Raw genomic sequence first — 57,671 nt, 5'->3', positions numbered from 1 at the left:
GAGGAAACGCGGTAGATGATCGTCGATTCACCGGGTTTGAGCATTTCGTCGACGCCGGATCGGATCTTTTCGAGGTCGCCCTCAGTCACGTCCCCCTCGAGTACAGAGTTTTGAACGTGTGTGAGATATCTCCGAAGGAACTTCAGCATCTTGTGAGTACGGTCGGCTTCCATGTCGTAGACCACGACGACATAGACCATACTCACCACCACCGTCGGAACGGGACATACTCCTCGCCGGTCAGGAGGTGTTTTTTCAGTTTGTACGCTTCAACACGGAGGAGATACTGGTAGCTCACCTTCTTTCCTAAATCTGGGTGATCGATCGTCTCGTCGAGAGTTTCCTCGTATGCTTTCGAGTAGGTTTTTCGGCCACCTTCGTTCAGGAGACAGGAATTCATGTCGGCTTCAAAGTCGTCGGTGGTTAGCTGGCCGCGGTTGACGAGTCTGAAGATGACTCGATCGGCGAGCAGCGGCTTGAACAGGTCGGCGATGTCCAGGGCCAGTGAGTATCGTCGTTCACCGGGTTCATGGAGGTAACTGACCGTCGGATCCAGCGCAGTCGCGCGGATCGCCGAGACGACGTTCGCGTAGACCAGCGAGTTGCCGAAGGAGATCAGGCTGTTGACCTCGTTATTCGGAGGATTGTACTGCCTGCCACCGAAGACAAATCCCTCGGGAAGGATCTCGTCGAAAGTCGAATAGTACGCTTTCCTGGCGCGCGCTTCAACGCCCATCGTCTCGTCGATCGTTCCCATCCCGTTGAGCGACGCCCGTGCATCCTCCAGTTCCTCCAGCACATGCTCGAAGTCGTATCCACGCCCGTCGTAGTAGGTGACGTTCGATCGCATGTTGTGGATGCTGCCGTCGACGAACGCCTTCGCAAGTTCAAGGCGGTGGCTCGGGTCGTCGTAGGCCCGGACCTGGTCGACGATCGTCTGGCCGGAGGTCTGGCCCCGCTTTGGCATGATTGAGCCGGCATAGTGGTCGTGCCAGCCGAAGACGTGGACTGCGACGCCTTCCTGATTGAGGAAGGAGACGAAACGAGTGTTGTACTCGATCTGTCCGTGGAGGAAGATCGCCTCGGCGTTCTCGACTGGGAGGTACTTCTTCTCGCCGTCGTCGGTGACGACACGCACCGTATCGTCCTGGCGTTCGATCCGTCCGTCGGAAAACACGTGGTAGTTGTCGTTCATGGTCAACAGCTCCAGCAGAAATCGTGATAGGCACACGAGTCACAGACCGGCTTCTCCTCGGCCGGTGGCGGCGATTCTGCGGTGACGACCTCACGGATTCCACGGATAGCCGATTCGACTTCGGCGCTGGTTTCCGGGGTCAGTTCGATCGTCTCGCGTCGTTTCTCTGTCGGATGTGCCAGGACACCAGTCTTCTCAACGCCGGTGACCCGATCGAGATACCAGAGGTAGAACAGCAGCTGCAGCCGCGCTGGTTCAGTCATCGACGACGAGGGTTTGACCTCCAGGATCTCGCCGCTGTCCAGTACGTCGATCGCGATGATCCCATCGACGCGCACGTCTCGGCGCTTGTCCGAGTAAGCCGAGTCGTCAACGTCGCTGCCGCGAACGATTGATGGCGTGTCACGATCGATCTCTACGTCACGGCTGAGGAACCAGAGTTCTCGCTCACAGACGACGTAGTACTGGAACATAACGCCGGTCAGCCGGAAGGGGAGTTCGGCGGTCTCGTCTCTAGCAGCGTCGAGAAACCGGTCGACAGGGTCAGTCGATGAATCGGTCATAGGAACCGGTCGTCGACGCTCGGCTCATCCACAGCGAGCCCCTTCGTTGTGTCGAAGTACGAGGTCCCCTGTGGCCGCCTGAGTACACAGAGGTCAGTATCACCGAGCGGTTCAAGGTGTCGAGCTGTCTCGGCCTCGGTCGAGTCTTGGCTGTAGATCGGGAGCGAAACAGTGATCTCCTTGGCTTCGTCGCGCCGGTCGTCGAACGCGTCGTAGTCGAATTCTCTCACGGCCAATTCCATCGCATCGACCAAATCACGGTCGGCGTCCGTTCGGCAGACGACCACGTCAACGCTCTCTCGTTGGCCGATCAGCGAGAGTGTGCCGAGCTTCGCTCCCTTCGCCTCATCGACCCACTCGACGTACTGTGGGGATCCCGGATTGCGACCGGCGACGAGACCGTAGTAGTGCTGAACGGCCTCGCGGGTCATCGTCCGTTCGGCGACGGTTCCGTCGTTCGCACCGATCGCGTCGAGTGTTTTGGAAGTCAGTGAAATCGTACTCACTCCCTCAGAGTCGTAGACGGCCTGTGCTGGGGTCTTGGTCGTGCCCGCTGGTGGAGCAAGCCACCAGAGCGTCACCGCTCCGAGATCACTCTCGAACGACCGGTTACACCGACCCGCCGCCTGAACGGCGCTATCGATCGGTGCGATGTCGCGGTACACTCGATCGAAGCTGATGTCTACCCCAGCCTCGATGAGCTGCGTCGACACCGCCACGATCGGAACGTCGTACTCGGTGAGTTGCTTCGTGGCTTCGATGAGCGCAAGCCGGTCCCGCGGACGAAGGCGAGTTGAGAGGTGGACGAGTGCTCGTTCGTTCGAACCGAGCGTCGCCTCGACCCGTTTGACGAGAGCGTCCACGTCAGCTCCGTCATCGTCGAGTTCCAACTCGAGACACCGACCAACGTCGACGACCGCTTCGCGTTCCTCGATCGAATCCGTGAGTTCGGTGGCGCTGTCGATGGTGTTACAGATCGCGAGTACCGACTCGGTCTCGCCGGTCTCGTTGAGGATCGTCCGGCCAGCGGTCTCGTAGTCTACTGTTGCGTCAGTGTCGTCGAACGCGAGTACAGAATCATGAATGTCGTACTCGACTCGTTCGAAGTGATCGAAGTATCTATCCACGTCGTTGACCAGTTCGAACGCGTCGTCGAACAGGGCTTGAGACGCCGCATCCTCGTCGTTTGTCGCCGGCTGGGTCGCAGTCATAGCGATGATCGTCGCGTTGTACTCTTCTGTGAGGATCGTCGTGATTCGGCGGACGAGCTTCCACCACTCCATTGGCAATGCCTGGGGCTCGTCCAGCACGATCACGGAATCGTACAGCGCCGGCAGTTTCATCGACTGGGTGTTACTCGGGCCAACGAGGCTCTCGAAGAGTTGGACGAACGTCGTGAGCGTCATCCCGGAGCGCCAGCTCTCGGCGACCATCTCCGCGAGTCGGGCATGCTCGTCGGGATCGTCATCTGGATCACCGAGTTTCGTCACCGTCTCGGCCAGATGGTGGTGGATCGTCAACAGGTCGTCTCGAGCGTCGGTATCGAACACGTCCGTGAGTTCGTCGGCGACCTGATCGATGACGGAGGTAAAAGGCAATGCGTAGACGACCCGTTCACTCTCGTTTCGGAGTGCGAGAGCAGCATTGAGACCGGTCAGCGTCTTGCCCATCCCGGTTGGTAGTGTCAGCGTTGCGATCGACGTATCCGAGTCGCGGAACTGCTCGACACCGTCGAGTACGTCGTCTCTCGCCTCGTCACGAAGCGTATCGAGAGCGTCTTCCTGACTGTCTCCGTCGGTATCTCCTCCTAGGTCGGCGATGTACTCCGAGAGCGTACGAGTATCCGGCTCGGATGCGTCGAGATCACCGTCCTCGACACCGGCAGCCACCGTTTTGTCGGCGAGAATCAGCCCACTCCAAAGCTGGAGGAGCAGTTCGTAGAACTCGTCGGAAGGTGCCGAGCGGTCGCTGCCGAAACCGAACATGGAGACGTGATCGTAGACGGTATCGAACAGGGAGTCGTCCGCATCGTTGATCTTCTCGGCGAACTCCTCCCACGACCCGTTACCGTCGGTAGCGTCAGAGACGAACGATCGCGCGAACGTCCGGCGATGGTCATTGACATTCTCGACCTGTTCGATCACGACTCGTTGGCGCTCGTTGCTCGCCTCGCTCTTGTTGTCGAAGCGCGAAACTCCTTCGACGTATTCCTCCGTATCGGGGAGACGACCGTGGTGTTTCGCGAGAGCGACGAAGGCCGCGAGACAGTCCTCGCTGTCGTAGCCCAACCGATCGAGGACATAGTACCCGAGATAGGCCCCGAACAGGGAGTGGTTCGTCCGCTTGCTGGTGTCTCGCTCATCAACCACGTACTCCTGGAACCACGTCGTCGCCTTCCCGAAGTCGTGACATCGTGCCACTATTGCCACCATCTCGGTGAGCGGGTCGTCGCCGATCGTCGTTGCATCTGTGGAGACGACGGACTCGGCCCGCTCGGCCACCTCGTTTAGGTGATCGAGGAGCAAGGTCGCCTCGTCACCGTCCTCGGCGGGATGAGAAATCGGCGTATCCACCATCAGGTGAACACCACGGTCCGATCATCCACTGAGTACGTCGCCACGTCAGTGAATGTGAGCGAGCCACCGTCCGGGTTGTAGGCGTAGGAGACGAACGCGCTGGTCGTCCGACCACCGTCGTCGCGTTCCATGAACGCGGGCGTCTGCTCGATCTGGTAGCGTGTCTCCGGATCGGGAACGATCGAGTCGACGGCTTCGGGGACGGTCGAGTCGATAGCTACCGTGTCATCGCCGGGTCCCTGCTCGATCGGGAACTCACCGTGGTAATCGACCGTCGCCAAGTACTCAGAGAGACCGAGGCTCGGAACGTAGTACGATTCACCCAATTCGAGCAGCAAGCGGAGTTGGTCGTATCGCTCGTCGTCATCGAGCCACACGTCGATCCGATAGGCAGGATCGACGAGGACCTCGTAGTTGTGCTGCTGTCGGGGCTTGGACGGATCGGGGAGCTTGATGGAAAGTTTTCCGCGAGGGTTTAGCGACGCCATGTGTTCGTCGGCGGTCGAGAGCGTGTTCATCGGTAGCTTCATCGTCCGCAGTTCGCTCGTTGGTTCGATTGCAACCAGCGACTCACCCGGGGCGAAAAGATCGTAGTAGCCGTCACGTTCGATGCCCAGCATCGCCGCGATCAAGCCGGCGACAGTGGTCCGCGGGATGACGCGGTACGTCTGTTTCACGATGTTACCCTCGATACGCCGGAAGTGTCCCCAGGGTCCGCTGACCGTGAACGACAGGCACGTCTCAGCGCCATCGGGGAGCCCCGATCCGGCCGGTGCGTACTCGGTCACAGGTCACTCCTCCGGCGCGGTCGCTTTCGCATCTTCGTACACATCGATCACCCGGACGGATTCACTACCGACCGCTGATTCGAGGGCATCGTAGAGGAACTCGTGGCCGCCCGTCTCACCGTCGACGGAGACTTCGAGGACATCGCTGGCGACGACGTGGACGGTGTCGATTCGATCGGACGCACCGTCGAGTCGCTCGAGCAGTGCCGACACGTCGACACAGATGTCGCGGACATTTCGGAGTTCCTCGACGGGTTCGGATTCTGCACTGTCGAGTTCGAGGTCCCGATCGAGTCCGCCGAGATGGAAGCTCTCGTCAGCGTACTCGACTCTGAGGTAGAGCCGGGGCTCCTGTCCGACCTTGCTCCGGCTGATCGTCTGATTCTTCAGCGCACGCCAGCACAGCGTGTCCAGCCGCCGCACGTCCCGATCCGATAGGAGCGTGTCTTCGGCCCCGTGTTCGTCGACGAGTCCGTGGAACCCGATGAAGGCATACTGGATCCGGTGGTCGTCGAGGTCGAACCCGCCCTGTGCCTTATCGTCGCCGGTCGCGATGACGCTGGTGAGGCTGTTGTACTCCTCGTTCTCCATGACTCGGTGGAGCGACTTGCCGGGTGAGAACTGAACGGGACCAGTGAAGTGATCCGGAAGGTGGTCGACTTTCTCGTCATCCATGTCGACGCTCATAGTCGCGCCGAAGTAGCGGATGTCGGCGCTGTTTTCGAGGAACTGACTGAAGACGGCGTTCTCGATGTCATCCTCGTCGACATCGTCGAGGTCGATGTCCTTGAGCCGGGCCTCGAGGAGATCCTCGCGAGTCGCCTGATCGCCGTCTTCCTTGACGTTGCGGATGTAGACGCCGTGGCCGTCGTCCTGTAGCTGATCCCGTAGGTAGCGCTTGAGGCGAACGTCGGTGACGATTGCTTGATCCGTATGGGGGTCGATCCGCGGTCGGTTCGCACCGCTGAGGGGGTTGCCGTTGGGGTTCGCGTCGACTGCGTCGTACGCGAAGACGATTTCGGATCTGTTCGAGACAGTGGGGTAGTGTTCACTCATTGGTATCGGGGGATTCGTCGGTGGTTTCGTCGTCGGTCGTTGCGTCGTCCTCGTTCGTCGATCGGTCGTTCATGCCGTAGGTCAGTCCCAGGGCGTAGTAGAAGCGCAGATCGTCGGTGCTGATCTCCCAGCCCGACGGATCGTTTCCAGCCATGGTTTCGACGATAGCGTTCGTGACTTCCTTGTACATCGTCGAGTTGATGTTCGACCCTTTCTTGGCCATCTCCCGGGAGTAGACGACATCTTTGTCGATTACCTCCTGGGTGATACGCTTGATCTTGGTTTTGGTCATCGACTTGATCGGGTACTGGTCGATGACAGTCGTCGACCGGTCGTGGTAGCCCTGCTGATAGGTGCCGACTTGGCCGACGAGCGTACCGAGCAGGAACGCACCCTTCCGCTCGGGGTCGTCAAGACCGTCCGTCTGTTCGATGAACGATTTAAGCTTCTCGGTGCGATCGAGGGCGGCTGTGCCGCCATCGGTTCGCGCGTGTTCTGGTTCCATAATGTTGTAATCGGGACCGTCGATCAGTGTCGATTCGGTATCGCCGGTGTCCGTCGTGACGAGATCAGCGTTTTCGAGCGCGCACAACTGTGCGAATTGGGAGGCGATCAGGAGTTCCGGCACATCGTCGCCGTCCCGATCGAGCAGTCGCTCGACGTAGGCACTGACGAGCTGGGTCCGCGGTACGGGGTCGCCGGCGAGGATCGACACATGGACATCGATTCGCTCGTCGTCCACCGTCGCATCGGTGTCCTCGTCGGTGAAGGGAAACGTCCGGTAGAGGTAGGCTCCCGATCCGACCATCTCTCGGAAATCCTGATACGTGGTGAGCGACCACTCCTCGTGGGAGGGCATCGGTGGTGTTCGATCCCCGTTCCTGTCGTCGTTCTCGTCGAAGACCCAACTTTCCGTGATCTGTTCGTGTCGCTCCCCGACCTCGGTGGGGTAGTGGATCCGGCCGTTCAGCGTCTCGCCGTACACGTCGAAGCGGGACATCTGGTGTTTCATGACCGCTGCGACGTAAAACCGCAGTCGACCCTCGGAATTCGCTTCGTGATCACCCAACTCGTCGTAGAGCGTCTGGACCGGACCCATGTCGTCGGCCTGTGTGACGCTGTGAAGCGCCGCGTACAGGTTGTACGTCTCCGCAGGTGTCGGCCGACCGAGGAAGTACGGGAGGTAATACACATCGGCGTTAAACGTCCGGTAGGAACAGGCGTCGACGAACTCCTCGGCATTCATCAGCGTGACTGCCCCGTCTTCGGAGATCGGATGACTCCGCCACGCTTCGTCCGGATCTAATCCCGGGAACTTCTCCATCTGCTTGCCGAGGAAGTAGTTGAGCGGGTCCTCCGCAGTGCCGACGGTTCGGGTGCGCTCACCGCTGATCAGATCGGTGGCCTGGCCAGCGGAGTTCGTCGCCTGTCCCTTCGAGACCAGTTTCGAGAGCTTCCGTGCACGCATCGCCTCGTTGAACACTGGCACGTCGCCGGGCCACTCGTAGTCCGCACCCACTTCTCGTCGAACCTGTACGGTTAGGAGTGCTGTAGTCGAACCGCCGAGTTCGGCCTTGACTGCAGACCGGATCCGGTCGAGATTCGATTCCTCATCGCCCACGGTTGCCAGCCCGCGAATAACCTCTCCATCCGGGCACTCGTCGGCAACATCCTGAACGACATCGTCAGTCGCCCACTTGGTCAGGCGCTCGCAGGCGTAGCGGGCCAACTTCTCAGGATTGCTGTTGCGTCCCGAGCGGTGAGTAACGCTGTGATCAATCCCGCGCGCGGCGTTGTACTTACAGTGGGCGACTTTCTGGATGAGATCGTCGGCATACTGGGTAATCTTGACGGGCTCATCTGCGTCGAGTGCGGGTCGGTCACCGGAGAGATCGACCCGGACGACAATCAGGCTCTCTTCCGCTCCGATCAGGTCGTTGGCCTGGTCGGGTGTCAGATACGCTGCGTAGTCGCCACCACCGGCCGTCGCCAGCGTGTACAGGCGACCGTAGAGATGCTGGATATCCCGGAGCGACGAGATCGGTCGCTCCGGGAGTTCGTCTTCCAGTCGCTCGGGTGGGTACTCGTCGTAGAACTCGTCAGGATCAAGCATCGACGCGTTCCCTCTGGCCCGATCGCTGGTTCTCTTTCTCGGTGATGTTGACGAACCCGAATCCGAGCGAATTCCGCTCGCCAATACCGGTGTCGAGCGCGAGATTCAGATGGCGTCGGTGGTGGTCGTCGCGGACGGTATAGTCGAACCGCCATTTGCTCAACACCCACGTCTCGCGTTGACCCTGTGTCACGGTCACCGGAATCGAGAACGTCTTGATCAGGTCTGCGCCGTCGAACAGATCGTCGCTAGTTTCCGACGGCCCGGGCAAGTAGTCGGGACAAAACAGGTCGTGTTTCTTATCGAGATTGTTCTCGACCTGATTGCGGAATGGCTCCACCGTATGTTGGGGTCGCCAGAATTCCGCCTCATCGTGGTCGGTGTCGATGCCGTACTCCTCGAAGCGCCACGGCGGGATCCGAACTAACACGCCCGTCCCTGTCTCGATCGTGCCCGACGTACCCGGTTCGCCTACGTCAGTCGCCAGTCCGTTGACCGAATCGACATGGAAGGGCATCTCGCCGATATTTAACTCTCGGTTGTCTTTGAGATCGGCCGCAACGTTGGCGAGCAGTTCTTCATGTGGCGACGCTACGAGTAACGTCCGCTCGTCGCCCTCTCGCATATCTCTCGGCGGAAACGGATTACTGTACGTGAACCCCTTCGGACGATCCTTGTCGTGTATTTCGTCGTATTCGGTCCCATCAAGCGCGTTCCAGATCCGGCCTCGAAGCTTGTGATGGTACGTATTATCGTAGGCCGTATCCGCGCGCGCTCGCAGGTGTGCTATTACTCGCATTCGTGCATCTCCCTATTCCGTGTCATTATGTCATTGTGGTACACTAACCAATCGTGTCATTATAAATGTGGTTGTACTAGTGTGGAATTATAATTCTATTAGATCTATGTGAAACTATCTTTGACCTGCAGCAACATCCGGGATATTATTACGCCATCTCTCCCCGTATTCATAGACAAACGAGTTCCCCTGTCTGCGTTTTCTGTCAAATAGTTATTCGATAGTTTCTCTCTCCTCTCCGAAGGTGTAGCGGTTGGTTTGGCTCCTTCGCCTTAGCCCACGGTGGTGTTTAGTTAAGCGTGAAAAGTGAGGCGTGCTGATTTCCAGCTGGTTCATGGCAGAAATCGCGCGCTTCAGCGGTAGTAGCGGCTGGATTGATTTGGATTTTGTGGAGCGTGAGCGGACACCGCGTCAACTGATGGAGTTGGGTATTCGACTCCATCTGTCCGGATTATCGCTTTCGAATACCGTTCGAGAATTAGAGAAGTTCGGTGTCCAGCGTTCACGGAAGGCCGTTCACGATTGGACCCACAAGTGTGATCTACAGCCCGCCACTGATGCGTCACCGAATCACGTTGCGCTCGACGAGACGGTGATTCGGATCGACAATCAACAGTACTGGCTGTATGCTGCTGTCGCTCCCAAATCGAACGAATTGCCCCATATACGGCTGTTTTCGACAACTACGACCGCTCTTACAGAGCTGTTTTTACAGGAACTGACCGAGAAACACGACGTCGAGAACGCCGTGTTTCTCGTCGATGGAGCAAAACATCTCCAGGCTGCACTCCGTCGATCTGGGCTCCGATTTCGATACGAAAAACATGGAAATCGGCACGCTTCTGAACGTGTCTTTCGCGATATAAAGCGACGTACCTCTTCGTTCTCAAACTGTTTCAGTCACGCAAAACCGTCAACAGCTGAATCCTGGCTCCAAGCCTTTGCGGTCTGGCACAATGCTACAAACTAAACACGACCGACCAAGTAAAAGAAAGGCAAAAATAGTTCTTTTCGGCTGGTTACACTGTCTTCTTTGAGTAAGTGGCAAAATTTTACATTTGATGTAACCGTAGTGTTCGTATGAGCAAAACGTTCGAGTTCATAGGGAACTACGAGGAATTAGATTTGGCATATGATTCTGTTGTTGGAGATATGTGGCTCAGAAGAGACGGGGAAATATTGGTTATATAACATACCCACCTCACTTTCTCCCAGAAGACGGTCGCTATCTCTTTGCGCGGCACCACGTAGAACTGACGTTGTCCACTGAACCACTGGGAACGAAAACATTGGTTGATGCGACTGTTTCGACCAGAGAATTCAACGGACAAATCGTTCAGGTCGGGTTCGACGCCCCTACCTTTGACCTATTCTCCCTCAAGACTGAGGACCCGGTAGCCCAAATCAAACTACCACTGGAATATCCACCTGACGGAGTAGATGAAGAAGGCGATAGTTGTTACATCTCTATCCGCTTAGAATATGATCACGAAGGTATGCTGGATTATTACGATGAGAGCGAAATTGAATATTACAGGGAACAGTTTCCTGATAAGGTCAAAGAGATGGAAGAGCATCTCTAATTTGTTACGGAATAGCTGTGAATTCCAATACTATTCTTTGAAGGTTATCCACCAGAATATTTCACAATGATCGTCACACTCGACCTGGAGATCATCGTCGACGATCTGCATGAAACACTCCTCGAGGCCGAACAGGCGCTGAGAGAAATCGACGAACAACTTCCCGAACCATTGATGCTCGACAGGTCACTCACCGAACTGCACGCTACTGCAGACGCGTATGCTCGGCTCGATTCTCCCGATTCCTGATTGACCTACGAGAGGTCTCACGGGCGCAAGTCCCCGAAGACGTAGAGATCATCCACGACCTTTCCGAAATCGATATGCTTGCTGCACAAGGCGATGAGAGCAAGGTCGGCGGGCCGTCCGCGACAACGCCGGATATAAAGGTCGATTGGAGCGGTGACAAAGGCGGAGCAGTCAAGGAACAGTCGGGTCCCTCCGTTGACGAGCGGAGCAACAGCCATAATCACGATGGTCCGCCAAAGAACACCGAGTATCAGTGGGACAAACGGGTACAGGACGTTGGTGACTACACCGACAAGCCCGACGATGGGAAATCCGTCCATGATACGACCACTGGAGAGGGAACTCGCGTCGCAGTTGTCGACACGGGGGTTTCCCCGAACCATCCGGACCTCGAAGGCGTCGTGAACGAGGAGCTATCAGCCAATTTCACGACCGATGGACTCGGGTTCGAGCCGAACGGTGCAGGCGATCACGGCACCCACGTCGCTGGTATCATCGCAGCGACGAACTCCAACGACGGTCCTGCGGGGGGTGGCCTCGGGACCGCACCGGATACGGAAATCGTTTCACTCCGAGTGTTCTCCCGGAAAGAAAACTACACGAGCGATTCGCTGGCCGCGTTTCTCTACGCCGCAGAGGTCGGCTGCGACGCCGCGAACTACAGCGTCGGCTACCCGGCCCCGTACGTCGATCCGGAGGAGTACCCGTGGCTCATAGGTATCAGAGACGCATACCGCCGGACGGCGAAAGCCGTCCGAGAGAAGGGAATGCTCATCGTCAATTCCGCTGGCAACGATGGCCTGAACATGGACACGGAGAACATCCTCAGCCTCCCGACGGAGGTTGAGGGCATCTTCGGGGTGAGCGCGACCGGTCCGATCGGCGTCGGCTGGGGAGACAAACATAGTGACAACGAGGAGAAGTGGCTGACGGAGAACCGGCTGGAGGAGCCGACGACCCAGCCAGCTTTCTACACGAACTACGGGAGTGCCGTCGACGTGAGTGCTGCCGGTGGGAACGCAGATGTGGAGGAGCTTTCGGAGAACCCCGACGCGTACAATGACCTCGTCTATTCGACGGTCATTTCGACGGATGAACAGGGGAATGTCGTCCCTGGCTACGGGTGGAAGGCAGGTACATCGATGGCGGCACCGCAGGTAACGGCTGCAGTCGCACTTGTCCGGTCGCTCCGCCCCGATGCAGGTGTCGAAGAGGTTGAGCGTCTGATCAAAGATACTGCAACCATGCCCGAGGAAGGCGAGTTATACCACGGCGATGGGCATCTCGACCTCGAGCGTCTGATCAAAGCCGCGAAGTAACGCGAATTAGCCTTTTTTAGGTCATCCGTCGCCAGATGCATGCTGACGTCGGCCTCCAGTTCTGCCTTTGGTCATTCGTTCTCTATCTCGAGTATTATTTTGGCGGCCGAGTAGAAGCAACGATCATGTGTTTGATTTTCGCGAGTATACTCGAGATGGATCAAATCGAGGGTATTGATTCCTGAACTGCTTCCCAGTCTTGGATTCGTACGTAAAATTGAACCGCTGTAGACTCCGCACCACGAGTGCGATACGGGAAGTAGTTCTCAGTCTCTGTTCTTGCTACCGTGACCGAGAATTTCTGGTGTCCGACATGTGTCGTGTATGCAGCACTCCTCGAGGCTGCGACCGACGGCGACACGTCCATTGGCAACGCAGCCGACAGTGCTAACACCACACACACCGTAGAGAAGACTGCCGAATCGGACGAGAGTAGCACTGAGGCACCGATCCCCGATTCGGCAGCCGATTCTGACGACCTGCACCCGGACGCGAAGGGCCTCGCGATCGGCGAAGTTCTCGGGTTCGATCGCGACGGGACGACCGAGTACGTCTTCCAGGCGGCCGATGCCGCCGACCGCCCGTTCCGCATGCGTGTCTTCGACGACGATCCGACGCTGACGGACGGTCTTCGGACGTACGTCGGTGGCGCTGTTCGGAGTAGCGTTTGAAGAACGAGGCAGTTGGGGTTCGAGGTGTCCATGCTTGAATTCCAACGCCCTAGTGGAGCTATAGTAGCCGCTGAAAGTCACACGATCTGATAGAGTTGAGTATCCAACTTCAGCTGTGCCAATCATCACTTTTGGATACTGTATATATCTTATATAGTTTCGGTGTCAAACGGGCACGATCGACCGTCTATAACTATGCAAAAAGCCGACCGACAGCCGACATATGGTACCCAGCCTGATCACGTCGCACTCGACGAAACCGTGATCCAACTCGACGATCAGCGGTACTGGCTGTACGCTGCTGTTGCTTCCGAGACCGATGAACCTCCACGTTAGATTCTTTCCAACGCGAAATCTGGACTCATCAGCCAATTCCTCGCTGAACTATGCGAGAAAGACGACGTCGAAGACGCTGTGTTTCTCGGCGGTTCAGGCCCCTGGCTCCACGCTGCACTCCACCGACACGGGCTCCGATTTCGAAACGAGACACGTGGAAATTGGAGTACTGTTGAACGTCTCTTTCAAGAGGTAAATAGTTAGACCTACCAGTTTGGATATCTCTTCAGAAATGCAGAACTAGCAACCGCCGAACCTGGCTCCAGAGCTACGCGTATTGCTGGAACCAGCCAATCTGAACATAGCCTGTGGCCACTATCCGAGTGTTTCAACCATATCGGTAGATCCCCGCTGTGATCGCGATCGACCGCCATCCGTGGTTACCGGTCGGGGACGTTTTTACGGACAAAGTCGATCGTCTCTTCGATCGACGTTCCGGGACCGAAGATCGCAGCAGCCCCCGCCGCTTCGAGTTCGTCGCGGTCCTCTTCCGGAATCACGCCGCCGACGAGTACGAGCGTCTCCTCTTTCGCGCCGTATTCCTCGAGGCCGTCCATGATTTTCGGGACGAGCGTATCGTGCGCCCCGGAGAGAATCGAGATGCCGAGGACGTCGATGTCCTCTTGCACTGCAGCCTGGACGATGTCGTCGGGTGCTTTGTGGAGTCCGGAGTAGATGACCTCGAAGCCGGCGTCACGGAACGCTCGGGAAATAACGTGTGCGCCACGGTCGTGGCCGTCGAGACCGACCTTTGCAACCAGACACCGAATCGTCCGCTCATCGTTCTCGATACTCATGGATCCCGGTTCGAAGGGGGAACGTATGTTTCTATCGGAGTCACCAAGTTTTGACCGTCGAAACGGCGCTTCCGACCGGGGAACGACGGGCTCGGGAATCGGTGGGGAGCGACGTCTGACGGGAGACCGGCTCAGACCGGGCTGATCTCCTCTCGATACGCGCCGTGGTGGTCTTCGAAGACCTGCATGATCTCCCCCATCGTCGCGTAGGCCTTGACGGCGTCGACGATGTACGGCATGACGTTCTCCTCGCGTTCGATCGCGTCCGACAGCGCCTCGAGCGTCGCATCGACGGCCGCATCGTCGCGGTCGGCTTTGACCTGTTCTAAGCGCTCGAGTTGGCGATCCCGCGTCGTTTCGTCGACGTGTAACAGCTCCGGCGAAGTGTCTTCCTCGATGGTGTACTCGTTGACGCCGACGACGACTTCCTCGCCGCGTTCGACGCGTTGCTGGTACTCGTAGCTCGCTTCCTGAATCTCGCGGTGATAGTAGCCCTGGTTGATGCCCTCGAGGACGCCGTCGCGGATCGAGCCGTCGCCCATTGCTTTGATCTCCTCGAGATAGTCCATGATCTCGGCTTCCATCTCGTTTGTGAGTTTCTCGATGGCGAAGGAGCCGCCCATGGGGTCGACGATATCGGCCGCGCCGGATTCCTCGGCGATTATCTGCTGGGTCCGCAAGGCGACGCGGACTGCCTTCTCGCTTGGCAGCGCCAGCGCCTCGTCGAAGCTGTTGGTGTGCAGCGACTGAGTGCCGCCGAAGACGCCTGCCAGCGCCTGGATCGTCACCCGGACGATGTTGTTCAGCGGCTGCTGGGCCGTCAGCGATTGGCCCGCCGTCTGGGTGTGGAACTTCATACGCTTGGATTCGGGCTCGTCCGCGCCGTACCACTCCTCCATCAGACGGGCGTAGACACGGCGTGAGGCCCGGAACTTCGCGACCTCCTCGAAGATGGAGTTGTGTGAGTTGAAGAAAAACGACAGCAACGGGCCGAACTCGTCGACGTCGAGTCCGCGCTCGAGACAGTCCTCGACGTAGGCGAAGCCGTCGGCGAGCGTAAAGGCGGCCTCCTGGGCCGCGGTCGAGCCGGCCTCCCGGATGTGATAGCCCGAGATCGAGACCGGGTGGAATTTCGGCGTCTCCTCGACGGCGAACTCGATCGTGTCAGTGACGATCTCGAGGGAGGGCTCCGGCGGGATGACCCACTCTTTCTGCGCGATGAACTCCTTCAGCATGTCGTTCTGGAGGGTCCCCCGGACTTCGTCACGGGGGACACCCTGCTGGTCGGCCAGCGCGATGTACATCGCGTAGATGACCGCTGCCGACGGGTTGATCGTAAACGAGGTCGACACGTCATCGATGTCGATGCCGTCGAACAGGATTTCCATGTCCCGGAGCGTGTCGACGGCGACACCCTCCTTGCCGACCTCGCCTTCGCTCATTGGATGATCCGAGTCGATCCCCATCAGCGACGGCATGTCGAACGCCGTCGAGAGCCCGGTCTGGCCCTCGTCGATCAAGTAATGAAAGCGTTCGTTGGTTTCCTCTGCGGTCCCGAACCCGGCGAACTGGCGCATCGTCCACGTGCGCCCGCGGTACATCGTCGGATACGGCCCCCGCGTGTACGGTGGCTCACCGGGGAACCCGAGGTCCTCGTCGAACTCGAGGTCGGCGATGTCTTCGGGCGTGTAGAGGCGATCGACCTCGTGGTTCGAGACCGTCGCGAATCGCTCTTTGCGCTCGCCGCGTTCTAACGACGGATCGAGCGTCTCCGCTTCCCACGACTCCCGTTGTTGGGAAATCTCCGCCAGTTCTTGCTCGTCGAACATTGTCTAGCGTATAGATGCAACTCTTCTAAAATGTTGTGCCGCTCGAGGCGACTCTCCGGCGGGAGTGACGATCGACGGCCGGAGTCGGCGGCCGACACCGGGGATGCGATGGATATTGAGTATATAGATGATACAAATTACCAATTGTAACAAAAGATTCAAGATTGCGCGTTCTGATTGGCAGCGTATGGGTGTTAATTACACTACAGAAGCAGACAGCTTCGAGTGGGATATCCCGGATTCGTATGCGATCACGTCGGTCGTCACGGACCACGCCGACTCGGTCGGCGATCGCGTCGCCGTCCGGTTCTTGGACGACGAGGGGGCCCGTGAGGAACGGACCTACGCCGATATCCGGGACGACATGAACCGCTTTGCCAACGGCCTCGAGTCCCTCGGCGTCACCGAGGGCGACCGGGTGATGCACCTGTTCCCGCGCCATCCCGACGCGTTCGCGATCCAACTCGGTGCGCTGGCGACCGGCTCGCTGCTGGTCCCCTGTTCGTCGATGCTGCGCTCGAAAGACATCGCGTTCCGGGCCGACGACTGTTCCGCGACGAGTATCGTCGTCCACGAATCGCTGACCGACATGGTCGAACCGGTACTCGAGGAGACCCCACTCGAGCGGGTCATCGTCCTCGACGGTTCCGAAGACGACCTGCAGGGCGAGGGATGGACGACGGTCGCGGACGTCATGGCCGAGGAGTCGACCGACTACGACGGCCCCGAGTTGGCTGCCGAGGATCCGATGACGATCAACTACACCAGCGGAACGACCGGCCAGCCCAAACCGGTGTTGCATAAACACCGCTGGCAGTACTGTTTCAACCGGATCAACGCCCCCTACTGGTGGGGCGTCGACGAGGACACCGACCTCGAGGACGAACTGCTGTGGGCCACCACAGGGACCGGCTGGGCGAAGTGGTTCTGGAGCCCGGTCGGCGTCGGCCTGACGACGGGCGCGACCCAACTCATCTACGACGGCGAGTTCGAGCCCGACACGTTCCTCGAGATCATGGAAGCGGAAGGGGTCACCAAGCTCTGTGCCGTCCCGACCCAGTACCGGATGTTCGCCAACGCCGACCTCGAGGACTACGATGTCACCCTCAACGACGCGCTTTCGGCGGGCGAGCCACTCAACCGTGAGCCGATCGAGCGCATTCAGGACGCTTGGGGCGTGACCCCGCGTGACGGCTACGGCCAGACCGAGACCGTTGCCTTGGTGACGAACTACCCCGGAATCGACGTCAAACCCGGAAGCATGGGCAAGCCGACGCCCGGTGTCGGCGCGACGATCATCGACGTCGACGACGAGGAAACGGTCGAGTCCGGCGAGATCGGTGAGATCGCCGTGCCGGTCGACTCGCCGGCGATCTTCGACGGCTACTACGAGAAACCGAACCTCGACGAGCAGAAACTCTCCGGCGACTACTACCGCACGGGCGACCTCGCCTCCCGCGATGAGGACGGCTACTTCTTTTTCGAAGGCCGGGCCGACGATATCATCATCTCGTCGGGCTATCGCATCGGTCCCTTCGAGGTCGAGGACGCCCTCGTCACCCACGATGCCGTCGCCGAGGCCGCCGTCGTCGACAGTCCACACGAAGAACGCGGCAGCGTCGTCAAGGCCTACGTGATCCTCGCCGAGGGCCACGAGGGCACCGACGAACTGAAAGACGACTTACAGTCGTTCATGAAAGAAGAGACGGCCCCCTACAAGTACCCCCGCCGGATCGAGTTCACCGACGAACTCCCCAAGACCTCGAGCGGGAAGATCCGCCGCGTCGAACTCCGCAAAGAAGAGCAGCAGAAACACGGCCTGTAGCCGGGTCGACGCCCGCTGGAGTGGGGTTCGTAGCGCGAATTGGCTCCGTTATTCTGCCGGACGGAAAACGATCGTCCGCTCGCCGTCAGTCTCGTTGGATTCGACGGTCGCGGTGACGCGGTCACCGATTTCGACGGCCGTTTGATCGATGCCTCGCACGACTCCCGTGAGTCGGACGCCGCCGAAGTCGACGACGGCGGTGACGTAGGGGGCGTCGTCTTCGAACTGCGGCGTCGGGACGGACACGGTCGTGTGCGTGACGATCTCGCCGGCCGACGGGAGGTCCCGCTCCGTGAGATTGCGATCGCCACAGTGCGGGCAGGCACGCCGTGGTGGCAGCAGGCCGTGCCCGTTCTCGCAGCTGCGGTAGTAGCCCTCGCCCGCTGCAAGCGCCTCGAGGAACGCGTCGTACTCGCCGTTGGTCACGTCCGTCATCACTCCATCACCTCCAGAACGTGAACGGTCGCACTGGCGACGGTCCCACCAGCGTTCTGGGCGACGCCGACCGTGGCGTCGTCGACGGCATCGGCCCGCGGATGGGTGCCGTCGAGCAGCGTCGCGATGGCAGCCACCTGGGCGGCCCCGGTTGCGCCGACCGGATGGCCCTTCGCTTTCAGGCCGCCGGAGAGGTTCACCGGCAACTCGCCGTCACGGCACGTCTCGCCGCGGCGGGCTGCCCCGATCGCCTCGCCGTGACTGTAGAGGCCGAGCCCCTCGAGGGCGAGGACTTCGGCGATCGTAAAGCAGTCGTGAACCTCCGCGACGGAGATATCGCTGGGTTCGATGCCGGCGTCGTCGTAGGCGTCCACTGCCGCGTCGCGGGTTGCAGGCGTCTTCGAGAGCGACTGGCGATCGTGCAGCGCCATCGTATCGCCGCCGTGGCCGGCACCCGTGATCGCCACGTCGGCCTCGAGGTCGTGTTCCGCGGCGTATTCGGGGGTGGTCAAGACGATCGCGGCCGCCCCGTCGCTGATCGGACAGGCGTCGTACAGGGTAAACGGGGACGCGATCTCGGGTGCATCGAGTGCGTCCGCGACCGTGATCTCCTGTCGGAGATGGGCGTGGTCGTTGGCGAGTGCGTTGTCGTGGTTTTTGACCGCGATATGGGCCAGATCCTCGTGGGTGCCGCCGTACTCGTCGAAGTAGGCCCGAGCCATCAGCGCGTACGCGCCGGGGAAGGTGACACCCGACCGGACTTCATAGAGATCGTCGGCCGCACTGGCCAGCCCTTTCGTCGCCCCGGCCGTGCCCATGTTCGTCATCCGCTCCATACCACCAGCAACGACGACATCGGACTCGCCGCTTCGGATCGCACGCACGGCGTCGTGGACCGCGAGCCCGCTCGAGGCACAGGCGCTTTCGATCCGTCGCGATGGGACGGTCGTGCCGAGTGCCTCCGCCATGAGCGGCCCCTGATGACCCTGCCCTTCCGAGAGGGTGCCGACGAAGTTGCCGTAGAAGAGTTCGTCGACGTCCCCGGCCGGGACGCCGGCGTCCTCGAGAGCGGCGAGCCCGGCGTCTGCGAACATGTCCCTGCCCGTCCGATCGGGGTGGGAGCCAAACGTCGTCATGCCTGTGCCGGCGAGTTGCACCTGTGTCATTAGTTATCACCGTCACATATCAGTTCGTACGGTATAGCTGTGTCGGACGACGGCCGGTGGTTGTGACCGTCGGTTCCGCCACTGACGAGAGTCGGGACATTTACTACGACAGTCCGACCACCACGAAATGATGGTTGCAGACGTAGAGACGATCGACCGTGTCGGCGTCGTCGGCGCTGGCACGATGGGCAGTGGTATCGCACAGGTCACCGCAACGGCAGGCTACGACGTCGTCATGCGCGACGTCGAACAGGAGTTCGTCGACAGTGGTTTCGAGACGATCGACGACAGTCTCGGCCGACTCGTCAGCAGAGACGCTCTGACCGAGGACGAAGCCGACGCGGCCCGCGACCGGATCACCGGCACGACCGACCTCGAGGACCTCGCGGACTGCGATGTCGTCGTCGAGGCTGCCGTCGAGAACCTCGAGATCAAACGCGACATCTTCGCCGATCTCGATGAAACCTGTCGCGACGACGCCGTCCTCGCGACGAACACGAGTACGCTCTCGATTACCTCGATCGCGAGCGCGACCGAGCGACCGGCGGCCGTCGTCGGGCTGCACTTCATGAATCCCGTCCCGGTGATGGAGGGCGTCGAGATCGTCGTCGGCGAGAAGACCGGCGACGACGTCACCGCGCTGGCACACGAATTCGCCGAGGACCTCGGGAAGACGACCTGGGAGGCCGACGACAAGCCCGGCTTCGTCACCAACCGGATCCTGATGCCCTGGATCAACGAGGGGATCCGGGCCTACGACGAGGGCGTCGCCTCCAAAGACGACATCGACACGGGAATGGAACTCGGGACCAACGTGCCGATGGGACCGCTGACGCTGGCCGACCACATCGGCCTCGACGTCTGTCTCCATGCCTCCGAGACGCTCCACGAGGAGTTAGGTGATCGGTACAAGCCGGCCTATCTCCTCAAGCGCAAGGTCGAAGCGGGAGATCTCGGCAAGAAGACTGGACGCGGTTTCTACGAATACGAGTAACGCGTCGCGTTACTCGGTCAGGTGCCGTGCGATAACCTCCTTTTGTATTTCGGAGGTCCCCTCGTAGATCGTGGTGATCTTGGCGTCGCGGTAGTAGCGCTCGACGTCGAAGTCCTTGGTGTAGCCGTAGCCGCCGTGGACCTGTACCGCCTCGTTTGCGACGTCGACCGCCGTCTCGCTGGCGAAGTACTTCGCCATACTCGCTGCCTGCGGATCGAGGCCACCGTCGTTTTTCCGGGCGGCGTCACGTGTCAGCAGGCGTGCGGCCTGAACGTCCGTCTGCATGTCCGCGAGCTTGTGGGCGATCGCCTGATGGTTGCTGATCGGCTCGCCGAACTGTTCGCGTTCGTTGGCGTAGCTTACGGCAGCGTCGAGGGCCGCCTGGGCGACGCCGACGGCCTGACTGGCGATCGCGATCCGGCCACCGGTCAGGATCGAGAACGCGGCCTTGAGCCCGTCACCGACTTCGGTCAGGCGATTCTCCTCGGGGATCCGCACATCGTCGAAGAGCAGCGTCGTGGTGTCGCTGGCACGCAGCCCGAGCTTGTCCTCTTTCTTGCCGATCTCGAGGCCGGGCGTGTCCTTGGGCACCAGAAACTGAGTCACGGTGTCGGGATCGTCGCGGTCGGTCTTCGCGAACAGGATAACGACGCCCGCACGTTTGCCGTTCGTGATCCACTGTTTCTTCCCGTTGATGACGTATTCGCCGTCCTCGAGGCGGGCCTCGGTACTCATCTCGGCCGGGTTCGAGCCGGCGTCGGGTTCCGAGAGCGCGAACGCGCCGACAGGGCGACCGTCGACCATCTTCGGCAGCCACTCCTCTTTGTGTTCGTCGGTGCCGAACTGGCGGATACACGAGGTGGCCAGACAGTGGACCGACAGCGCCGTCGCAACTGCCAGATGCCCCCGCGCAATCTCTTCGTTGACGATGCTGTAGGTCACTTTGTCGGCGTCGAACCCACCGTACTCTTCAGGGACCGTGAGCCCGGTCAGATCGAGTTCCGCGAGCCCGTCCCAGACGTCTTCCGGAAACGTCTGGGCCGCGTCGTGTTCGTCGACCGTGTCGGCGACTTCCTTCTCGACGAACTCCCGAACGGTGTCCTGTATCAGTTGCTGGTTGTCTGTTAGCTCCATACACGCTGATTCGTGGGCGGGATAGTAAAGCGTACGATTCCGCTGTGAGAACGCCGTCGATACCGGTACGAGCGCTTGCTACAGTGGCGTGGCGCGGAGATAGGTAAGTAAAAGTAGCGGCTCCCGCGAGAGGGAGGTATGACGATTCGACAGTCCAGAGAGGCGGCAGTCGAACGTATCGACGACGGCGATACGGTCGGCGTTGGCGGCTTCGTCGCCGTCGGGATTCCCGAATACGTTCTCGAGGCACTCGGCGAGCGATACGCCGAAACGGGCCAGCCCCGCGATCTCACCCTCTATCATCCCGCCGCGGAAGGCGACCGGCAGGGCCGTGGGCTCTCGCATCTGGTCCAAGAGGGGATGCTCGAGCGCACGATCGCGAGCCACTGGGGCTTTACGCCCGACCTGATGGAGAAGGTCGTCAACAACGAGATCGAGGCCTACAACCTCCCCTTCGGCGTGATGGATCACCTGCTTCGCGATACCGCCGCGGGCAAGCCCGGCACGCTCAGCCACGTCGGGCTGGGAACGTTCGTCGATCCGCGCCAGGACGGTGCGAAGGCCAACGACATCACCGACGAGGATATCGTCGAGGTCATGACCGTCGACGGCGAGGAGTATCTCTTCTATCAGTCGGTGCCGATCGACGTCGCGATCATCCGTGGGACGACGGCCGACGAGGACGGCAACATCACCATGGAACGGGAAGCCCTCGACTCGAACGTGTTGGCGATGGCCCAGGCCGCCCACAACTCCGGCGGCACGGTGATCGCCCAGGTCGAGCGCGTCACGGAGTCGGGCACGCTCACCGCCCGCGACGTGGCCGTCCCCGGCGTGCTGGTCGATTCCGTCGTCGAAGCCCCGCCGAGTCACCACCAGCAGACGTACGCGGAAGACTACAACCCCGCCTACAGCGGCGAGATCAAGCAGCCGACCGACGACGACAGCGAGCCGCTCCCGCTCGACGAGCGGACGATCATCGCCCGCCGGGCGGCGATGGAACTCGAGCCGGATTCGGTCATCAACCTCGGCGTGGGCGTCCCGGAACTCGTCCCGGTGGTCGCGGCCGAAGGCGACATCGCAGACGAGATCACCCAGACCGTCGAATCGGGACCGGTCGGCGGGGCTGCCTCCGGCGGCATCAGCTTCGGGACCGCCGTCAACCACGAGGCGCTGGTCTCCTCGACCCAGCAGTTCGACTTCTACGACGGCGGTGGCCTCGACATGGGCTTTCTGGGGATGGCACAGGTCGACGCGATGGGCAACATCAACGTCAGCCGGTTCGGCTCGCAGCTACCCGGCTGTGGCGGCTTCATCAACATCACGCAAAACGCCGAGAAGGTCGTCTTCTGTGGCACGCTGACGACCGACGGCCTCGAGATCGAGGCCGGCGACGGTGAACTCTCGATCGAGAGCGACGGCTCGAGTTCGAAGTTCGTCGACTCGGTCGAGCAGATCACGTTCAGTGGCGAGTACGCCGTCGAAATCGATCAGCCGATCGTCTACGTGACCGAGCGCGCGGTCTTCGAACTCACCCCCGAGGGCCTCGAACTCACGGAGGTCGCACCCGGGATCGACGTCGAAGCCGACGTGATCGACCGGCTGGGCTTCGAGCCGCTCGTGGCCGACGATCTCGCGGAGATGAACCCGGCACTGTTTGCCGACGAGCCGCTCGACCTGACCGACGCGATCTAGGCGGGGCCGAGCCCGTTCTCGAACCGACAAAGCAGGAACCGTTAAGCGAGGTTACGTCAAATACCGATCCGATGGTTGCATACGACAACCTCTCGATCGATCACGACGACGGCGTCGCAACGGTGACGCTCGAGAGTACTGCCGGGCGAAACGCGCTCACACTCGAGATGGCCAACGAACTGGTATCGGCGGCGACGACCCTCGGCGAGGACCCCGACACGCGGTGTATCGTCCTCACGCATGCGGGCGATTTCTTCGGCTCCGGCGCGGACCTCGGCGCGCTCTCCGGTGACGAGTCCGACGCGGCCCACATCCGGGAGCTGGCTGGACGGGCCCACGAAGCGATCGTCCAGTTTCACCGGACGAAGACACCAGTCGTCGGCGGCGTCAACGGCATCGCCGCCGGGATCGGCTTTAGCCTGACGCTGTTCCCGGACCTGCTCGTCCTCGGCGAGGACGCGACGCTCAAATTCGCGTATCCCGGGATCGGCCTGACCGGCGACGGCGGCGCGACGTTTTTCCTGCCGCGGCTCGTCGGGCTGCGAGCTGCCAAGGAACTCGTCCTGAAAGACGACCCCATCAGCCCTGCGGAGGCCCGCGAGCTGGGACTGGCAAACGAGGTCGTCCCCAGCGACGAGTTCGACGACCGACTGGCCGAACTCGCCGCCGAGCTGGCGGCAGGGCCGACCGCGGCGTTCGGGACGACGACCCGACTGCTGACCGACAGCTACGAGCGCTCGCTCGAGCAACAGCTCGCGGCGGAGACTGACGGCATCGCAGACGCGACCCGAACGGAGGACTACGAGCGCGGTCTCGATGCCTTCTTCGACGACGGCGAGCCCGAGTTCGTCGGCCGCTAGTGGGGACGGAACCGGGTCAGACGTAATCTAGATTGACCTGTGTCACGTTCGCCGATCGCTTGACGATGTCGGCGATCTCCTCGCGGCGTTTCTCGTCGATTCGACTCTGCGGGCCACAGACACAGATCGCCCCACGGATTTCGTCGCTTTTGTCCAGCACCGGCGCGGAAATACAGACCATGCCGGCGATGCGTTCGCCCTCGTCGATGGCGTACCCCTGCTCGCGGATCTCCGCGAGCTGCTCGAAGAGGGCGTTGGGGTCGGTGATGGTCCGGTTCGTCATCTCCACGAGGCCCTGCCGGTCGATGATCCCCTGAACGCGGTCCTCGGGCATGTGTGCCAGAATCGCTTTCCCGGGGGCTGCCGCGTGCAACGGCATGCGCGCACCGGGATACGCGAACAGATTCACGGCGTCGGGACCTTCCTGGACCGCGACGATCACACACTGGTCGTTTTCCTCGACCAGCAGCGTCACGTGTTCGCCGGTCTCGGCTGCGATGTCCTGAAGTTCGTCGCTGACGGCCTGAAACACCTCCAAGCGATGGCGCTGTCGGTGACCGACCTCGAGAAACCGGGTCGTCGTCGAATACTCCTTGTCCTCGACCGTGACGTAGCCCGTCTCGACGAGCGCCTGGAGATAGTTGTGGACGGTACTGACGGGCATCTCGAGACGATCCGCGAGTTCCGATACCCGCCCGCCACCGTTTTCCGCGAGTTCGTCGACGATCCTGAACGCCCGTTCGACCGATCGGTTTGCTGTGCCCGTCATCACCCACATCATTCCACTGCGCTCATAGAAATGTTTCGGCTCTGTTGAATGGTGTTTCGAGTCATACCGGGCGATCGTGACCGGAATTCCGAACCGACCCCGGCCGCTATGGACTCGAGCCGTCGGTTTCTGTCGGATACCGACCCAGCAGTACTCGGAGGGTGATGCCGTCGCTGTGTGATCGCCGTCCGGGCGCTGCAGTCAGTTTCGGGTGTGACGAAATGCGGCAAGCCGGATATCGGCGATTAATTTTCCATATACCGCTCGCTGAGCGCATCTCGTTGTCGAAATCGCCCCATTCTGCTCTCCCGAAACTAAATCCGCGCACCGACGGTCGTGTGACTGCTCCGAAACGACCACGCGACGATGCTCGAGCGGTCGATCCACTCGATCTTTACGATCGTATGATTGTAAGATAAAGATGGAGTTGACGGTGAGTTGGTCATTGAGAAATCCACTAGAGTCGCGGACATATATCACTCTACAGTCACGAACAACGCCAGTCGACAAGCCGACCCCACACTACATCGGCGATTTTTAGCCAAGGTGAAAACCGACCGACTCAATGGGTTGAGCGATCGGGTCGAGTTGCGTAGTGTCGCTCGAGAGCCGACACCGCGTCAGTTGCTGGAACTCGGGATTCGGTTTCAGTCTGCCAACCTCTCGCTTTCGAACACTACTCGAGAATTGTATAGTTTGGTGTCAAACGGAGTCGCAAGGCAGCCCATGGCTGGGCCCACACGTGTGATCAACAGCGGAGGGGAATTCGGAGTACGCACGCTCGAGGGGACGATGCTGCAACTCGATGGGTATCGCTATCGGCTGGACGCTGCTATCGATCCGGAAACAAACGATATCCGTCAGTACCGGCTGTGTTCGACGATTACGACCGCGCCGACGGGGCGATTTCTTCACGAACGTACGGCGGATCACGAGTTCGATGATGCCGTGTTTCTCGCCAGGGTGCAATTTATCTCCAGACTGTACACTACCGATACGGGGCTTCGGCTTCGATACGCAGATCGTGGAAATCGGTGTGCTATCGAACCCATCATCTGTAATATAGAACGAGTAATATACTCGTTCTCAAAGTATTTTGGCCGCGGACAACTGCCAACAGGCGAACCGTGACCGGCAGAACGCGGCGAGCGGGACCGGCCGTCGCCGACACCACAAGAATCCCCCGCTGGCAACCAAGCAGGAAGCCCGGAGTGAGATTCCCACCTCATCTCGAGACAGCGGCTTCCACGGGCGGAGCTGACCCCGCCTTGCAGGTCACGAGCGGTTACGGGGAATCGAGGAGAAAGCCCCGCCCTTCAGGGCGGGAAGGATGTCAATGGATCGGTGGGCGACGGTACTGCCACGGGTGTCCCCCCTGTGACAAGCCACCGGTATCGGAGTTGCAGGGACAACGCTCACCACGGTGCTAGAACGGAGTTCGATACGACATCGAACGAGCAGGTCCCCAGTCGGTTCAGATCAGTTCGTCGGAAGCCGCGCCACGCCACCGCCGTCGCGGTACGAAACGTACAACGCCCCATCGGCCGTCGTCACACCGATCCGAGAGGATTCCGGCTCGTAGTGCCACCAGCGTTCCCCGGTCGCAGAGTCGTAGGCGGCGAGTTGGTTCTCGCTGGCGGCAAAGAGGCTCTCACCGGCGCGGCCGAATGCCTCGACCGTCCCGCCGATCGCGATGTCAGTTGTCGTCTGCCACTGCCGGGTCCCATCGAGGGAGAATGCGTCCAGCCGGATTAGAATGCCGCCGTCGGGGTTATCGACCGAACTTGCAACGAACACATCCCGTGAGGTCGTCGTCACTGCCTCGAGTTCGTACCCGACGGTCCGACGCCACTGGATGGTCCCACCATCACGCTCGAGGGCAACCAGTTCGTCCGAGCGATCATCACGGCGGACACGCACGTAGACGTGTTCGCCAAGCCAGACTGGCGGCCCAAAGTGGCTAGTCACGTCGCCGTCAACCGGGGTCCGCCATAGGACGTGTCCATCGCGGGCCCGGTGCATCCGTACGGTAGAATCGTAGACCGTCACGATCCGGTTGCCGGCAGCCACGACGTCGGGGTAGCCAGTACGAGGTGGGGACTCCCACAGCATCTCGCCGGTCGCCGGAGCGAACGCAACCAACTTCGTTTTCTCATCCGAGTCGGTGACGGGGAAGAGACAGGTGGAATCACTGAGTGTGGGAAGCTGATACGCTTGGCCGGGCCGCTGGAAACGATGCGTGCCGTCGCTCGCATCGTAGCCGGTAACCACACCGTCGACCGGATCGGTGCCGACCAGCAGCGAGCCGTGTCGACTGAGCCACCCGTACCGGGCCTGTCCCTCCACGTGCCACAGTCGCTCCCCCGCCAGCCCGACCGTGTAGAGGTCGCCGTCGGTGCTGTGGACGTGGACCGGGCCGCCCGACGATGGAACAGCCGGTCGCGCGTCGATGGGCCCACCGGTTTCGACGGTGAGGATCCGTTCCCCGTCGGCGGTAAACCCATGCAGGCGTTTGTCCTGTCCACCGACGACGACGTGGTCGTCGGTCGCGGCCGGTGGGCTTGCCGCCGTTGCGGCCGAGAAGTCACGCTTCCAGCGGGGTTGGACGCTAGAAAACGCCGACCGCCAGCTACATCCTGCCAGCGCGACCGTGCCCGCCGACGCGAGCGAGGCGAGCGCCCGGCGGCGCGACCAGTGCCGACTGTCCTGTCGGTCGGTCGCGTTCCCCGGCGGATCGTACGTGTCGGCAGCGGTGTCGGTATCACGCATCGGTGATCGCCTCCGGTGCGACCCGTGTCAGACCGAACGTTTGTCCCAAATAGACCGTCTCACCGGCCGTCTGTGCCCACTCGACGCTGCCGGCCTCGAGCGACTTGTCGTCGAGTCTGACTTCCCGGACCCGTGTGCCATCTTGCTCGTGGACATAGAGTACAGTCGGGCTAAAGGGGACGGTGCCGCTCGAGCCACGGATGCGGTGTGTCCCACCGACCAGCGTCACCAGCCGGTCCCCGACCTGCATCGGTCCGTGAGTCACGGCGTTCCCGAGGTCATCACGCCACACTTGCTGGCTCGAGGCCGCGTCGAACGCCCGGAGCGTGTAGTCCGCGCCGCCGACGTACACCCGATCGTCGGTCACCAACGGCCGCGTGAACACGGTGTTGGCCAGCGAACCACGCCAGGTGACTGTGCCGGTCGCGATTTCCAGCGCAAGCAGTTCCTCGGTAGCGGCACCGAGGTATGCGGTCCCGTCAGTAGCCCCGACGGCCGACAGCGGAGTGCCAATATCCCGCGTCCATTCGGCTTCGCCAGCCCGGTCGAGGAGACGCACACGACCGTCGACCAGGGGTGCAACCACGCCACCGGATGTCACGCCAGGAGCCCCTGACAGCGATGCGGGCAGGGGATGGGTGAACAGCGTCTCAGCGTCCGCCCGGTCGACACCGACCAGTCGGTCGGGCACGTCATCCTCGGTGCCCGAAATCGGGACCACGATGCGATCACCGAGTGGGAGTGGGGCGAACTCGACGACCCCAGGGTCGGCCGCGTCGATCGGCTCGAGCGGGCGTTGCCAGACGGACTCACCCGTGGCTGCGTCGACGGCGACCATCGTTTCGGCTTTCGAGATCGCGTAGGCCCGTCCATCACCGACACCTAGGGGCGACTTCTCGCCCTTCGCGATCGTCACATCCCAGGAGATCTCACCGGTCTGATCGTCCAGCCCCGCGACGATCGGCCGATCACGGAACGGGCTATGCGAGCCAGTCAAGAGCTGCCCGCCAGCAGTCATGGCGACGGACGACGGCGCACGGACCCCCGTCTGCCACGACCGTTGGATGGGAAACGATTCCTCCTCGAGGAGACCAGCACAACCGGCAACGCTGCCGGCGAAACCGGCGACCGCGCCGAGGGCCGCACGGCGTGTCATGGAGGGCATTTGTTGATCGTTGCGACGGCAATGGTATCAATCTTGATGTTTGAGCGACAAATTCTGTCGGCCGGGGCCGTGAGCGGCCCGCCGCCTTACGGTTGGATTCGGCGTGGACTCCCGTGCTGGCCGAACTCTCGGCAGAAGAGTACTGTCTCGTTGAGCCAGTGTGAGCAGTGAACCCTCGGATGGGAGCAGTGCCGACGAGAGGGAAGTGCCACCGACCTCAGTCCGCTTTCGGAAGTGTGACGCTGAAGACGGCTCCTTCCGGTTCGTTGTCCTCGACCTGGACAGTACCGCCGTACTGATCGACGAGCGTCTGCACCAGATAGAGCCCGATGCCCGTGCCACTGCTTTCGAGACCCATCTCGTCTTTTCCGAATATCCGCTCGCGCTGGGTCTCAGGAACACCCGGTCCGTTATCGGCGACCGCTACGTACACGTCGTCTTCTCGTTCTTCGGCAGTAATCTCGACTATCGGCGTGTCCTTGTCGTTGTGCTGGACGGCGTTGTTCAAGAGGTTCCGAAACACCGAGGAGAGCATCTCGTTCGCCCGAACGGTGACATCCGGAATCGGTTCGTCGATGCTGATCTCCGCGCCCGGGTGTGCATCTCGACGAAGGGCGATTTCGTTCGTTAGTACTTGCTCTAAGCGCGTCGGCTTGACGTCTACCTCCCCGTCGTTCGTCAGCGTCTCGACGTAGTCACGGGCGATCTCCGTGAGTTCGACGATATGTTCGCCGCTCGTGAGAATGTTCTCGAGGTGTTCTTTCCCCGCGTCGTCGATGTGGTCTTCGAGCAGTTCGCCCCATCCGAGCATGACCGCCATGTCGTTGCGGATGTCGTGGCGAACGACTCGGTTTAGCACCTCCAGTTCCTCATTGAGGCGTTCCAACTCGTCTTCGTACTGCTGTCGCTCGGTTACGTCTCGGATCGACACGAGATCTGCCGGCGCACCCTCATACTGGATGTCGGCGAAACTTGCTTCAGCGACTCGCTTGCGTCCATCCTTGGTCTCAAAGGTCAGAGTATATCGCGACGGCGGCGGGTCGACAGTGGGATCGAGTCGTCGTTCGTACCGCTCCCGGACGAGTTGGCGGTCCTCCGGCGCGATTAGCTCAGTGACCGGCATCCCCCGGAGTTCGTCCGTTTCGTAGCCGGTGATATCCGACAGCCGGGAGTTGACGAAGACGGACTTCCGGTTCTGGAATATCGCGATGCCGTCGTGGCTCTGTTCGACCAGCGTCGCGTATTTTTCCCGTTCCTCTTCGAGTTCCTCTTCACGTCGCTTTCGGTCAGTGATGTCCTGAAAGACGCCACGAACGAGTTCCGTCTCCCCGTTCTCGTCCGTGCTAACTTCTCCCTGTGTACGGACGTCCCGGACTGTGCCGTCGGGGCGGACGATACGCAATTCGAGGTCGTACTGCTCTCCCTCCTCGATCGCGCGGGTAACTGCAGCGGCAATCTCATCGCGGTCATCAGGGTGATAAAAGTCGAGTCCGTCCGCTAAGGCCGGCTCGTAGTCATCAGCCACCCCGTGAATGCGGCGGACACCGTCGGACCATGTGAGATCGTTCGTTCGTGTATCGTACTCCCAGATGCCGATGTCAGCGATTGCTTGGACCCGACTGAAGAGAAATTCCTGTTGTTCGAGTTCCCGCTCGCGCTCTTTGCGCTCGGTGATATCACGGAACACCCACAACCGGCCGTAGTGGGTTCCCTCGTCACCAATGACCGGAGCTGAATAGCGGTCGAAGACTCGGCCGTCCCTAAGCCGGACCTCGTCGCGACTCGTTTCCTCGGGGCGTTCGTAGAGATCGTCGACTAACTCCATGAACGCTTCCGGCTCCGCAAGCTTGTGTTCGACGATCCAGTCCAACAGCGCCTCGTCCGATTCCGTCTCGATCAACTCTGCGGGTATCTCCCACATATCGACGAACTTGTCGTTGTAGGCGGCAACAGTCCGGTCCTCGTTGACGACGAGTAGTCCGTCGATCGTGGTCTCCATCTGGGCTTCCAACAGAGAAGACTGATACTCGAGTCGTTGCTGGGACTCCGATCGCTCCGTTATATCCGTGACAAACCCCTCGATAGCGACGACCTCGCCGTCTTCGAACACGCCCTGCCCCTGCTCCCAGACTCGCTTCTCCGTGCCGTCAGCAGTGCGAATGCGATATTCGACGCGGAACGGCTCTTGGGCCTCCAAAGCGTCCTGGACAGTGTCCCAGACTCGGTCGCGGTCGTCTGAATGCATTACGTCTCGACCGTAACGACGGTCGCCGTCGAGGAGGGCTGCCCGCTCATATCCCGTGAGATCGGCACAGTCATCGCTGACGAAGAGCATCGGCCAGCCACGTTCGTTTCGACATCGATAGGCCATCCCCGGAACGTTGTCGAGCAGCGTTCGGAAGCGTCGCTGACTTTCCTCGAGGCGGTGTCCCGCTCTGGTTCGGTGGACCGCGTTTTCGATGCGGTTGGCTAGGACGGAGAACTGGTCAGAACCGGGCTTCTTTTGGAGGTAATCAGTGACACCGGCTGAGATAGCGTCACCCGCGATGTCCGAATTCCCGGTGAACAGAATGAACGGCACCTCCGGATACTCGTCTCGTACAGCCTGCAGAAATGCTAGACCATCCATGTCTGGCATCTGGTACTCACTGACGACACAATCGAACTCCGCTTGGGAAAGTCGCTCAAGCCCCTCACTGGCACTGGGTTCCGTCGCAACATCGAATCGCTCATCGTTCGCCTCGAGGAACTGGGAAGCCATCTCGGCAACGGTAACGTGATCGTCAACGAGAAGTATAGAAATCGTATTTTTGCCGTTTGTATTTCCTGGAGAAATAGTATTCTCTCGGCGAGGGGCAACCATGCTCAAACAATTATCGGGTGAGGATATATAAATCTGAAGGCCAATTTATCGGTGGTGTTTAGTTAAGCGTGAAAAGTGAGGCGTGCTGATTTCCAGCTGGTTCATGGCAGAAATCGCACGCCTCAGCGGGTGTAGCAGCTGGATTGATTTGGATTTTGTGGAGCGTGAGCGGACACTGCGTCAACTGATGGAGTTGGGTATTCGGCTCCATCTGTCCGAATTATCGCTTTCGAATACCGTTCGAGAATTGGATAAGTTCGGCGTCCAGCGATCGCGAAAGGCCGTTCACGATTGGATACACAAGTGTGATCTACAGTCCGCCACTGATGCGTCACCGAATCACGTTGCGCTCGACGAGACGGTGATTCGGATCGACAATCAACAGTACTGGCTGTATGCTGCTGTCGCTCCCAAATCGAACGAGTTGCTCCATATACGGCTGTTTTCGACAACTACGACCGCTCTTACAGAGCTATTTTTACAGGAACTGATCGAGAAACACGACGTCGAGAATGCTGTGTTTCTCGTCGATGGAGCAAAACATCTCCAGACTGCACTCCGTCGATCTGGGCTCCGATTTCGATACGAAAAACATGGAAATCGGAACGCTGCTGAACGTATCTTTCACGAGATAAAGCGTCGCACCTCTACGTTCTCAAACTGTTTCAGTCACGCAAAACTGTCAACAGCTGAATCCTGGCACCAAACCTTCGCAGTCTGGCACAATGCTACAAACTAAACACGACCAAGATCACTTCAGTGGGGATATCGATCGCGTTCTGTCGGTATATGTGATCTCCTGGCGTGTCAAAAAGTAAGTCGACTGGAAGCTCACAATCTGCTTGTGAAGCCAGGGAATTCAGGATAAGTATGTGGGTGAACTTGAAGATGGACTGATTGAGGAACCCCGATCCAGATGAGAGATTTCGCAGGGTACTGGTGGCGAATACCTACCGGGCTATCACACCAGTTCCATCATCGCCTGGAGTTCTGTTTCGAGATCCGCTATCTGTTCCGACCCCCAACTGAATCGCTCTTCGATGCTAGTGTCAGTAAACCGAAGCGAAGCCCGTACGTCACGGCTCTCGTCGTGTTGCAAGAGTGCAAGGGCGTACGCGAGCATCTGGGGTCGATAGTGCTCAGCTATCTCTTCCGATGTGGTTGACGAGAGATCATTAGTCTTGTAGTCGATAATGTAGAAGGCATCCGGCGTAACGAGCAGCCGGTCTATATCGCCAATAATCCGCGACTCATCAATTCGGGCGACAACAGAATACTCGTCGTAGACCGCTTGGGGCTGGACATCGGCCTCAATATGGTCCACAAATTCAACCGCATCAGCAGCGTGATCAATAGCTTCGTCGAGGTCAGTTTCTGTCGGTTCCTCACCGGACATCCGACTCAAACGTCGGATCAAGGCGGGCCACTCGTCTCTCGGTGGACGGAGTTCGTTGATTCGGTGGACAACCGTCCCGAACGTCGTTGGACTCAGACCCACCGACTCCTCGCGTTGAGAGTAACTGTGACCCTCTGTAGACGCATCTGCCACCGCATTCACGAGCGTCGTGGCCGCAATTCGTTTCGCCGGCGCGAGCGACGGCGGTGAGGGGATCGATATCTCCGGCGCTGAATCAACGGCGTCGTCGTCGGTGTGCCAGTCTACTGGGCGCGGCGGCCTGCGAACAGTATAGCTGGCTCCTTCTATCTCACCACGGGTCTGTCCGTCACGAACTGCCTCGGCGACAAGTGTTCCGTCGAGGAGGGCTGGCTGTAACCAGTCGCGCCACCGGTCTGCGTCGTCGAAGGCTGCAGGCTCGCCAAGTTCGATTGTACCGGACTCGTCGACATCGATGTCGTGCGTGCCGCAGAGAAGGAGGTGATCGCGCGTTCGTGTACATGCTACGTAGAGGAGGCGTTTCGACTCCGCACGCTCCTGAGGACGCGACCGTCGGTCGGCGTACTCGTGGACGGCCGTCTTCTCGATGGAGAACGCATCGCACGGATTCGGCCCGCCGACCGCCGGCACCGGCGACGCGTCATCAGTTCCGTCCACAAGTCGAACGTAGCCATGGTCGTCGACGGAGCGACCGAAGTTGAGGTCACTCCCGAGATCGGGGACGGTGACGATCGGAAACTCGAGTCCCTTCGCAGAATGGATCGTCATAATCCGGACGCCCTCGGCGTCTCCCGGAATATCGGCCTCACCCTCACGAGGGTCGATTTCGGCCTGTCGGTCGATACGGTGGAGCAATCCGGCAGCGGTGTGAACACCGTTCTCGCTCAATTTCCGGACCTGGTCACGAAATTTCTCGACGTTCGCGACGGCCTGCCGACCGCGTTCGTCAGCGCTTACGCTCGCTAAATAGCCAGTATCGTCAATCACGTGCGATAGCAGTCGGTTCCACGGGAGCACACCATCCTCGGACGGGGTCGCGCAGCCGCTGAGGGTCCGCCACCTCGACAGGAGGTCGAAGGCGTCCGCCAGTTGCGGGTCGTCCGTCTCGGCGAGCGCATCCCACACTGAATCGGCCTCTGCGATCGCCGGTGCAAGTCGATTATCGGTGAACCCGAACAGCGGTGACCGAAGCACCCCGTAGAGGGAGACGTCGTCCTGTGGGTCACCGAGTACCCGAAGCAGGTTCGTGAGCGCTTGGACCTCTGGCGTATCGTAGAACCCGACACCACCGACAACAGTGTAGGGAATGTCGTACTCCTCGAGGGCGCGCTGATACCGATCCAGATGAGTTCGCCGGCGAAGGAGGATCGCCGTGTCGTCCGGCGTAGCGTCGCGATGAACACCCGTGTCGGGATCTTGGACTGTCGGTGGATCGTCGAACAGGTGGGTCAGTCGAGCAGCGAGCGCTTGCGCTTCGGCCTCGATGGTGTGGTCGAGCGCACCTTCAGCAACCGGATGGTCACCGCCGAAGAGTTCCGCCGCCGTGTCGGCGTCGTCGGGCACAGCGAGATACTCGACGCTACCGGTGAGTCCCTCGATGTCTTTGACTCGGTCGCGCTGTGTGGTCAGCGCCTGTGGTGGCGCTTCGTAGGGCTCGTGGGTGTCCCCCTCCGGTTGGAACAGATACTCGAAGAGCTCGTTCAGGAACGACAGCGGCTCGTCCAGCGTCCGGAAATTCCCGGAGAGTTCGAGCGCGGTCGGACTCTCGGCATCGCTGTCGGGGACGTTGTCGACCCCGCGGGTCTCGTTGACGGTCTGGAGTTCTGTCCTCGCCGCCCCGAACGTCGTCACGTCGGCCCCACGGAAGCCGTAGATACTCTGTTTCTCGTCGCCAACCAAGAAGACGTTCGACGCCGTCTGCTCGTCAACGCCCGTGAGAAGCTTGACTAGCTCCCACTGGCGCGGGTCCGTGTCCTGGAACTCGTCGACCATCATGGCCGCAAACTGCTCTCGTAGCCGCTCCGTGACGGCATCGTTCGCTCGCAAGAACTCGAGGGTTGTCTCGATCACGTCGGGAAAGTCGAGCGTATCGCGGCGCTCCTTCTCGTCGGCGTAAGCGGCGAGGACGTCATCGAAGACCCGCATCAGAGCCAGCGCGTAATGGGCACTGTTTGCTTCGAGCTCACCGGGTGTCGTCTCGACTGCATCCGCGTGCGGTTCGACGGCCGCGATGACCGCGTCGATGGCGTCCTTCAGGTCGTCGTAGACGTCGCCGTACTCATCCCACTCGTCCCGGTCACCGACGACGTACCCCGAACTGCTGTACAGGCCGCCGTTCTTCTTCTCACAGGCCTCGTAGAGGTCGAGGATGGCCCGCTGACAGTTGCGGGGATCGCTTTCCTCCGGGTCGGCAGGGAGTGTCGTCGCAATCTCGGTGAAGGTCCGGTAGGCCCGAAGGCCGTCCTCGTCGCCGATAGCGCCCTCACGGTCGAGGCGGCCCGCGACCGTGCGTAGATGCTCAAGGAGTCCGTCCGCAAACAGCGTCTGTCGAGCGTCGGCAACGTCGAGATCACAAACTACCTCCCAACAGATATCGACGTAGTCGTCGACCTCGGCGTCACGCCACGCCTCGAGGACGGACTCGCTCTGTGGGCGTTCATTGAGTAATCCAGCGAGTACATCGATCAACTGGTCGCGACTCCAGAGTTGGGCAAGGAGCTCCACGTCGTCATCGTCCTGGTTGCGTTCGAGGAACTCCGTCACGACTTCGCGTTGGAGTGTCGCGGCACCGTCTTCATCGAGCACGTCGAAGCCGAGCGGGACCGGAGCCTCGACGGCCCGTTCTCGCAAGAGCCGCGTACAGAACGCGTGAATGGTGTGGACGTAGCCATCCTCCAGGTCGTCGAGGACGTTTCGCCAGCGGTGATAGGCCTTTGGTGAGTCGACAGCCTCGAGCCGGTCGTACACCTCCTCCCGAACGCGCTCGGTCAGTTCGGCAGCGGCCTTTCGCGTGAAGGTGATCGTGACAATGTTCTCCGGCGTGAGTGACGGGTTCTCGGCCAGTATCGTCACGTACCGCTCGGTGAGAGTTGTCGTTTTCCCCGTCCCAGCGCCGGCAGTGATCGCGACGTTCCGGCCTTGGACGAGCGCGTCCTCCTGTTCCTCTGTGAGCTGAATCTCCTCGGGCACCTCAGTCATCGCTCATCACCGCCTCGATGTCCTCGTCATCGCGAACACGGAGCGGAACGTACGCTGCGTCGTCATGGTGAACCTCGTCGACAAATTCGCGCTTGCGGTGATGCCGGACATCGCACGCCCGACGGTAGTCACAGAATCGGCAGTTCGCTCCGCGGGCGGACAGCAGCGTCGTGTGGAACCGACCGTTTCCGATCGCCTCGTCGATCTGGCCCAACCACTCCGGAACGACATCGTTCAGGAATCGGCGGAGTTCGACCTCTGAATCGAACTTCGACTCGACCCCGCGTGGAACCTTGAGGTCGTTGGGGGGTCGCACCTGATAGTACGTCGCTGAAAGCGATCCCTGCTCGAACAGATCACCGTCGACGACGTTGGCCGCAGCAAGCAGATAAATGGGTAGCTGGAACTTCGTGCCGCCGGTCGTCTTCGTCATATACGGTGCTCGACCCGTCTTGTAGTCGTAGAGCGTGAGCGTCGGTTGCTCGCCGTCTCGGCTCACGTCGACGCGGTCGATGTATCCACGAATCGAGACGGTCGTACCATCCGGTCGCTCCACCGTGAACGGACCACCATCCGAGTCGGGCAGCCCCTCGCCGAACGGAGCCTCGAACAGATGTGGGTGGCCGGCGCCGTCACGCGAGATTTCGTTGTTAAGGAAGGTGGCGAACAATCCCTGTTCCGGTGCGTCGTGGGGTTTGATCCCGGCCTCGTACGGTGCGCTCTCACCGTCACCGAGACCTGCGAACAGCTCCGCCTTCCACCGCTCGTAGAACAGCCCGTCGTACTCGAAGTCAGCATCCCGGAGTTCCTCAACGGCGATCTCGCGAAGGTGCGTCGCCAGGTCGTCCCGGTTAAAGTCCGTGAGATCGACACCATCCTCGGTCTCGTCCTGCAGATCCGCGAAAAATCGTTCGAGAACGTCGTGAACGTACGACCCAGTTTCGAGGGGCGTAGGGACGACCTCAACATCGTCGGGATCCTCGAGTCCGAGCACTTTCTCGGCGTAGAACTTGAACCCACACTCGACGTATCGCTCGATCCGACTCACGCTGTAGGGTTCTCGTTCCGACGGAGGATAGACCTCAGCGACGGTCTCGGGTTCTAACACGCCGTCGTGTTCGGAGAGGCCAGCCGTTCCCCTGTTGTCCGCACAGTGGAGTCCCCGATCCATGCGCTTGGTCTGCTCGGGGGAGAGGTCACCTCGGTCGCCGGCGCGGCTGACTGCCGCACGCCGGTCGGCCGTTGCAGCGACGTGGCGCTGGAGGTCTTCGCGGGAGCCTACGCGGTCGTCGACGCCGTCTTCGGGGTCGATGCCGGTCACGCGCTGGAGTTCGTCGAGGACCGGCGACCGGACGACGGCGGACTCGTCGTCGCCCGTCTCTGGTGTGGTGATCGTGAGTTCATCGACGTTCGCGAGGAGCGTCGCGAAGAGATAGCGGCCACGGAGGCGCTCGTCGCCGGTGTCGAACCGAGGGTGGGCGTCGGTCATCTCCTCGAAGAAGGCCGGGCGTTCCGGCGTCACCGGGAAGTGCTCGCTCGTCAGTCCCACGAGAAACACCTTCTCGAACGAGCGCATCCGGGCGTCGAGCAACCCCATCACTTCGACGTAGCCGCCAGCAGCGCGCTGTGGAACACGGATGGGCACACCATCGAATGCCCGGGTGAACAGTGCCAACGGGGAAAGGTCGCTATTGACCGTCGCCAGCGACTCAAACGAAGAGAGGACCTCGTCCACGAGATCATAGGCCTGCTGTTCGACGGCTTGCTCTGCGCCGCTGGCGTAGTTCTCGGTCGCCGCTTCCAGGTCGAACCGGTCGTCCAAAAGTCGTCGGAGCGTCTCGGTTGCGCCCTCGATGTCCTCCGTTCGGAGCGTCTCTAGCGTGGCCAGCAGCTCCTCGATCAGCGTCGCCGGGTCGTCGTCGACGTCATCGAGCAGGGGAGACACAGAAACCGTGTCACGCCGGCGAGCAGCTGCCGTGACGGCGTTGGCTTGGTCGGTATCGACGACGTCGACCAGTGGATTCGCCAGCAAGGACGTGAGATCCTCAGCACGTGGGTCGGGTTCGGCGAGGTTCAGGAGATCGTGTACAACGCTCCCGGTGAACGTCCGGTTCAGCTGTGAGGCGGCGGTCGTGACGTGTGGGATGTCGAACGTATCGAACGTGTCCTCGACGTACCCCGAATAGGCCTCGGTCCCGGGAACGACGACGGCCAGGTCGTCAGGATCGCGACCATTGGCCAACTCAGTTCGGAGCTCACGAGCGACGAAACGGATCTCGCGCTCGGGTGTCGGGAGTTCACGCCATCGCAGAATGTCTGGAGCAGGGACTGTGTCCGGGTCCGGGCGGTAGAGCGACTCGGTGATCGTTCCGAAGGCCCGCCCTGACTCGTCGACGGGCTCGAGTTCTACTGTCTCAAAGTCAAGTGCTTCGTAGACCTCCAAGGCGTCCTCCGCAACGGCGTCGACTCCGCTCCGGCCATCTTGGTGGAGCGGCAGCAGTGCGATCATCGGAAGTTCGTCGATGAGGCGTTCGATGAGGCGGCGTTCGACGGGGCGGAACTCGTGATACCCGGAGAGGACGACGACATCCAGTTCCGGGGAGAGCGCCGATAGTGACTGCTCCGCCGTCGCCACGGCGTCGAACATTTCTCCCCGGGTACAGACCCACTCGTCGACGTAGTCAGCGTGGAGATTTCGGTAGTGTCGGTACGCGTCGACAGTGGCTGTCGCGATACGGTCATCGAGAGCGGAGCCCTCGAACTCCGCTGCCAATGCGTCGGGGGTCCCGACGCCGGCGTCGTCGAAGAGCGAGAAACGACTACTGAACGAATCAGCGAGGGCGGCAGAGGCTGGTTCACCGGCAAGAGCGCCATCTGTCTCGGCTGTCGTTCTGTCGAGTGCGTACTCCGCGAGCCGGCGATTCAACTGCCCGGTGAGGGGTTGGACCGGGCCGTGGAGATGCTCGTACCACTCCCGAACGACCGCGTCAAGCGTCTCGGCACGAAGATGGAGAGGTTCGTGTGACGCGGCCCAGCTGTCCTCAATCATACTCCGGCGAGTGTCGTTTCGCGTTATATATAGGATTGAACCAAAAAGGTCATCAGCCATCTGGTCCGCCCGTTCAAAAGCAGCTTGTTCTAAATGTGAATGTTGGGAACCAATTAGAAGCGTATTATTCATCGAATACTACTTAACAAGAGGTCCATCTTACTTCACTCTTGGCGAGACAGTTCCGTCAGTAAATGGAGTACCGAAGTGGCTCTATTGGCGTGTCAAGCCTGAACTGTCAGAATTAAATTGGAGGCGCTGTACTGCAGGAATCTATCCATTCACGTTTGAATCGGCACTAGCTAAAGCTCCATACATACTCATAATGAGAGAGTCAAACAGTAGTTCTCAACCTCGGGCGCCAGTGAGATGACCTGATCTCGACGTTCTAATTCACGGCGACGTGTCTCGATTCGCTCTTCGAGTTGTTCGAGACGTTCCTGTTGGCCACGGATCGCGATGGCCATATCCGAGCCAGCGTCGGCCTTGCGCTCGTACTCCTCGATGAAGGACTCGATCCGTTCTCGTTCCGCCTGTGCGTATTCCTCGAGGTTCTCCAGCTCCCGAGCGGTTTCCTCGTGGCGCTTCTCTTGAAGATGGGTCTTGATCTCGTTGACCCGCACGCTCACATAGTGATCGGCAGCCATCCGTAAGTCGGCTTGCGTGTCGAGTACCGTCCGAAGGTCGTCGACATCGGGCTTTGCTGCTATGGAGTCGCCCTCGACAACGCGTTCACCGAGCGCCTGCTGAGCGTCCTCTTGTGCAGCATCCACGAAGACGGGGATGGTCTCCTCGCGAATCACGTCGCCGGTGCCGTCTTCAAACGCCACGCGATAGTTGTAGGTGATACCCGGCGTATCGACGAACGGAAGCAGTTTGAGTCCGACCTCACCGCGCTCGTCTTCCAACACGCGTGCCATGAGCCGTTGCAGGACGTCCGTGTCAGGGGCGAGGTAGGTGATGTCCTCGTGATCCATCGCGAAGTCGCGGTCGAACGTGAACGGGCCAAACGTCGAATCTTGGCCGGGCGAATTGATCCCGTCCGGCAACTCGGCCTGATAGAGATTGGTACCGCGCTTCTCGAATTCGCCTCCGAAGGCTTCGACTGCTCGCTCGAAGAACTCGCGAATGTCGCCCTCGCTCCCGTAGACATCCTCTGACTCGTCAACGACCTCCTGAATCTGCCGACGACTCTCCGCGTCGAACGTGCTCGTATCGACGAGGCTCCGCTCGTACCATTCCTCGAGCGTCCGCTGACGCTCTTCGATCATCTCCTCGAGTTCCTCTTTGGTCGCACTCGGCGGTTCGTCGTTCTCGATGGACTCCATGATGAGCGAATCCACGTCGATGTCGTCGAGGATGCCGAGCACGTCCGCCGTGTTTCCGAGCTGGGAGCGGATCTCCTCGACCTTGGTTTGGAGCATCTCGAAGATCTCGCTCTCGCGGGTATCGTCGAAGAGGAAGTTCCAGACCTTGACCTCCTCCTCCTGTCCGTAGCGGTGGATGCGCCCAATCCGTTGCTCGAGTCGGTTCGGGTTCCACGGAAGCTCGTAGTTGGCCATGATGTGGCAGCTGTGCTGGAGGTCGATCCCCTCACTCGCGGCATCGGTCGCGAACAGGAGCCGCGACTGGCCGTGGTTGAACTCGTCTTCGATCCGCGCCCGCTCTTCCTTGTCCACGTCACCGTGAATCACGAGAATCTCGTCCGCCCACGGCTCGTCCTGCACGTACTCGAGGAGGTAGTCGAGCGTGTCTCGGTACTCAGTGAACAACAGGAGTTTCTCGTCCGGCTGTTCCTCGAAGAGTTGGGAGATGAACCGTCTGACCTTCTGGGCCTTAGAGTCGACCGGCAAATCCTCAGCCAGCGAGACGAGGTCACGGAGCGTATCGATCTCCTCTTGGAGCTGTTCGTCGGTGCTGGTGACGGTCAAGCCGGCAATCTCGTCTTCCGCGTGTTGCTTGTCGTCTTCGTCCAAATCCTCGCCGTCGAGGTAGGCTCGCGCTTCCTCGGAAAGGCCATCAGTTTCCGCCTCCTCGCCGAGGAGGTCGTCCAGTCGTCGACGGAGCGTCGCGTGAATCGCGCCGACGCTGCTTACGAGCCGTTTCTGCATGAGGGCCATCGCGAACCCGACCGCGGGTTCGTTCAGCTTCTCCGAGCGGTTGTAGACGTTTTTGACGTAGTCAGTGACCGCGCGGTAGAACTGCCGCTCGTCGTGCGTCATCGAGACCGATACCGAGTTGACCTCTCGGTCTGGGAAGACGCGTTCACCATCCTCGTCGTAGATGTCGGTCTTCCCACGGCGGATCATTACGCGGTCGACTGTCTCTTGTGAGAGTTCCCGGTTCTCGGCGACGAGGAACGGGTCGATATACTCGACGAGTGAGCGGAACGCCTCGCCCTTCCCGTCGTGAGGAGTCGCGCTGAGAAGCAGCAGCGAGTCGGAGTTCCCCGTGACGGTATCGACCATGTTTGCCGTCTTGCTCGGCGAGTCACCCCGCTTTGCCGTCTTGTGTGCCTCGTCGACCACGACGACGTCCCAGAACGCGTCCCGGAGTGCGGGCCGGAACTCGTCCTGTCGCAGGAACGCCATGCTGGTGACGAGCTGTTGCTGGTCTTGGTTCCAGATGTTGGCCTCCTCGCCGAGCCGTCGGCGCTCACCTTCGACCCACGCCCGGTCTGCGACGGTGAGATCGACGTCGAAGAAGCGATCCATATCCCGAATCCACTTCTTTTGGAGATGAGCGGGAACGACGAACAGGACGCGGTCGGCGCGATTCCGGGCGGCGAGTTCCTTCAGGATGAGTCCGGCCTCTATCGTTTTCCCGAGCCCGACGTCGTCCCCGATGAGTGCCCGCTGGCGAAGCTTCTGCATCACCCAGTTGACGGCGTCGAGCTGGTAGGGCTCCAGTCGAACGAGCGAGTTCGAGATGCTCAGGAGCTGTCCCTGCTCGTGGGCGAGCTTGAGTTTCGTCGCCTGCGTGTGGAGGTCGAACCACTGTGCCGAGACTGCATCGTGATCGGGATGAAGATCATCGATTCGCTGGTTGGACAGCTCCTCGATCCCGGATCGATGCGGTTGAATCTCGACGTCTTCGAGACAGATCGTCTTGGCGCCCTCGCCGTCGATGTATGCTCTCAGGTACTCGATCTCTCCGACCGTTTGGGTTTTGATGACTTCAGCCGGTGCTCCGTTGAGGATTACCCGCTGCCCCGGAGAGAACTGGGTAGAGTTCGTCATCGAGTGATGTCTGTGTCAAGACCGCACGCCGTCTTCAAGATTGCCAGTCCGCGCATTATCGAGCCTCCGTAGCGGCGAACGACCGCAGGGTACGTTCGATCTCTGACTCAACATACTCAATTTCTGCACCGTAGGCATCTACGATGTCGGCGTAGTACTGCGGTATCTGTCCAGCCAGTTCCCGACTTTCAAACTCCTCGGTGTACGTCTCCAGAATGGAACCCGCGGCGGCTTCGTTGACCAACGTCCGTTCTTCGTTCTCGATGAATTGCGTGAGGACTGGCTTCATTACCGAATCTGGAACGTCGAAGGCACGCTCGGACGGGAGTATCGACTCGAACAATCCTCCGCCGAGGTACGGTACGTCGCTGAACATCTCTGGAAGTTCGGCATCGCGCTGCTGTTTTGGGGTCGAAAGCGCATCGTAGAACAACGGCTGGAGGTATTGAGAGTAGAAGCTGCCCCGGAACCGATTGAGACCCTGATTATGTTCGCTCCACTGAGCGTGGAGCGCGACGCGGTCGAGGATACCACGATCTGCCAGCAGTTTCACAAAGGCGAGTCGGTCAACGAGTAGTGTTGCGAAGGCCAGTTTCTCAGACTTTGAGGCATCTGGCGGCTGCTCGATCGCGTCAACGAGGGCTGCATCCAGATGCTGGTATTCACCGCCGCCGGTAGTCACCTCCAAGTAGAGGTCGTAAAACTCGGTCAGTCCCCCGATAGCTCGCCGGATACCGTAGTGATTGAATGTCTGGTAGAAGTCCCCCAACACTCCTTCGACGGTACCGTTTTCCTGCAGTTCTTCGGTGTAGCTGACTAATCCTTGATTGCGGGCAATCCGTCGTACCGCTGGTGCGATGTTCTGTTCTTCGACGACGGTGACGAGGTCTGCTCGACCGCGTTCATCCGTTTCGACGGCGTACATTCCCCATCGGAATCCGTCAGTCGAGAGTCCGTACTCGTATCGGCGTGAGTCGAGGTAACCCTCGATGTCATTCTGCGCGGTTTCGAAGTTGTTGGCCGATTTGTTCTCCCCGATAACCGTTTCAGAGAGATTGTCGATGCGGAAATCCGGCTGTTCATCGCTGTCACCGACGGGATAGTACGGCCGTGGTGTATATTCGTAGCCGAGCGTCTCCAGAATCGGCCAGATGAGAGCATCTTCGACACACCGCTCGGGTGTTTGGCCAAGATTCTCACTCTGAAGTGTGCCGTCTGCTTCGACGATCTCACTAAGCCGCGGCTCGTCCATCTGGTTGTCGAGCGTCGTCAGAAAATCAACGATGTGATTTCGGATTTCGGTGGTCGCTTCTTCTATTTCCTGTGATGACATAGATGAGAAGTTTCGAGAGATTAGCCCTGTGTGATGCTAATGAAGTCAAGCACGAACTCCTGTGGGAGCAGTCCGCCGTGATAGAACCGCGCGTCACCGAGTCCCTGCTTTCTGAACCGCTTGAGTGGGCTCGCAAGGACGCTGACGTTGGCGTCGAGGTACCCCAGTCGGGAACTGGAGTCGAGTAGCACGCCGGGCGAATCCTCGTCTACATCCTCCCCGGCGATCCATCGGCGCCCGGAGTCGGACGCTTCCGCAGGCCGCGAGATCTTCTCCGGCGACGCGTTGTCCGGAAGCAGGACGAACCCGTGATCGGTCAGCACGTAGGCCTGATCCCACTCGCCCTGTTCGAGTTTCGTGCCGATGAACTCCGCGAGCGAGTCGACGCGTCGGGCCAGCATCGCCTCGAGGTCGCTGAGTTCCTTCTCGCCGATGTCGTCGATGTCGTTCTTGAAGTAGGCAACACGCGTCGACTGCCAGCCGTCGTCCTCCTCGCGAGTGACCGTCCAGCCGTCGCCGCCCAACAGCGACTCGCGGCGGTTGGTCGTCACCCGACGGTTGTTTCGAAGCGGCTGTAACTCGCCGTCGACCAGCGAGACGTCGAACATCTGGATCTCGCCCGGTGTGAGCGCAGCCTTCCCGAACTCGGTCTCCGAGGGAAGCGTTCCGAGCCAGACGTCTTCATCGACGGCGAACTCGGGGGCGTCGGCCGGGAGTGTCGCCACGTAGTCGCGCAACTCGTCCGCGAGTCGGCGAGCGAGATCGAGTCGAAGGGCGTCGATGACGAACAGCGCGACCGTCTGACCGCTTTCGAGGCCGTCGGACTCCTTCGTGAAGAACTGGTAGGAGTGATCCTCGTCGACGAACGGAGCGCCGGCCTCGACGGTCTCCGTAACGAGGTCGCCGAGGTCTTCGAGGTACTCGACGTATTCTGACTGGAGCTGGGTACGGAGGTCGTCGAGCGCGGCGGTCGCGGGATGATCGTCGGGGAGGTCGGTCTCGGGCTCTCCCGCGACAACGAGGTTGAGCACCGCGTTGTCGATCTGCCACGTGCCGTCGTCCGGGTCGGCGTACAGCGAGACGACGTCGTCAGTGGCGCTCTCGTCCCACGTCTCGAGTTGGTGAGCGAGCCGAGCGATCTCCGCGGCTTGTTCCCACGTCCGCGTCCACGGGCTGTCCGGGCCGAAGGCCCCTCGGTAGTTGCCGCGGAAGTCCTCGCTCCCGAGCAGAGCGTCGTGCCGCTCCTCGGCGCGCTCGAGACACGTCTCGTAGTCGCCGGCGTCGAAGGACGCGTGCCACTCCTCCCAGAGGCGACGTTCGAGCGCGGCGTCGACGATACAGTCCGCGAGTTCCCACGGGTCGTCGACGTCCGCGAGGATGTCGGGCCAGATCGCCTCGCCGAGGTAGCGGTCGGCGAGGAGGCTGGCCGAGGTGGTGTTGTTTAGAAGCGACTTGAGCTCGGGCAGGTCGTGATCGCCGGCCGTCTCGGCGCGGAACTCCCTCGGGAAGCGTTCGGCGTCGGCGCCGGCGTGGATCAGCCACTCGGCGACGGCCCATCGACGCGTCGCCGCGACGATCCCCACGGGTTCGTCGTCGCTTGCGACTGCGTCGACGCCTTCGCTAGTCAGCAAGTCCTGCATCTGCTCGATGGTGTCGGGGCTGTCGTCGATGTCGCCCCAGCCGTTCTCCAGCACGAATGCGACCGGGTCGGTGTAGCCGCCGGTGACGATCTGCGTGCGGAGTTGTTCGAGCGTCGGGAGCTGCCCGCCGGTGAGCTGGTCGTGGAGGATGCGCGCGATCTCGCGGCGCTTTGCGGGGTCGTCCGCCTGCGTCGCCGTGTTCAGCTCCCACGCATCGAGTTGCCCGCGCTCGAACGCGTGGACGGTGAGGTCTTCGATGCTCATCTCCACCTCGCCGCCCGTGTGCTCGACGTCGCGGAACCAGTCGAAGTCGCCCTCGACGTCTTCGGGCTCTTTGAGGTGTGGGACGTACCAGACCTGTTCGCCGTCGACTGGATCGGCACGGAGTTCCAGCGGCGTTTCCTTGGCGACCTTCAGGTGAACACCAAGTTCGTCGCAGGCCTGCTCGATGATGTCCTCGAGGTAGTTCCCGTCGTCCCACCAGAGGACGATCGGGTCAGACGACTCGGCCCGGTCGAACTCGCTTCGGATGGTGTCTTTCGCGGCGTCGGGGAGAGTCTGTTTCGCTTGCATGAGTAATTAGAGAATAGCGAACGTGTTATTCGGCCTGTAAATGGATGTAACGTGCATCGATTTATTAACTTCGCTACTACGTACTGGGAGAACGAGTACTCCTCCCGACATCTATTTGATACTGGCATCTTGAAACATGGTAATAACTGACTTTCATGTCTCAACAGGCTACGATCCCACTGGTCTTCGATGAACCTGAATTTTGGTACAAGATCGACGTTGATTACGAGGAAGCGCGAGAATTGGTTCAGACCGGGGAGGACGAAGGGGGTTCAACTTCGGAGGGAGATCCGCAGAGTGAGACAGATGGACAAGAGGAAGATTCAGAAGGCCCCGAATCATTCGAAGGCGCACTTCTGGAGGTATTTATTCGGCGAAAGAAACGCGTCATCGAGGACAAACATGACTCCATCAGCGAATTTAAACAAAGAGTCCTGACGGCTGACGATGATAACGCGAGAAGATTGTTGAACGAAGTGTATGTGGAGTATATCTGGATTCAGAATCAGGAAGGTGAGGTATTCGAGAGCGATGCTGACCATCTAACGGAACTCGATTTAGTTGATGACGAAGAGAACCTCGTACAGGAGACGATCAACAACGAGTTCGACCTTCTGTGGCCGGGGCAGCCTACAATTGGAAAGGAGGTAGACGATGGTGAAATCGTCGCACGACGGTATCTGCAGACGAAACCGGTTGTCGTTCGGAAATACGAAGAGTCATTCGAGGTTCGAGGTCGCCAGTCGGATCGGAAGAAAGTCGTAACGCGGTTACGCTCAGACGACGATCTCCAAGAGCGGCAGCCGGAACCGGCAGAAGAACCAATTGTCGGCAAGGTAGAGAACCTCCTTGTCGAAGATAACGAGGAGTTCCGTGTAGTGGGCGTCGACTTTGCAGAATCCGAACTCCCCGAGAACTCTAGATTACGGGTGAAGAACGAACGGTCGATATACAGAGACATCCACTCGCTGCGGAACGAGAATCTTGTCTCCTTCGACGGAATTTCTGAAGTCAATAAGCTGTACCTCAAAGACATTCGTCACGGTGGCAAGTTCCGTGTTGAACTCACCCACGGTGTCGACGGAGTCGAATTCGAACTCAAGACCAATCATAAACTGGACGAACAGCGCAGTCGCTTCAAGCAAGGTTTTACTGCTGTAACGGGTATCGAATTCGAGAAAATCTACGAGTATGGCTCACAAGACGAGGAATACCTATTTAATCGGATTCTCGCCGAACGAGGGACTGCATACGAGAATTACTACGAGGAGTTGAGTGATGAGGTTCAGGATGTGCTGGAAGGCAACGTAGGCGCAACTGGTAACGCGCTGGTCAGTACAGAAGTCGAGGAATTCAAGACCTGTTCACACTGTTCGGAGAAGAATTCCGCTTCAGAGTCAGAGTGTGTGGAGTGTGGAGCAGAAGACTTCTCTGAGTCTGTTGAGGAAACCGTGGTCGAGGTCAACAACACGAGTGTTGCTACGTATATCCAGAACCGGCTGGACGACATCTCTCCAGCACATCCGAAACGTGATTTCTCTGGATGGGAAGTGGGAGACCGGGAGATGGCGAACCGGAAAATCGTAGAAACTTCGTTTTCGTTGACTGACTCAGAAGGACGTCGTACAACCAGTTCGTATCAAGAGGTCGATGTGGTTCCTCACGGCAACCATCCACGTCCGGGTACTGTCAACGACTATCTCCTGCAGTGTATCTACGTAACCTACGGGCAATCTGCCTCTGCAGACGACGAAGGATATGGTCGACTTCCTCTCTACGACATCATCACGGCAGACAATCTCGACGCACTCGTCGGAAATGCCCTGCACAATGCTATTGTTGGTGTCAAAGATAGGCTCATCAGTAAGGCAAGTGAGGCTCACGAAGAGGCGGGCGAATACTACGGGCTCGTCGACGAGCTGGGGCCAATGCACGAAAACAAGGATGAATTGGAAGAGATATACGACCCCTCTAATGACAGCTATTTCGAGAAACACCTCTTCTACCTTCTGAAGAGACTTTACTCACAGACAGAGCGGTGGGGACGAATTGGTGAGCGGGAAGCAGATGGGGTGCTTATCGTACCAGAGGAAGACCCGAGTGACTACTACGTGGCGACTTATGACGCGAAGCTATCTCATCGTGAAGACGGATACGACCTCGGCTCGGAGGAGGAAGATCAGGCAACACGTTACATCCTAACCGAAGATGAGCGAGAGGCGATCGAGAACAAGACGGGAGATAACGGTCTGTCGGCCCATCTCCTAATCTCACAGAATTTCGACGGAAATGATTTCTCCCGTATCGCTGGGCACGTCCAAGAGAACATCTTAGCCTATACTGATGGAGAGGCACCTGACCAGAAACTAGTGTTCATGGAATTCAGAGCAGTGGTCGAACTCTATGAACTTCTGAACGAGTACTGGTGGGCTCTTCGCGATGCTCGTATCCGAGGGAAGTTCGATAGCTATGTAATTGACGAATTGAACGACGAACAGACGGAAGATGGGGAATCCTTCGTTCACTTCGATAGCGACTCTGTGGCTAACGTTCGGGAGAACCTCATCGGTCGACTTGACCGTTACGACCGTGACCAGCTGGAATACTATCCAGAATAACTGCTGTCATCTCTAGTCATTCAAGCATAATCCACGGTCAAGTTGAGATGGCCCACAGGCCGCTACCGAAGAGTTATGGCGCTTTCATGAGATGTCGTAATTCCTGATGGCGGTAATCACAATTGATACATTTGAGGTGGAGAATTACAAACCAATCCAAGATTCGGAGCCGATCAATATCGGTGATATGACGACGTTCATCGGGAAGAATGATGCTGGCAAATCATCTTTCCTCGAAGCCCTCCACATCTTTCTTGAGGGAGATAAACCAGACAACGACCATTTCCATAAGCGAGAGGCCGAGTCGATTTCCTTCATCGCAAGGCTTGCAGAGGTACCATCTGAACTCAAAGACGCCCTCTCTGATGACTACCTTCCTGATGCGGACGAAAAGTTCACGATCAAGAAGGAATTCACAAGGAGGGAGGGAACGACGCCGGGAGCCGAAACCTACGTTAATGGCGAGAAGATGGCCAAAGGGGCGGTTGTCGTCGATGGTGACGAACTGTACAAAGCGAAGTCTCGTGATTTCATATGGGAGTATTTTCCTGAGCCACTCCCGATCTTCGCGGAACGTGATGTGAATGAGGAGACGAAGCTGAAGGGCGGTACCTTCCTGAACAAGCTCCTCATGCCGGTGCTAAAGGGTGGTGGTCTTCACGACGAGATCGACGAGCAGATTGAGGAACTCAAAGATTCCCTTCAGGAAACATCCGAGGGAATCGGGGATCGGTTAACAGAGTATATGCAGTCACATCTAGCTGATGTTGAGAAGGTGAATATGAGCCCCGGGAGTATCCAGATCAGCAAGGCGATTTCTCCTAAGATACACCTTGAAGACAAGCATCTCTCCGAGAGCATCGACGTTCGAGAGCGGGGATCGGGTGTAGGCAGTCTTCTCCTTCTGTCGATGATGCAGGCCTACGTTGACCTTCAAGTTGGTGAGGGGTACATGCTCCTTTTCGAGGAGCCGGGAAACTTCCTCCATCCATCAGCTGAACGGAAGATGCTGGATGCCTTGCGAAGTATCGCTGACAGCGGTGGCCAAGTGATGATAACCACGCACTCGCAGGTATTTATCGATAACCGGGCGGATGCGGAAATGTACCTCACGCGTCGTGAATCCGGTGTCACATCCTTCGAGCATGTTGAGGAAGATGCATTCAAAGCCGTCGACGAGATCGGGGCACGAAATAGCGACATCCTCCAGAGTGACTTCGTAATCTACGTCGAGGGGCCGTCAGATGTGAAAGTCCTTGAAGCACTTTCGGAAGCGTATGTCGAGGATTGGAAGGAGCACAATATCACGATACAACATCTCGGTGGTACCGGGAATATGCGTCATTGTGAGCCAAAGAAGCTCAAAAAGATCAATCGGAATTTTGCCTTCCTGTTTGACAGTGACAGGAAGAACGCAGATGACGACCTGAAGGGGGAAGTTCAGTCGATAAAAGAGAAATCAGCTGAAGAGGGTATTGAGTGCCATGTGTTGGAACGCAGAGAAATTGAAAATTATTATCATCCTGATGCGATAGGTGAGGTGCTATCCATTCCAATCTCTGAAGAAGACGTCTCCAAGTATTGTGATATTGAAAGGGAGGTGAATAGGCTGGTAGCGCAGGAGTATGAAGTTAAATCGGTTAGTGCGTACAACAAAATTGACCACGGAAAGCAAATCATCGAGTGGATGTACGAGAACGGAAAGTCAATCGGGGAAATCGAAGGATTCCTCGATGACTGTGTAGAACAAGCGAACGCGTAATCGACTACAACACTTTGTCTTCGACGGTTTCGGGGACGACGCTCTTCTCCGCGAGCGGCGTGATATTGATCGCAACGCCGTGCTTGTGGACAGGCTGGTAGCCGGTAGTCGTCACCTCTGAAAGCGCGCGCTCTTCCCAGTCGTTGGGGAGGTCTGCAGCGACCTCGTCGCAATCGTCAGAGATCTCTTCGGCCAGTTGGGTGTACTCGTCAACGTCGGCGGCGAGTTCCGAGAGAAGCCGCTGCCGTTCAGAGACACCGGCATCCCCGATTTGGGCCTGCCCAGCGTCCTCGAACTGATCGAAGTAGTACGTCATGAACAGAATCCCGTTGCTCGCGTAGTGGGAGGAGCCGACGAGATCGTCGTAGTACTTGAAGAGGTCGTAGAGATGAGCTTCGACGGATTCGGAACCATCCTCGGCGTATGCCTCAAAGGCGGTCTGCAGGTCGTCGAGCGCGTCGACCCACTCGTCTTTGTTCTCCTGTACAGTTGCGTAGAACGAGGGGCTGAACAGGTCTTCCATATCCACGTCCTCCAGATTGGCAAGCGTTTCGAGGGCGTCCAGCCGTGACGCTGTCCGCTCCCGGAATTCCGCCACGCGTTCGGCTGCCTCGGCGGCACGTTCTTGATTCGCATCTGGCCACTCGCGTGGGTTAGACTCAGCAAGCTCACCAAGCTGTTCTTCAAACACGCTGAGCTGTTCGAGGCCGCTCTCGCACCGTTTGAACTCCTCGGCGGCGTCGGCCCGTTCGGAGGTCGAGAGCGATTCATCGTTACGACGACTGTTCGCCGCCGCCCGTCGTTCGCGGAGATACGTTCGCCGCGGCTCAAGATATTGGTTCTGTAGGCGGTCGAAGATGCTCGCGTCTAACTGGTGGTAGTCGACGAGGCAACCGAAGCCCTCCCCGTCCGCGTCGGAGACGAGCCGTTCGGTCGAGAACCGCCACAGAATCGGCGTCCGGTCGAACTTCGAGACGTGGTACTCGAACAGATCGTCTTCGAGCCACGTGCGGAGATTCGGGTACGCCTCATCGCTCGCGCTCCGGTTTCCGAGTACTTCGTCGGCTTCAGTGAGGCGGTCGGTTGCGTGCTCGCCCCAAACGCGTTCGAATTCCATTTCGATATGAGAGAGAAGATCCGTCTTCCCGTCGACTTCAGAAAGTGGGATAATACCGTCGCTGGTATTGTTGACGGCGCGAAGCGTGAAATGGAGGATGAGATCCTTGACTTGCTCCGGGAAGTCGCTAGATGGTTGTGTGATGGCTTCGGGATCATATTTCTCACGTTCACGTGGGTCGTCGTTGGTTCGGAGGGCTATTTCTTGGAGAACGGTCTCACGTTGTTCCCTGTCTACCCCGAAGCAGTCGAATACCGCTTCGTCAATATCATCAGCGCAGGACTGGAGGTTTGATTCAATTCTCTTGAGGTGCTTTGATGCAGCTATTCCGAGGTTGCTCAGCGGTGCAGACCTGCTGGCGCTTTCCTCTACCTCATCAAGTTGGACATTTTTGCGGAGATCACGGTGTGGATGCTCGTACTGTTGAAGTTTGTCATCGATCCCTAATACATCGATCAGGACTGGGGAGTTATAGTAAGGAGAAGTGAAATCATATTGCCTTTTTGAGACGAGATGTCCGACAATTCGCTGCGAGAGCGAGGACAAGCTACTCTCCTGTTCTAGCTCTTTTCTCCAAGGTAGCTTGGAAACATAGCCTACTTCCCACTGCCGATCGGGAGTTTGACAAAGCATCAGATATGTAACTAGTCTACTATTAGTGTATGATAGTACACTCCAAATTCCCCTTTTAGGAATATATGCACATCCAGCTCGGCCAAATATTGATTCAGGATGCAGATAACCGAATCTTCGGCCGCTTTCCTTCATATACGTATATGTGAGAGATTCTCTGAAGAAGTACTGCGTATTCTGTGGTCGAGACCCTTCATATCGCCGGATTTCTTCCCCAGACTCCCCCCATCCAACGGTGAGATTTACTTGTGGTAGAATCCAAGCATCCTCTCCACCCTTTGCAAAAGGAGTCCAATAATCATATTTTGGATTTTCCCAAAATTTCCGAACAAACCGATCGTTATCTCCTGTTTGAAGACCAACTTTTGTAGCCCCTAACCCATCTCTTTCAGGTAGATTTCCATTATCTGAATCAAAAACCGTATCTGATTCATAAAGAGATCTTAGAGAAAGTGGCACCCAATAAGAAAGTGGTACTCCCGGTACTAATCTGAATTCGGAAATAGAGCGGGTATATTTTCGATCTATCTCAGACTCGGTATCACTGAAAGCCGCACTCAAGAACTTGTTCTCTTTCTGGCGGGTACTTGCATCGTGAAGCCTGAAGAACGTCCCAGTGGGATCTTCAGTAGTCTGATCACCAACACGGACGACAGTTCCAGTAGTTCGCACTGTCGCATTATCCAAGATGTCATTCCCATACTCTGCTAAGAAGTCAAACGACCCTTGTTTACCGATGAAATCTTTTCTAAAGTCCTCAAATGAACTCTTAAACATAAACGTCCGTGGGACAATCATACTCACTCTCCCCCCATCTGCTACTAGTCGATTACAAGCCTCAAAGAAATTAATATAATATTCGGGAGTGTAATTGAAATTGCCTCTCACATATTCCCGTACCGGAGCAGGCATCCGCGCCTTTGACCCATACGGCGGGTTCATTAGTGATACGTCATACTCCTGCGTTAGCACCACCAGCAGGTTCAGAAAGCTCTTGAGATTCTGTTCGCCGAACGAATCTGACGAACGCTCGTCGACTGCCTCACGGAGTGCCTTTAGGAATGAGTTCAGTGACTGGTGCGTCCCGTCGCCCCAGTCCGAGAGACCTGTCTGCCCGCTCTCGAACACATCCTCTAGTGTCCCACTCACGTCAAGCAGACTCCCAAGGGCTTCTGTGTGCTGGAATGTGTCGATGATCTCTCCCAGCGCCTCGCGCAGGTCAGTCCCTTCGCCGGTGATTTCGTCCAGCACTTCTGCACCTTCCTCGACTTCTGCCACGCGGGCGTCCGCACATACGATGTCGACGTTGGGCATCTCGAACTGGCCGTCTTCCTCCTCGGCACGCGTCCGGGCCTTCAGATACAGATTGAACGCCGAGAGCTGACACGAGCGCAGATCGATGTCGACGCCATAGAGGTTGTGCTCCAGCACCTTCGCCGGAATCTCGGCGCGATCGAGATCGGTCTCGGCCCACCAGATGCGCTCCAGCACGTCGAACGCGTACAAGAGGAAATGGCCGCTCCCGCAAGCGGGGTCGATGACCCTCAGCTCCGAGGGGTGGTCGAACTCAGGTGCGTCACCAGCCTCCTCGTCCGGGATAAGGTACGTACAGAGTTCGGGAACGGACGGGCTGTCCTCTGGTGTGACTAGACGTTCCTTGCGTTCCTCGGGGGTGAGAGCCTCCAACTCCGGTACCGCCGACTCCTGTCCTGTGGCTTCGAGATAGAGCTTTCCGAGAGAATTGTCGGTGAGCATCCGGACGACCCAGTGCGGCGTATAGAACTGGTTCGCCGGGCCCACGTCCTCCGGTTCGAGTTTGTTCTTCGCGTCGAGTGCCTCGACAACGGGGCGGTTGTAGTACTCGTACACCCAACCCAGCACGTCGTCGGCCCGCCAGACCTCGTCAGCAACCTGATCGAGCATCCCACAGAGGTCTTCAAACGTGTCGTCATCGGGATCGATCAAGCTGTAAGCGGTCGAGCGTTCAAAGAGAATCTCGATTTCCTCGGCGAGGTCGTCGCACGCGTTACGGTACGCTTCGAGGACGGCCTCCTCCTCGAGCATGAACTCCTCGGTGACCAGCCGGTCTGCGGCCGGCGTGAGGCCGTCATCGCGGAATGCCGTGACCTCGTCGTCGATGAAGTCCCGAACCTCCATACAGCGGAGCGCAGCCAGCCGATTGACAATCGTGTAGCCGACGCCCGTGATGTACTGCTTGTGGGCTTCGTCCCAATCGTGGCCATCGGCGGCTTCGAGTTCGATAGCCTCGACGAGGTCTTCCTGCTCTTCGCTCAGGGACGCGTCGTCGTCCGGCTTCTCGTCGAGGTCGTACTCGTCCTCGAGTTGGTAGCGAACGTTCGCCTCGACGCGGTCGCGCATCTCGGTGACGACGTCCTCGAGATGCTCGCGCTCTTCCTTGTCGAGCTGGGCCTTGCGGGGTTGGGTAGATTGTCCGTCCATACGAAACTCAGTGATGTTTCAAGCAGAGCCATTGAGGTGTCTTGAAGATTGTCCATACCGAATCGCGGGACGTCGATAACCTCCTGCGCGCAAAACAGTGCGATAGATATTCCTACTGTCGCGGGCAACGGGTTACTATATGCCGAGCGGCGGGAGTCCTAATATAGGAAACGGTGGTGGAAGCGGGTCAGTTGATCCGTCCCAGCCACTGTTCCTCCTCCTTCAGCAACTCGAGACCGTTACCTCGGCTTCGATCGACGATCCAGAGGCCCTCGTCGACGATCTCGTGCAGGATGTCCTCGAACTCCCGCCCGAAGAGCGATTCGAACGAGCGGTCGAACTGGTCGAAGAGCGTCTCGAGGAGGAGTTTGGAAGTACCGACATTTTCCAAGCAACCTTCCCGCTTGCACCCGCAATTGCCTTCGAACTGTTACAGCGATTCCTCGACGAATGGGGCAACGAAATCGCCGAAAACGCTCTTCGCGAAGAACGAGAGCAAAAGAATGGGCTACTCGTTCTACTCGCCGCCATAGATGTGTTACAAGACGCTGTAGAAGCACTCAAGGTCGTGAAAGAGTCCGATGAAAGTGAACAAGAGATCTACCCGGAGGCAGTAACTGATCTGAGTGAGCGAGACTTGTATCGACTCGGCTCAGTGGTATTCTCGCTGTACGCTCGCATCTATCGAGAAGTTCAGGCCGATCAGCGCGGTGAAACCCCCGATTTTGCTGCTCTGGCTACCGACGTTCTCTACGGAGAACGAACGACAGTACAGGTTTTCGATGCCGAAGTCGAGTATCCCGAGATCGAGTCGATACGGAAACGAGATCGGATCCACGGTGCGATCAACCGTGGCGCGCTCAGAGTCTACGATGAATTGGACATCTCAACTGCTCGCGGTGCGGAATTAGCTGAATTGACCCAAAACGAGTTCGTCGAACTGCTCGAGAGCAATGGAATGCGTCCGGAGTACGGCCCGGACTCCGTTGAAGACTTCTACTCTGGCCCCGATCTGATGGATGAGTAAGGGACAACTGATACTGGACAATTCCGTCCTCTCAGCGTTTGCTGCAGGCGGCTGGTTCCACGACATCTCATTTTGGACACCACGATATGCGTTGTACACTACCGACCGAATCTGGTCGCACGAATTCAGTCCGCATCACGAATTCTCGAAACCAGAGTGGCTGCGTGTAGAAACAGTTGACACCTCCAAACTCGCTGCAAAGACGGTCGAACTAGGTGAGGCAGACTGGACGTTAATCCGTCTCGCAGAGACGCTCGATGATCCAGTTCTCGTTTCGAACGACAAGCGCTTACTTGAGGAAACGGAGCGGCGTGGTCTCGAGCGAATATGGGGATCGGAATTTCTGAAGCAGACGTTCGAATCCTGTGGAATTGACAGATCGGCGTACGATGATGGACTACATTCCTACGTACGCGATGTCCATCTTCCGGATTCTGTGACTTCTGAACTCCGATCAGCCGAAAAGAAATGAACCGCCCCGGTTCTGTTATTCCTCACTCAATTATGACAACGGAACCGTCCTCGAGGTCATCCATTGTCTCTTGAATCCGGCGAAGTTGCTCGTCAACGCCTTCGAGTAATCGCTCGGCCTCCTCGATTAGTTCTCCGACGCGTTCGTCACTCGGCGGATTCTCACCTTCGACGGCGTCGACGATTGCCGCAGTAAGTTCGTGGTCAGGATACTCGGCTTGCAGTTCCCCGGCAAGTTCCTCCAATCGATCGTCGACCTCGAACGGATTCTCGGCTTCCTCGATGAGGCGTTCGACCTCATCGACACTCGGCGGGTGTGACCGCGCAAGCATCTCCGCCACGTCACTCGTAATCGGGTGTGATGGGAATTCCTCCTCGAGTCGTCTCGACGCGTCGCGAAGTTGCGACCAGAGCGAGGCTTCGCTACCGGAAGCTTCGAGGAGTCGCCGTGCCCGTTCGTACCGCTTGGCTTGCTGAACGACCGTCGGGTCGACGAGGTCTTCCTCCGTGAACGAGTCACCGTTCCACGCCGTCTCGAAGAGATCGTAGAGATCGTCGATGGTTACACCGTCGAATTCGACGGCGACGCGGTCGGCAGTTTCCTTGCTGCTTCCATCATGAGCGTAAAGCCACGTCACGAGACTGGAAACCACGCTCTCGGGCTCCTCGTCCGGCGGCGATTCTCCCGTGATGCGGTCGTACTGCTCGCGGACGACGGTTCGTCTGTGGGCGTCGGCTTCGTCGATCGTTGCTCGAAGCCGATCGGCATCTGGCACTTCGTCCCCGCCGACGATCGCTTGCATCTCCCCCGTGATGTCCGAACCGGGGTAGAGTCGCTGCATCTCCGTCGTCCGCTGGCTGAACTGCTCCCAGAGGGAGTCGCTATCCTCGACCGACCGGAAGAGCCCCCTTGCCCGAGCGAAGCGCTCGGACTGCCGTTCAATTTCGTCGGACGCGAAGTCATCTGTTTCGAGAGCCTCGCCACCGAGTGCAGGCTGGAGAGCCGTTTCGAGTTCGTCCAGCGAAGCACCTTCGCCGAACTCCCTGCTGACGCCTCGCAAGACGCGTTTCACCAGCACACTGTTCTCGTCTACCCATTCTGCTAACTCAGAGAGCCACGCGTCGGGATCGGTTCCCTCTGTCTCCTTGCCGATCAGCGTCTCGACGGTTTCCCGAATCTGCTCTGGATCGGTATCGCCGATCGACTCGAAGCGAATCTGTACGTCGGTCAGGTTCGTCTTGTTTCTGACCGCTCGCCCGATCTCGTCCGGTTCGGTAATGTACTCGTCGTCACGGCGCAGTGCGATTTTGTTGGCCGTTGCAAGCGTGATAAACAGTGCTGAGATCGATTCCTGCGGTGTCCCGCGATACGTGCCCCCGCGCTGGACGGTCTGGGTAAGAAGGTCTTCGGCGCGAAGCGACTGGGTGTTCTCGTGCTTGTTGAGGAATTCCTGACACCGGCCGTCGGCGAGTTCTGCGCGGTCGGTATCCACGCCGAGCGTGACAGCGTCCTCGCTCGAGAGCGGCCAGTCGTCGACACCGCGGAAAAATCGCGCCATCTGCTTGGCGTCCTCGACTTCCGTGATTCCGTTGGTCAGGACGAAGC

37 protein-coding genes (2 of these 37 only partly in view) are annotated in these 57,671 nt (G+C 59.1%); 13 read left to right on the top strand and 24 right to left on the bottom strand.

All coding sequences use genetic code 11. The features are described 5' to 3' along the window. The 8 genes in view from cas2 to cas6 are tightly spaced (at most 3 nt apart) and all read right to left on the bottom strand, a layout consistent with a single transcriptional unit that may run on beyond the window. Positions 1–200 carry the 5' portion of a CRISPR-associated endonuclease Cas2 gene (cas2, locus tag NP511_RS21770; RefSeq protein WP_006648201.1) on the bottom strand. It extends 64 nt beyond the left edge of the window, so 200 of the gene's 264 nt are visible here — the first part of the coding sequence; it begins with the start codon at positions 198–200; the stop codon falls past the left edge of the window. Positions 201–202: 2 nt separating this feature from the next. Continuing rightward, positions 203–1,195, bottom strand: a complete 993-nt coding sequence (gene cas1b / locus NP511_RS21765) for a type I-B CRISPR-associated endonuclease Cas1b (RefSeq protein ID WP_006648202.1) — start codon at positions 1,193–1,195, stop codon at positions 203–205. 2 nt (positions 1,196–1,197) lie between these two features. Then, positions 1,198–1,758: a CRISPR-associated protein Cas4 gene (gene cas4, locus NP511_RS21760; protein ID WP_049967067.1), complete on the bottom strand. Its 561-nt coding sequence runs from the start codon at positions 1,756–1,758 to the stop codon at positions 1,198–1,200. Continuing rightward, positions 1,755–4,334 (bottom strand): CRISPR-associated endonuclease Cas3'', encoded by a 2,580-nt coding sequence (locus NP511_RS23005; protein ID WP_049967068.1) that lies wholly within the window; start codon positions 4,332–4,334, stop codon positions 1,755–1,757. The genes cas4 and NP511_RS23005 overlap by 4 nt, the downstream gene beginning before the upstream one ends. Continuing rightward, positions 4,334–5,122 (bottom strand): type I-B CRISPR-associated protein Cas5b, encoded by a 789-nt coding sequence (gene cas5b / locus NP511_RS21750; RefSeq protein ID WP_049967069.1) that lies wholly within the window; start codon positions 5,120–5,122, stop codon positions 4,334–4,336. The genes NP511_RS23005 and cas5b overlap by 1 nt, the downstream gene beginning before the upstream one ends. 3 nt (positions 5,123–5,125) lie before the next feature. Beyond that, positions 5,126–6,178: a type I-B CRISPR-associated protein Cas7/Csh2 gene (gene cas7b / locus NP511_RS21745; RefSeq protein WP_049967070.1), complete on the bottom strand. Its 1,053-nt coding sequence runs from the start codon at positions 6,176–6,178 to the stop codon at positions 5,126–5,128. Continuing rightward, entirely contained in the window at positions 6,171–8,291 is a 2,121-nt protein-coding gene (cas8b, locus tag NP511_RS21740) for a type I-B CRISPR-associated protein Cas8b/Csh1 (RefSeq protein WP_049967071.1), read from the bottom strand. The genes cas7b and cas8b overlap by 8 nt, the downstream gene beginning before the upstream one ends. Continuing rightward, the gene (cas6, locus tag NP511_RS21735) at positions 8,284–9,090 is read right to left on the bottom strand and encodes a CRISPR-associated endoribonuclease Cas6 (protein ID WP_049905438.1); all 807 of its coding nucleotides are present in this window, start codon (positions 9,088–9,090) and stop codon (positions 8,284–8,286) included. The genes cas8b and cas6 overlap by 8 nt, the downstream gene beginning before the upstream one ends. Positions 9,091–9,424: 334 nt before the next feature. Here cas6 and NP511_RS21730 point away from each other — a divergent pair, with 334 nt between their 5' ends. The 5 genes from NP511_RS21730 to NP511_RS21710 all read left to right on the top strand — a co-directional run bounded on the left by NP511_RS21730 (position 9,425) and on the right by NP511_RS21710 (position 12,912). Further along, positions 9,425–10,060, top strand: a complete 636-nt coding sequence (locus NP511_RS21730) for an IS6 family transposase (RefSeq protein WP_084158374.1) — start codon at positions 9,425–9,427, stop codon at positions 10,058–10,060. A 289-nt stretch (positions 10,061–10,349) separates the two neighbouring features. Then, the gene (locus NP511_RS21725; protein WP_136396954.1) at positions 10,350–10,673 is read left to right on the top strand and encodes a hypothetical protein; all 324 of its coding nucleotides are present in this window, start codon (positions 10,350–10,352) and stop codon (positions 10,671–10,673) included. A gap of 66 nt (positions 10,674–10,739) precedes the next feature. After that, a complete protein-coding gene (locus NP511_RS21720; protein WP_049967072.1) occupies positions 10,740–10,922 on the top strand; it encodes a hypothetical protein in 183 nt (60 codons plus the stop codon). 74 nt (positions 10,923–10,996) lie between these two features. Then, positions 10,997–12,241 (top strand): S8 family peptidase, encoded by a 1,245-nt coding sequence (locus NP511_RS21715; protein ID WP_233274392.1) that lies wholly within the window; start codon positions 10,997–10,999, stop codon positions 12,239–12,241. A gap of 320 nt (positions 12,242–12,561) precedes the next feature. Continuing rightward, on the top strand, positions 12,562–12,912 hold the full coding sequence (locus NP511_RS21710) for a hypothetical protein (RefSeq protein ID WP_049967075.1): 351 nt from the start codon (positions 12,562–12,564) through the stop codon (positions 12,910–12,912). A gap of 716 nt (positions 12,913–13,628) precedes the next feature. Here the strand turns inward: NP511_RS21710 and NP511_RS21705 are convergent. Both NP511_RS21705 and NP511_RS21700 read right to left on the bottom strand, forming a co-directional pair. Further along, positions 13,629–14,045, bottom strand: coding sequence for a cobalamin B12-binding domain-containing protein (locus NP511_RS21705; RefSeq protein ID WP_049967076.1), 417 nt, complete (start codon positions 14,043–14,045; stop codon positions 13,629–13,631). 131 nt (positions 14,046–14,176) lie between these two features. Continuing rightward, positions 14,177–15,874: an acyl-CoA mutase large subunit family protein gene (locus NP511_RS21700; protein WP_049967077.1), complete on the bottom strand. Its 1,698-nt coding sequence runs from the start codon at positions 15,872–15,874 to the stop codon at positions 14,177–14,179. A 187-nt stretch (positions 15,875–16,061) separates the two neighbouring features. Here NP511_RS21700 and NP511_RS21695 point away from each other — a divergent pair, with 187 nt between their 5' ends. Beyond that, positions 16,062–17,699 (top strand): acetate--CoA ligase, encoded by a 1,638-nt coding sequence (locus NP511_RS21695; protein ID WP_049967078.1) that lies wholly within the window; start codon positions 16,062–16,064, stop codon positions 17,697–17,699. Between the two features lie 48 nt (positions 17,700–17,747). Here the strand turns inward: NP511_RS21695 and NP511_RS21690 are convergent, their stop codons facing one another. Together NP511_RS21690 and NP511_RS21685 are read right to left on the bottom strand one after the other, a co-directional pair. Continuing rightward, a complete protein-coding gene (locus NP511_RS21690) occupies positions 17,748–18,134 on the bottom strand; it encodes a Zn-ribbon domain-containing OB-fold protein (RefSeq protein ID WP_006648220.1) in 387 nt (128 codons plus the stop codon). After that, the gene (locus NP511_RS21685) at positions 18,134–19,300 is read right to left on the bottom strand and encodes a thiolase C-terminal domain-containing protein (protein WP_049967079.1); all 1,167 of its coding nucleotides are present in this window, start codon (positions 19,298–19,300) and stop codon (positions 18,134–18,136) included. Before NP511_RS21685 ends, NP511_RS21690 begins: the two co-directional genes overlap by 1 nt. A 130-nt stretch (positions 19,301–19,430) precedes the next feature. On the opposite strand from NP511_RS21685, the gene NP511_RS21680 reads away from it, so the two are divergent. Beyond that, on the top strand, positions 19,431–20,294 hold the full coding sequence (locus NP511_RS21680) for a 3-hydroxyacyl-CoA dehydrogenase family protein (RefSeq protein WP_049967157.1): 864 nt from the start codon (positions 19,431–19,433) through the stop codon (positions 20,292–20,294). 9 nt (positions 20,295–20,303) lie between these two features. Here NP511_RS21680 and NP511_RS21675 read toward each other — a convergent pair whose 3' ends face one another. Next, on the bottom strand, positions 20,304–21,428 hold the full coding sequence (locus tag NP511_RS21675) for an acyl-CoA dehydrogenase family protein (protein ID WP_006648223.1): 1,125 nt from the start codon (positions 21,426–21,428) through the stop codon (positions 20,304–20,306). Positions 21,429–21,566: 138 nt separating this feature from the next. On the opposite strand from NP511_RS21675, the gene NP511_RS21670 reads away from it, so the two are divergent. Further along, positions 21,567–23,123 carry an acyl CoA:acetate/3-ketoacid CoA transferase gene (locus tag NP511_RS21670; protein ID WP_049967080.1) on the top strand — a complete coding sequence of 519 codons (1,557 nt, stop codon included), beginning with the start codon at positions 21,567–21,569 and terminating at the stop codon, positions 23,121–23,123. A gap of 71 nt (positions 23,124–23,194) precedes the next feature. Next, positions 23,195–23,983 carry an enoyl-CoA hydratase/isomerase family protein gene (locus NP511_RS21665; RefSeq protein ID WP_049967081.1) on the top strand — a complete coding sequence of 263 codons (789 nt, stop codon included), beginning with the start codon at positions 23,195–23,197 and terminating at the stop codon, positions 23,981–23,983. A gap of 16 nt (positions 23,984–23,999) precedes the next feature. On the opposite strand, the gene NP511_RS21660 is transcribed toward NP511_RS21665, so the two are convergent. From NP511_RS21660 to NP511_RS21645, 4 genes are all read right to left on the bottom strand, one after another. After that, complete coding sequence (locus NP511_RS21660; protein WP_049967082.1) at positions 24,000–24,752, bottom strand: IclR family transcriptional regulator; 753 nt, start codon at positions 24,750–24,752, stop codon at positions 24,000–24,002. 1,479 nt (positions 24,753–26,231) lie between these two features. Next, a complete protein-coding gene (locus tag NP511_RS21655) occupies positions 26,232–27,521 on the bottom strand; it encodes an outer membrane protein assembly factor BamB family protein (protein WP_049967083.1) in 1,290 nt (429 codons plus the stop codon). Further along, positions 27,514–28,677, bottom strand: a complete 1,164-nt coding sequence (locus tag NP511_RS21650; RefSeq protein ID WP_084158361.1) for an outer membrane protein assembly factor BamB family protein — start codon at positions 28,675–28,677, stop codon at positions 27,514–27,516. The genes NP511_RS21655 and NP511_RS21650 overlap by 8 nt, the downstream gene beginning before the upstream one ends. A gap of 226 nt (positions 28,678–28,903) precedes the next feature. Continuing rightward, positions 28,904–31,549, bottom strand: coding sequence for a hybrid sensor histidine kinase/response regulator (locus NP511_RS21645; RefSeq protein ID WP_257720321.1), 2,646 nt, complete (start codon positions 31,547–31,549; stop codon positions 28,904–28,906). Positions 31,550–31,652: 103 nt separating this feature from the next. Here NP511_RS21645 and NP511_RS21640 point away from each other — a divergent pair, with 103 nt between their 5' ends. After that, positions 31,653–32,288 (top strand): IS6 family transposase, encoded by a 636-nt coding sequence (locus NP511_RS21640; protein ID WP_084158375.1) that lies wholly within the window; start codon positions 31,653–31,655, stop codon positions 32,286–32,288. A gap of 222 nt (positions 32,289–32,510) precedes the next feature. Here NP511_RS21640 and NP511_RS21635 read toward each other — a convergent pair whose 3' ends face one another. The 5 genes from NP511_RS21635 to pglZ all read right to left on the bottom strand — a co-directional run bounded on the left by NP511_RS21635 (position 32,511) and on the right by pglZ (position 45,977). Continuing rightward, positions 32,511–36,143 carry a UvrD-helicase domain-containing protein gene (locus NP511_RS21635; protein WP_049967085.1) on the bottom strand — a complete coding sequence of 1,211 codons (3,633 nt, stop codon included), beginning with the start codon at positions 36,141–36,143 and terminating at the stop codon, positions 32,511–32,513. Then, on the bottom strand, positions 36,136–39,192 hold the full coding sequence (locus tag NP511_RS21630; protein WP_049967086.1) for a PD-(D/E)XK nuclease family protein: 3,057 nt from the start codon (positions 39,190–39,192) through the stop codon (positions 36,136–36,138). The genes NP511_RS21635 and NP511_RS21630 overlap by 8 nt, the downstream gene beginning before the upstream one ends. Before the next feature lie 320 nt (positions 39,193–39,512). Then, entirely contained in the window at positions 39,513–42,431 is a 2,919-nt protein-coding gene (locus NP511_RS21625) for a helicase-related protein (RefSeq protein ID WP_049967087.1), read from the bottom strand. A 55-nt stretch (positions 42,432–42,486) separates the two neighbouring features. Continuing rightward, positions 42,487–43,764: a hypothetical protein gene (locus NP511_RS21620; RefSeq protein ID WP_049967088.1), complete on the bottom strand. Its 1,278-nt coding sequence runs from the start codon at positions 43,762–43,764 to the stop codon at positions 42,487–42,489. 20 nt (positions 43,765–43,784) lie between these two features. Beyond that, positions 43,785–45,977: a BREX-5 system phosphatase PglZ gene (gene pglZ / locus NP511_RS21615; protein WP_049967089.1), complete on the bottom strand. Its 2,193-nt coding sequence runs from the start codon at positions 45,975–45,977 to the stop codon at positions 43,785–43,787. Between the two features lie 155 nt (positions 45,978–46,132). Between pglZ and NP511_RS21610 the strand changes: the two genes are divergently transcribed. Both NP511_RS21610 and NP511_RS21605 read left to right on the top strand, forming a co-directional pair. Further along, positions 46,133–48,595, top strand: coding sequence for a hypothetical protein (locus tag NP511_RS21610; protein WP_049967090.1), 2,463 nt, complete (start codon positions 46,133–46,135; stop codon positions 48,593–48,595). 106 nt (positions 48,596–48,701) lie between these two features. Next, entirely contained in the window at positions 48,702–50,357 is a 1,656-nt protein-coding gene (locus NP511_RS21605) for an ATP-dependent nuclease (protein ID WP_049967091.1), read from the top strand. Positions 50,358–50,361: 4 nt separating this feature from the next. On the opposite strand, the gene pglX is transcribed toward NP511_RS21605, so the two are convergent. Further along, complete coding sequence (gene pglX, locus NP511_RS21600) at positions 50,362–54,567, bottom strand: BREX-5 system adenine-specific DNA-methyltransferase PglX (protein ID WP_049967092.1); 4,206 nt, start codon at positions 54,565–54,567, stop codon at positions 50,362–50,364. Positions 54,568–54,706: 139 nt separating this feature from the next. Between pglX and NP511_RS21595 the strand changes: the two genes are divergently transcribed. Beyond that, a complete protein-coding gene (locus tag NP511_RS21595; RefSeq protein ID WP_136396952.1) occupies positions 54,707–55,594 on the top strand; it encodes a hypothetical protein in 888 nt (295 codons plus the stop codon). Between the two features lie 494 nt (positions 55,595–56,088). Here the strand turns inward: NP511_RS21595 and NP511_RS21590 are convergent, their stop codons facing one another. After that, positions 56,089–57,671, bottom strand: partial view of a hypothetical protein gene (locus NP511_RS21590; protein ID WP_049967095.1) — the 3' portion only. 2,251 nt of this gene lie beyond the right edge of the window; 1,583 of the gene's 3,834 nt are visible here — the last part of the coding sequence; its start codon lies beyond the right edge, outside the window; the stop codon is at positions 56,089–56,091.

Source organism: Natrinema thermotolerans (genome assembly GCF_031165565.1).
Lineage (GTDB): Archaea > Halobacteriota > Halobacteria > Halobacteriales > Natrialbaceae > Natrinema > Natrinema thermotolerans.
The sequence above is the reverse complement of the archived record's forward strand: the minus strand, read 5'-3'. Positions and strand labels throughout refer to the sequence as shown.

What these genes read in the sequence shown, in the direction of transcription:
- NP511_RS21685 (WP_049967079.1), bottom strand. Translation starts at nt 19,300, where the DNA reads ATGACACAGGTGCAACTCGCCGGCACAGGCATGACGACGTTTGGCTCC.
- NP511_RS21670 (WP_049967080.1), top strand. Translation starts at nt 21,567, where the DNA reads ATGACGATTCGACAGTCCAGAGAGGCGGCAGTCGAACGTATCGACGAC.
- NP511_RS21715 (WP_233274392.1), top strand. Translation starts at nt 10,997, where the DNA reads ATGCTTGCTGCACAAGGCGATGAGAGCAAGGTCGGCGGGCCGTCCGCG.
- NP511_RS21645 (WP_257720321.1), bottom strand. Translation starts at nt 31,549, where the DNA reads ATGGTTGCCCCTCGCCGAGAGAATACTATTTCTCCAGGAAATACAAAC.
- NP511_RS21640 (WP_084158375.1), top strand. Translation starts at nt 31,653, where the DNA reads ATGGCAGAAATCGCACGCCTCAGCGGGTGTAGCAGCTGGATTGATTTG.
- NP511_RS21675 (WP_006648223.1), bottom strand. Translation starts at nt 21,428, where the DNA reads ATGGAGCTAACAGACAACCAGCAACTGATACAGGACACCGTTCGGGAG.
- NP511_RS21610 (WP_049967090.1), top strand. Translation starts at nt 46,133, where the DNA reads ATGTCTCAACAGGCTACGATCCCACTGGTCTTCGATGAACCTGAATTT.
- cas7b (WP_049967070.1), bottom strand. Translation starts at nt 6,178, where the DNA reads ATGAGTGAACACTACCCCACTGTCTCGAACAGATCCGAAATCGTCTTC.
- pglZ (WP_049967089.1), bottom strand. Translation starts at nt 45,977, where the DNA reads ATGCAAGCGAAACAGACTCTCCCCGACGCCGCGAAAGACACCATCCGA.
- NP511_RS21620 (WP_049967088.1), bottom strand. Translation starts at nt 43,764, where the DNA reads ATGTCATCACAGGAAATAGAAGAAGCGACCACCGAAATCCGAAATCAC.
- NP511_RS21705 (WP_049967076.1), bottom strand. Translation starts at nt 14,045, where the DNA reads ATGAGTATCGAGAACGATGAGCGGACGATTCGGTGTCTGGTTGCAAAG.
- NP511_RS21690 (WP_006648220.1), bottom strand. Translation starts at nt 18,134, where the DNA reads ATGACGGACGTGACCAACGGCGAGTACGACGCGTTCCTCGAGGCGCTT.
- NP511_RS21625 (WP_049967087.1), bottom strand. Translation starts at nt 42,431, where the DNA reads ATGACGAACTCTACCCAGTTCTCTCCGGGGCAGCGGGTAATCCTCAAC.
- NP511_RS21655 (WP_049967083.1), bottom strand. Translation starts at nt 27,521, where the DNA reads ATGCGTGATACCGACACCGCTGCCGACACGTACGATCCGCCGGGGAAC.
- NP511_RS21660 (WP_049967082.1), bottom strand. Translation starts at nt 24,752, where the DNA reads ATGACGGGCACAGCAAACCGATCGGTCGAACGGGCGTTCAGGATCGTC.
- NP511_RS21680 (WP_049967157.1), top strand. Translation starts at nt 19,431, where the DNA reads ATGGTTGCAGACGTAGAGACGATCGACCGTGTCGGCGTCGTCGGCGCT.
- NP511_RS21635 (WP_049967085.1), bottom strand. Translation starts at nt 36,143, where the DNA reads ATGACTGAGGTGCCCGAGGAGATTCAGCTCACAGAGGAACAGGAGGAC.
- NP511_RS21700 (WP_049967077.1), bottom strand. Translation starts at nt 15,874, where the DNA reads ATGTTCGACGAGCAAGAACTGGCGGAGATTTCCCAACAACGGGAGTCG.
- NP511_RS23005 (WP_049967068.1), bottom strand. Translation starts at nt 4,334, where the DNA reads ATGGTGGATACGCCGATTTCTCATCCCGCCGAGGACGGTGACGAGGCG.
- cas1b (WP_006648202.1), bottom strand. Translation starts at nt 1,195, where the DNA reads ATGAACGACAACTACCACGTGTTTTCCGACGGACGGATCGAACGCCAG.
- cas4 (WP_049967067.1), bottom strand. Translation starts at nt 1,758, where the DNA reads ATGACCGATTCATCGACTGACCCTGTCGACCGGTTTCTCGACGCTGCT.
- NP511_RS21720 (WP_049967072.1), top strand. Translation starts at nt 10,740, where the DNA reads ATGATCGTCACACTCGACCTGGAGATCATCGTCGACGATCTGCATGAA.
- NP511_RS21665 (WP_049967081.1), top strand. Translation starts at nt 23,195, where the DNA reads ATGGTTGCATACGACAACCTCTCGATCGATCACGACGACGGCGTCGCA.
- NP511_RS21730 (WP_084158374.1), top strand. Translation starts at nt 9,425, where the DNA reads ATGGCAGAAATCGCGCGCTTCAGCGGTAGTAGCGGCTGGATTGATTTG.
- NP511_RS21595 (WP_136396952.1), top strand. Translation starts at nt 54,707, where the DNA reads ATGCCGAGCGGCGGGAGTCCTAATATAGGAAACGGTGGTGGAAGCGGG.
- NP511_RS21695 (WP_049967078.1), top strand. Translation starts at nt 16,062, where the DNA reads ATGGGTGTTAATTACACTACAGAAGCAGACAGCTTCGAGTGGGATATC.
- NP511_RS21605 (WP_049967091.1), top strand. Translation starts at nt 48,702, where the DNA reads ATGGCGGTAATCACAATTGATACATTTGAGGTGGAGAATTACAAACCA.
- cas8b (WP_049967071.1), bottom strand. Translation starts at nt 8,291, where the DNA reads ATGCTTGATCCTGACGAGTTCTACGACGAGTACCCACCCGAGCGACTG.
- NP511_RS21650 (WP_084158361.1), bottom strand. Translation starts at nt 28,677, where the DNA reads ATGACACGCCGTGCGGCCCTCGGCGCGGTCGCCGGTTTCGCCGGCAGC.
- NP511_RS21630 (WP_049967086.1), bottom strand. Translation starts at nt 39,192, where the DNA reads ATGATTGAGGACAGCTGGGCCGCGTCACACGAACCTCTCCATCTTCGT.
- pglX (WP_049967092.1), bottom strand. Translation starts at nt 54,567, where the DNA reads ATGGACGGACAATCTACCCAACCCCGCAAGGCCCAGCTCGACAAGGAA.
- cas6 (WP_049905438.1), bottom strand. Translation starts at nt 9,090, where the DNA reads ATGCGAGTAATAGCACACCTGCGAGCGCGCGCGGATACGGCCTACGAT.